We start from the raw sequence: 56,853 nt of genomic DNA, 5'->3' as shown, positions 1-56,853 counted from the left end.
TCTTGGTGAAATATGGTGGGCTTTTCTAAGGCTGTCAGATCCCGGTTATCTGGGGGACGATGAAGGTCTCTGGCGCAGAAGTGTTTCTACTGTACTGACGGTGGGTGGATATGTGCTTTTTCTTGGTGCACTGGTTGCAATTCTGACCCAATGGCTGGGAAGATATATGCGCTCTCTGGAAAAGGGTCTGACGCCGGTTCGCATGCGCCATCACATTGTGATTCTTGGTTGGACGGATCGTACCCTGCCCCTTATTCGGGAGCTGTGGCTGGCAGAAGGCCGGGTAAAGCGCTTTCTTTCACGCATGGGAGGGCCAGATCGCCTTCGCATTGTTGTGCTGGCAGAGGATCTGCAGCCGGAGCTGGCCGCAGAACTGCGCACAGACCCGGTTTGTAAAAAATACATCAATTCCATTATTCTGCGCTCCGGCTCTGCCTTAAACAATGAGCACCTGAACCGTGCCGCCTGTCTGCACGCCGCAGCCGTCCTTGTACCTGCCCGGACCTATGAATATACGGGTGGTGTATCTTCTGACGTTGAAATCATTAAAATTCTGCTGGCGCTGAACAGCCAGGCCAGCGAAGCAGGGCTTGCCCTGCCCTATGTTGTTACGGAAATTCAGGATACAAAAAAGGTTCTGATTGCCCGCCGTGCCTATCATGGCCCCCTGGAAGTTATTGACGGAAACAGCTTTGTCAGCCGTATGATGGTACAGAATCTGCGTAACCTAGGCTTATCTCTGGTATGCCTTGAGCTGTTCAACCATGGCATTGGCCAGAATCTCTATATCCACAGGAACTCCTTCTTTGACGGAAAGAAAGTGGGACAGATCCGCATGGGCTTCAGCCGGGCAACTTTCTGCGGTATTGTACGGAAATGTGAAAGCGCATTTACACCCTTTCTGAATCCACCGGCCAGCATGATCCTGCAAGGGGATGATGCTCTGGTGCTTCTGGCCAGAGATTATGAGAGCGCAAAAATATTTACCACTTCAGAACAACGGGAAGACCCTGAAATGGCAAGTCTTTCTGAAAGGAGTCTTCAGCCGGAACCACAGCAGCAATCTGTTCTTGTGGTGGGCTGGAGCCACAAGATTCCCGAGCTTCTGCGGGAGTTTTCTTCTTACACGGATACACTTTATGATATCCGTATTTTTTCTTCCCGGCCCGTTGAAGAACGGCTCCAGATTCTGAAAGAATCCGGATTTTCGGATCATGAAAATTTCTGCAGTCATCTTCTTGGTGAAGTGACCAGCGAAGAGGCCTGGCGTACTCTGGATCTCAGCAGCTATCACAGCATCCTGATGATAAGCAGTGACAGGCTCAGCTCCGGAGAAGAAGCCGATGCCAGAACCATGGCCGGATACCTGCAACTGGAGGCTTTGCTGAAAAACACGGATCACAGACCGCAGATTCTTCTGGAACTCTCCGACCCCAACAACAGACGCCTTCTGGGCTCCCGCAGGGGGGAAATGATGATCAGCCCGCTGCTTCTCAGCCATCTGCTGGTGCACGTTGCCCTGCGCAGGGAAATCCTTGCCGTTTTTCATGTACTTTTCCGTGCCAGCGGCCCGGAAATTACCTTCCGCAGCCTTGAACACTACGGCCTTCCAGCCGGACCTTATTCCTTTGATGCCCTCCGCAGACATGCCTGGAATCAGGGAGAAATTCTGCTGGGTCTTTTTTCAGGCGCAGAAAAGGAAGATTCTTCCGGAACCCTGATTTTGAATCCTGATCACAAGGTTGTTCTGCACTTAAAGCCCCATGACCGGCTGGTTGTTATAGGAACCCAATTGAAAATGATGAAGGGTGAATTATGCACCTGAAAAGATTTATCCTTTTTTTAATTATTCTGGTTTCATCTGTTCTCCATGCCCATGCCAATGAGGATGCTTCCCTTGAAGAACTTAAGCTTTCCCTGAAGGCTTCTCTGTATAACGAAAAAGAACTTTTTCAGGAACTTCAGGCAGAATACGAGCTTGAACAGAAACAGCATGCTGTTTTTCTTTCAGAAATAAGAGCTTACAGAATTCTTGCCTCATCCCAGCGCAATCTTCTGCTTTCTAAGCAGACCCGGCTGGCGGATCTTGAAAAAGCAAGGGCAGATCAGCAAAGGAGTCTCACATCACTGGATACTCAGCTTCTACGCATGCAGCGCCAGAAAGAACGCCTTGAAAATCTGCATCTTCAGGCAAAAAACCGCTGGAGTATTCTGCTGGAGCAGAAAGATGCCCTTGATGCAGAAGATAATTCAAATGCTCTTGTGCATGAATCTGCAGAGACCGTCAGGGCAATTTTGAATCTGTTGGAAAAAAGATCTGAAATAATAAAAGAAATGGAGGCTTTAAACAGTAAAAGAGAACAGGATACCATTGAGATACGGGAAGACATTATTTCCCTTACTCAGATTTTTCAGCAGGCCCTCAGGGAACGCAGATCCACAGAACTGTTCCAGAGACAGGAAGGTTTCCGCAGCTTTCTGGATCCGTCAACACCTCTGGCTCTTTTTGTTCAGATTCGGGACCATGCCCTGCGTCTGCTGCTGCCATCATTCTGGCTTACGGAAACAGCCCCTCTGTTTCAGGTCTCTCCCCCGGTTTTTTTTCGTTTTCTGTTGCTAAGCCTCTTCCTTTTTCCCCTTACCCTGAAAATCAGATCCTTTTTAAAAAGCAAAGAAAAGACATATCCACCCGGCTGGCGCAGTATTCTCCTTGAAATACTTCACAGTGCACTGCCCTTTTTTGTTGCGGCTGTTCTGATGGAAGCTTTCATACGCAGCCAGCCTGTTCTTTCTGCAGCTATGTTTTTCAGGTCTGTGGGAGTGCTGGTATGGTTTCTGACAGCTTACAGAATGATAACGGCCTTTATCAGCGCATGCCGTAAGGAAGGAAGCCCCGGTCCTACGGAAGAATTTCTCCTTTTTCTTCTGAACCTCACCCGCATCTCCGGTTTTTTTGTCCCGGTTTTTCTGATCTCCATATGGGTTTTTCCCGCAGACAGCCCTGTTCTTTTCATTGAAAGGCTTGTCATGGAAATAACTGTTCTGGTTCTTGTATACCGGTTCTGGTCCCGCAGCGATTACGGAAAGGACAGAACATCCCTGATCAGAACAGGTCTACATGTAACCAGTAAAATTATTGTCACAGGAGCGCCGGTTCTGGAGTTATTCGGGTACGGAAATCTGGTTCTATTATGGTTCAGGGGCTGGTCCCTTACCTTTATCACCTGCGCTGCTTTTCTGATCTTCTGCGCTGCTATACGGGAGTGGACACCTCCGGATGAACAATCTGCCATGGAAAATGAGGATAAGGAAAAAATCCGTTCCCGTTCCCTCAGGCGTCTTGGCATACAAAGCCTGCCCTTTGCCACAGCTCCACCCGGCATCATACTGATTGCCAGAGGCTGGGGGATAGAAGACGGTCTTCTTTTTTACCTTACGGCCATTCTGAAATATCCCCTTGTTTTCGGGAATATGGAGTTCAGCCTGCTGCGGCTGATACAGGCCTTCTCTGTCCTGCTGATAACCTATCTTGCAACCCGTCTCTCCCGCAGTTTCATTGAAAACCGTATTCTGAAGCAGAGCGGTATGGATCAGGGACTCAAGACTTCCATTCTCACCCTGGAAGGTTATGTCATATGGGGTATAGGTATCCTTTCCGCCCTCAATGTATTTGGCCTCAACACTACGGCACTGACCGTAGCCTTCGGTGCACTCGGTGTGGGGCTGGGTTTCGGCCTGCAGACCATTTTCAATAACTTTGTCAGCGGCATTATTCTTCTTTTTGAAAGACCCATACAGGTGGGAGATGTCATAGAAATTGATGGCATATGGGCCAAGGTTACCCGGATAAATGTGCGTTCCACCGTTGTCCAGACCTTTGACAATGCCTCCCTCATCATCCCCAATGCAAACTTCATCAGCGCACGGCTCACTAACTGGAGTTTCAATGATCTGCGTATCCGAAGAAATATAACTGTGGGCGTTTCCTATGGTTCCGATGTAAAAAAGGTGGAAAAAATTCTGCTGGAGATTGCAGGCAACACAAAGCATGTCCTGGTGCATCCCCAGCCGGATGTGCATTTTATGGATTTTGCCGACTCTGCACTGATTTTCAGGCTGCGCTTCTGGAGTACCATTGATAATTTTATGAGGGTGGAAACACAGATCCGATTCAGTATAACCGAGGATTTCAGAAAAGCAGGCATAGAGATACCCTTTCCCCAGCGGGATCTTCATATACGCTCGGACTTCCGTGATTTAAAAAATCCGTCCGAAAAAATCACAGATGTTTAAATGCTCCAGATTCATGCCCCAACAGGGGCTTTCTCCACAAAAAAATGTAGTTGTTCAAAATAGTTTATTTTGAAATTCCAATGCTGCAATTGCAGCAGCTTCGTACTGTTGCAAGGCACTTTGGCTATTTGCAAGTGACATTGCAATCGTTTCGGATCAGAGATTCGAAGGCCTGTGCGAAAGAAGCGGCAAACTGTCTGAGCCGCCACAAAGGCAGCGTACCAAGGCCTGCTATGGTAATCAAAAAGCTTATCCTGCCTGTGGCGGGGAGTTTTTGCCGCTTCCGCACAGGGCAAGAAGCTCCCGAATAAGATTGCGTCACAGGCAAATAGCCTGTGTGCCTGTGCATCTATCTGGAAGGTATGGTAGTTAAAAAATTGTGCTGAACCGTTACAAGAAAATAAAAATGCTGCCCTGTGGTTGTGCTGTTGGCTTTGTATCTATAAGCTTGGTTCCTGCAAATGGCTGTTCTGTTTTTTTATGACAGGAAAGCAAAGGGAACACAGGACCTTCTGTCCTGTAATAAGAAAGATAAGGAGAAAATACATGACCCTTTCCAGTGCCGAAAGACTGCGGCGCTTTTATGCCTGTTTTTCCGGAGAGGATCAGGTGCTTGTTCTCATAAATGCCGATCCCGATGCCATGTCCAGTGCCATGGCAGTGAAACGTCTGCTCTGGCGTAAGGTAGCAGGGGTTACCATCAGCCATATCAATGATATCCAGAGGCCGGACAACCAGTCCATGATCCGCCTTCTTGGTATTAAAATGATACATTTCAGGGATCTTCCCAACTGGCGTTATAACCGCATTGTTCTTGTGGATTCCCAGCCCGACCACCATGACTGCTTTGCCCTTTTCCGTCCCGATGTACTCATCGACCATCATCCCGAGTCCTGTGTTGTGGGGCGCTTCTGTGATGTCCGTCCCAAATACGGTGCTACGGCAAGCATGATGACGGAATATTTAAGGGCAGCCCGGATTATTCCATCATCAAAGCTGGCCACAGCCCTTTATTATGGCATTAAAACAGACACCGCAGATTTTGCCCGTAAAACTGTAATGGAAGATGTAAAGGCCTTTCAGTATCTTTTCCGCTACATCAATGTGCAGCTGGAAAGAAGGATAGAAAGTGCGGAAATTCCCCTTGGAACCCTGGATGTGCTTGAAAAGGCACTTAAATGCAGAATTATTAAGGGTAACAGGCTCTATGCCCATCTGGGAGAGGTTGTAAGTCCCGATGTCTGCGTACAGATGGCGGATTTTTTTATGCGGGTGGATGTGGTCAGCTGGACCATTATTTCCGGTATCTATGAAAAAAAGCTGATTATTATTTTCCGCAATGATGGTATCCGCAAGTCAGCTGGCATTGTGGCCACCGCAAGCTTTGGCAAAATTGGGTCCGCCGGAGGGCACAAAGGGGCCGCAAGGGCTGAAATCCCCCTTGAGGCTTTGGAAAAAAAGGTAGATGTGAAAAAAACACAGCAGGTTTCCAGGTGGATTCTCGACCATGTGGAAATGCGGACCGAGAAAAAATGCCGTTCTTCTGCTGTGACAGAAAAAGATGTTTCCGTCGGGGAAGTAAAATGAAAATCACCATTCTGGGTTCCGGAACCTGTGTGCCCCGCCTGGAAAGGGCCTGCAGCGCACTTCTTGTGGAAGCGGAAGGTGTAAATATTCTCATTGACTGCGGCCTTGGTACCATACACAGACTTCTTGAAGCAGGAAAAGACCCTTCTGATATAGATCTTCTTTTTCTCACCCATTTCCATCCCGATCATACGGGCGAGCTGGTATCTTTGCTTTTTTCAGGAAAATATGCGGGAAAATATGGTCGGAAAAAATCCCTTACCCTTGTCGCAGGAAAGGGGCTTTCGGATTTTTATCAAGGGCTCTGCGGAATTTATGGCGAATGGGTTGATTTAAGCGGTCTTCTCCGTATAAAGGAACTTTCACTGCCCGGAGACAGTCTTTGGGATTTTAACGGGCTAAAGCTTTCCTTTGCTCCGGCATGTCACAGACCGGAAAGCCTTGCCATTGGCGTGGAGAGCTGTGGCAGGAAGATGGTGTTTACCGGAGATACGGATGTCTGCCCGAATCTGGTTTCCTTTGCAAAAGGAGCCGAACTTTTTATCTGTGAGGCAGCCATGCCGGATGATATGAAGGTTCCCGGTCATCTCACGCCTTCTCTGGCAGGTGCCATGGCAGAAGAGGCCGGGGTCAGGCATCTGGTTCTTACCCATTTTTATCCTGAATGTGATGAAGTGGATATGGTGGCCACCGCCGGAAAGACCTTTCATGGTCCCGTTACCATGGCAGAAGATTTGATGGTGATGGATCTGTCTTCCGTTTGACAGGTTCTTTTGGCATATGGCACACAGGCCATTTGTTCATGACGCAATCCGGTACTCAAGCATGAAAAGGCTATATTATTTGTATCATAGGCTTAGGGCTTATGGCTTGAGTGCCGGAATCCGAAACGATTGCAATGTCACTCACAAAAGGCATGTGTACCTTGTGATACTCTGTGCGGTAATCCTGTAAACACTCACCGTTATCGAAAAATACGAATTTTATGGAGAGAGTTTCTTGTCCTATCCTGTTTTTCTTAACATAAAAGATCTGCCCTGCCTTGTGGTGGGAGGAGGCCGCGTGGGCCTTCGCAAGACCCTTGGCCTTGTGGATGCAGGTGCCAGGGTTAGGGTGATAGAACCGCGGCCTTCGGAAAATCTTCTGGAGATGGAAAAAAACGGACAGGTGCAGATAAAGGCAGCGGAGTTTGTTCCGGAAGATCTTGGGGGCATGCGCCTTGTCTTTGCCGCAACCCAGAAGGCCGAAGTCAACGCACTGGTGGCTCAGGAGGCCGGAAAGCTTGGAATCTGGTGCAATATCGCCGATGATCCTTCTGGCTCGGATTTTTTTCTGCCTGCTCTGGTAAAAAGAGGGGATCTAATGCTTGCCATCTCCACAGGGGGAAAAAGCCCGGCACTGGCCCGGAAACTGCGCATGGATCTTGAAAAAATCTTTGATGCTGCCTACCTTCCCTTTCTGGAACTGATGGGCAGGCTGAGGGAAATACTGCTGGCCGAAGGTCATGATCCCGAAGGGCACAGGGATCTTTTCCGCAGCCTTGTGGAAGGGCCCCTGCTGGAGTATATCCGTATGGAAGATATGGAAACCGTAGCCCTGCTTCTGGAACCCATTGCCGGAGCTGATGCCATGGCCCTTGCCGTATCCGTGATTAAAGAACATCCTGCCCGGAAAAGCCCTGAAAAAGGGGAATGTTTTCCGGAGAAAGAGGGTTCATGAGTATTCCTGTTGTCCTTTATACCCTGAGCACCTTCGGATATCTGATTTTCATACTGCAAAGAAATGAAGGCTGGCAGCGATGGGGCTTTGTGCTCTTATGCGCGGGCTTTCTCTCCCATGGAGCGGTGCTGGGATGGAAATGGTATGAGAAAGGCTTTCTGCCCATCTATGATCTTTCCGGCAACCTGTCTTTTTGCGCCTTTATTTTTGCAGGGGTTTTTATTGCTTTAAGACACCGCTATCACGTGAAAATACTGGGTATTTTTGTTGCCAGTGTAACCATGGGGCTGAGTCTGGCGGCATGGCTTGTGCCTTCTGCCTATGTTATGCCGGAAGAGGCCTATGTCAGTCCATGGGTGATTATACATGTGGCGGCCAGTTTTGCAGGCAATGCCGCCTTTACTCTGGCTTTTGCCGTGGGGGTTCTGTATCTGCTTCTGGAGCGGCGGATCAAGGAAAAGCGCAAAGATATTTTTTTCAGGCGTCTGCCATCCCTTGAACTGCTGGATAAAACAGGTCATGCCTGCATTGTTGCGGGTTTTTCCTTCATCACTCTGGGGCTTGCAACGGGTGTACTTTATGCCCGAAGCGTATGGGGTCATTTCTGGAGCTGGGATCCCAAAGAAGTCTGGTCCCTTGTGGTCTGGCTGGTTTATGCGGCTCTCCTCCATGGTCGTCTGTCTTCGGAGTGGCGGGGTCGGAAAGCCGCTAAAATGGCCATATTTGGTTTTCTTCTGGTACTTTTCACCTTTCTGGGGGTGAATTTTCTTTTTACGGGACACCATGAAGGTTTTACCCGCATAGGGTCATAGGCCCCTGCGGATGATGAATGATGCCCTGCAGGCATCGGGATGGGATGGCATGTCAAGACTTCCGGGTATTGTACTTTTGGGAATGAACCATAAAACCGCAGCCCTTGAGGTGCGGGAAAAGCTCTCTCTGAACACAGAAGAAGTGGCGTATCTGCTGCTTGCCCTGAAACAGAGCGAAGGCATTTCAGAAGCCATGATTCTTTCCACCTGCAACCGGGTGGAATTTCTTCTTGTGGCAGAGAATGTAAAAGATGCCCGTAATCGTGTTTTTTCTGAACTGGCGCTGCGCAAGAATCTGCAACCGGAGCTGTTTTCTCCCTGTTTTTATGCCCATGAGGGACTGGATGCAGTAAGACACCTTTTCCGGGTAGCGGCCAGTCTGGATTCCATGGTGCTGGGGGAACCTCAGATTCTGGGGCAGGTAAAACAGGCCTATCAGGGTTCCACAGGAGCCGGAGCTTCCGGACCCATCCTGAACCGTATGCTGCACAGGGCCTTTCAGGTAGCCAAACGTATCCGGACTGAAACGGGCATAGGCGATCATGCCGTGTCCATAAGTTATGCGGCCATTGAACTGGCAAGGAAGATATTCGGTTCTCTGGAAGGCCGGAAGGCAATGCTGCTGGGTGCCGGAGAAATGGCGGAGCTGGCCGTAGAACATCTGCTGAGACATAAAATCAGCGGGATTCTTGTGGCCAACCGGACCTTTGAGCGGGGTCTGGCTCTTGCCCGGCGTTTTGATGGCGAAGCCATCCGCTTTGAGGATGTCTTTGAAAACCTCGGAGACGTGGATATAGTCATCAGTTCCACAGGCGCACCGGATTATGTGATCCGGAAATCCGATGTCCGTCCCCTGATGCGCAAAAGACAGAACCGCTCCCTCTTTTTCATCGACATTGCCGTACCCAGAGATGTGGATCCGGCCATCAACACCCTGGATAACGCCTATGTTTATGACATTGATGACCTGCAGGGGGTTGTGGATGACAATCTGAATGAACGTAAACAGGAAGCAGGCCGGGCCGAAGGCATTATTGAAGAAGCGGTACTGCGTTTTGCAGACTGGGTGGAAGGACTGGCACTTGTACCCACCATCAAAGAACTGAGAACCAAGGTGGAGACCATCCTTGAAGATGAACTGAAGCGCACCCTGGGAGATGACTGGCTCAGACAAGGGGAAAATCCGGAAGCGCTGGAGCGTATGGTGGAGGCCATGGTAACCAAGGTTCTGCATGATCCCATTGCCCTTTTAAAAAGTGGAGGAATGCACGGCCACAGGGACCGGTACCTCGGATGGATACGCCTTCTTTTCAATATGGACCCGGTGGAAAACCCTATCAATTCTGAACAGATACCCAGAATGACACCCTGCATGAGAAAAAGGGAAAAGGGTGAAATGGACTGTACAGGACAGGCGGAATGTCCGGGCCAATCCGGAGAAAACGGAGACATCTGGCGGCTTTGCTGCGGTCGCGAAAAAACAGGCAGGTGTGAGTAAAAAAAAAGAAAGACCTTTACATAAAAAAAGCCATTGTGGTATGCAGTCATACTTTTTTACGGGTAAGTTTTTTTTAGCTGTATTACCCGTTGTATGACCTGCGTTTCGCCAGCGGGATGCGGTTCGGTTCAAAACCGATATGATATGTAAGGGGGGTGCCCATGGATAAAGAACAGATTGAGTTTTTTAGAACATATCTTGTCACACAACTGGATGAACTGATTCATCAGGCTGGTGATACCGTCAGTGGTATGACAGCCTCTACGGAAAGTTTTCCTGATCCCACAGACAGGGCTTCCCATGAATCCAACCGTAATTTTGAGCTGCGCATCCGGGATCGGGAACATAAGCTGATAAAAAAAATAAAGCAGGCCCTGGATCGCATTGATAACGGAACCTTTGGTTTTTGTGAGAGCTGCGGCGAAGATATTTCCTTTGAACGGCTCAAGGCCCGGCCTGTAACTACCCAGTGCATTGATTGTAAAACAAACTCGGAAAAAATGGAAAAGGCCCTTGGGCTGTAAGTCCATGCAGGCGGCTGTGGATTTGCATACCCACAGTACAGCTTCCGATGGCACAAAATCTCCTCTGGAACTTGTGCGGGAGGCAGAGGCAATAGGGCTGGGTGCCCTTGCCATCACAGACCACGATACAATGGCCGGCGTCCTGGAAGTTCTGGATGCCGGTTTTTCTTTTGATATTAATTTTCTGACGGGACTGGAAATTTCAGCCCGACCGCCCGATGATTTCAACAGAGGAGATGAACTGCACATCCTCGGCTATGGGATGGACCCGGGAGACCCTGGAATTGCAGTTCTTCTGGACAGACTGCAGGATGCAAGGAGGACAAGGAATCCCTTAATGATCCGGAGGCTGCAGGCCATGGGGATGGATATTAGCCTTGATGAGGTGGCGGCAAAGGCCCATGGCGGACTTGTGGGCCGTCCCCATATGGCAAAAGTTCTTATGGAAAAAGGGCTGGTTTCCGATATGGATACAGCCTTTATGCGCTACCTTGGCAAGGGCTGTCCTGCATATATTGAAAAATACAGGGAGCCATGGGAAGATGCCATTGCAGCCATCCGAAGGGCCGGAGGCATTGCCGTACTGGCCCATCCCGGCCTTATACCGGGTATAGGATCAAGGGGATTGCGTCTTCTTCTGGGTATGATGAAGGAGGCTGGTCTTGGAGGAGTTGAAACATACTATCCAAAACATGATGCCCAGATGGTATCCACCCTGAAAGGTCTGGCATCGGAGCTGGATCTTCTTCTTACGGGAGGATCGGACTATCACGGAGATTTTAAAGATGATATTTCCATAGGTACCGGAGCCGGAGATCTTTTTGTGCCCTATGGCGTTTATACGGAACTGTTGAACAGACTTGAAAAAGGTTGAAGCGTAAGATGATTTTTTGGCAGGATGGGTTTAGCAAATCGGACAGCTGATGTCGGATATGCTAAGCCAGCCCTTCCGGAATCCTATCCGCTGCCCTCATTTTATCCGGGATGAAACCCGCTTTTCTTACACCTGATATTACAATGGATAATCTTACAATGCCCGATTTCCCTTCCATGGCTGACCTTGAGAAGGCCATGAATTATTGTTTTAAAAATCTTCAGATACTGGAAAATGCCCTGTGTCATTCTTCCTATGTTAATGAACAGGCCCTTGTATTAAAAAACAATGAACGCCTTGAATTCCTGGGAGATGCCGTTCTAAGCCTGGTCATAGGCCACCTTCTGATGGAGCATTTCAGAGAGATGCGGGAAGGGGATCTTTCCCGCATACGCGCAAGCCTTGTGAATGAACGCCAGCTGGCTTCCGTGGCAAGGAAGCTGAATCTTGGCAACCATATGCGCCTTGGCCGGGGTGAAGAACAGACCAATGGCAGAAACAAGGATTCCATTCTGGCTGATGCCTTTGAGGCCCTTGTGGCCGCAGTCTACAGGGACGGCGGTTTTGATGCAGTTTTTGGCTTTGTTTCCCTTTGCTTTATTCCCATTATCCGGGATATGGATGTGGAAGAAAGCATCAACGATGCCAAAAGCCGTCTTCAGGAAGAAATACAGATGCGCTATAAAACCACCCCCTCCTACAGAATTGTAGGAGAGGAAGGCCCGGATCATGATAAGGTTTTCCATGTGGAAGTATCTGCTGAAAAAATCTGTGCAAGAGGATCTGGGAAAAGCAAGAAAATTGCTGAACAGGACGCTGCCAGAAAAGCCCTTGGAATGCTGAAAAAACATTAATTTTTAATAACTGCAAGTTGTTTCAGGATAAAGTACAGCTATGGGTTGCTGCTATTTTGTATATCTGTCATTCCATATTACAAGACCGGAGATCCGGATTTATAAAAAGACTGGCTCCCCAAAGAAAGGTATATGCTATGATTGAAAGTCGGTACCTCAAGGATAACATTGAAAATATTCAGAAACTTATGCAGATTCCAGCCCTGCGCAATTTTGAGGTGCGCAGCCTTTCAAAACTCCTGCGTCTGAGCAAAATCCGGGAGTACGCAGACGGTGAGTTTATTATTCGTGACGGAGATGAGGATACCTGGCTTTATTTTCTGCTTGGGGGAAGTGTCCGCATAGAAAAAAACGGCCATGAAATTTCCACCATACATAAAATGGGGGAAATTTTCGGTGAAATGCGCCTCATAGATAAAAGGGCCCGCAGTGCCGATGTGGTGGCTGCTGGAACAGCAATCTGCCTTGCCGTGGATACCAGCGCTAAAAATCAGATGGCAGGGGAAGATGACAGTGACGCCCAGATGGATTTTCTTCTTCTGCTCTATAAGATTTTTGCAGAATATCTTTCCGCCCGCCTGCGTCTGGCCAATGAGGAACTTGTAAGGGCAAAAGAAGAAACAGAAAACCTGAAAAACCTTGTGGACACAAAAAAATGAAACAGAATACCGTTGCTTTTCAGCCCCATGCCACCAATCTTTTTTTTCATATCCTCACAGCCTGCAACCTGAAGTGCCGTCATTGTTACATCCGTAAGGATCAGCATGGAAACCGGACCCTTTCCATGGAAAGCATTGAAAGCTGGCTTGCTCTTTTTGCCGAGAGACAAAAAACAGCCAACGTTATTTTTCTGGGAGGAGAACCAACCCTGCATCCGGAACTGAGCCGTGCCGTAAAAACTGCAAAAAGAATGGGCTACGCCTCTGTCACCATAGATACCAATGGCTATCTTTTTCACGATATTCTGGAAAAAGTAAGTCCTGAAGAAGTGGATTTTTTCAGTTTCAGCTTAGATGGTGCCACCGCCCCTGTCTGTGATGCCATACGGGGTCAAGGGGTTTTTGAGATCTGTACAAAAAATGCCAGAAAAGCTGCTGAAAAAGGTTTTGCCACCAGCCTCATCTACACGGTGAGCGAAGAAAATATCCATGAACTGGAAAAAATGCCCCTTCTTCTCAAAGACCTTGGAATTTCCCGTTTTTTTATTCAGGTTCTTGGCATGCGAGGCAATTCCCTTCAGGATCCCGGCCAGAAACAGGTAAACCGGCATACCTGGACCTCTCTGGTGCCTGAGGTGGCAAAGGAAGTCGCCTCCCTTGGTATCGGCGTTACCTGGCCAAAGGTGTTTCTCGGGCCTGAAGATCCCTTTGAATGTGCAGGCCTTGTAGCGGATAATTTTTTTGTTTTTCCCAACGGACGGGTCTACCGATGCCCCCTCTGTGAGGATTATCCCATCCATGCCTTTGAAATAAAGGAAAACAGACTCATTGAAAGCCCCCCCCTCCATGAAGGACATTTTTTTGAGCTGAATATCCCGGAAGGCTGTGTCATGAACCGCCTTGTGCAGCCGGGAAACCTTGAATATGAAAAAGAAGGTAAACCTTCCTGCCGCATTGCCTGCTGTCTCTTAAAGGAAGAAATCCTGCCATAATCTTTCCGGGGCTTTATAAGAAAGGCCCCGGAATACATCCATAGTGTTTTTTCATCAAATGCCGCCAGATTTTCGGCCCACGAAAAAACATCTATTAATACCAAAAAACCTTGACAAAGCCCTCCTGGCAAATTAGTTTCTTGAACGTGTTTGTCTTGGGCAAAAATAAAAACTGCCCGAATGAACTTCTTTGGCTTACAAAAAAAGCCCTGTAAAATGTGGGTCCGGCCAAAAAACATGCAGCCTGTCTTCGGCTTCCGAAAATTATAAGGAGAAGACCAAATGTTCTACCGCATGCGCAGAAAAAAGAACAAAAACTGCAGTACATGCAGCATCAGTCATTCTGATAATGTTGTCTGTCCCCCTGACTGCAAGGTTCTTACAGAGGTGGGAAAGGGATGCCGCTGCCGCATAAGGGGACATCAGTCCGTTGGTGCCGTACGTCAGCGCCTTATGGATCTTGGTTTTGTTCCCAACATGGAAGTGGAGATGGTGCGCTGTGCCACCCTGGGAGATCCCCTGGAATTGCGGGTGGGGGATTATTATGTGACCCTGCGAAAGCGGGAAGCAGCCCTTATTGAGGTGGAAAATATTTAGTTTCTGTTTTCTGACGGTTTACAGTCAGAATTTTTTATAAAGCTTAAGGCAACCCTCTCAAAAGGTCAGTATGTCATCCACAGCAAGCAACATCATAATTGGTCTGGCCGGTCAGCAGAATGCCGGTAAGTCCACCACATTCAATATGCTTACCGGGGCCAATCAGCACATAGCCAATTATCCCGGTGTAACTGTGGATAAAAAGGTGGGCAGCTACAAGGACAAAGAGGGCAGGGTGGAGGTTGTGGATTTGCCTGGCACCTACAGCCTGACCTCCTTTTCCCTTGAAGAGCGGGTTGCCAGGGACTTTCTGCTGCAGGAAAAACCCGAAGCCATAGTCAATGTCATTGATGCATCCAGTCTGCGCAGGGGCCTTTACTTTACCTTTCAGGTACTGGAAATGAATTTTCCCGTGGTCATGGCCCTTAATATGGTGGATGTGGCCGAAGCCAATGGCCAGCGGGTAGATGCCATGAAGCTGTCCGCCAGACTGGGGATTCCCGTGGTGCCCACGGTTGGACGCAAGGGCAAAGGCCGCAATGAACTGAGGCAGGCCATACGGGAGACGGCAAAAACCACCAAAAACGCAGAAAAACTTCGTATTCATTACGACTCTCTGGAAAATTCCATAGAGGAAATCCATAGCCTTCTGGGGGCATCCCTTGCCCTGGAGCGTATGGTTCCTTTGCGCTGGCTGACGGTAAAGCTTCTGGAAAAGGATGCGGAAGCCATAAGGCTGCTGGAAAAATTCCATGAAAATTCTGAACTTGTGCTGGAAAAAGTGAACAGCGCCATTGATTCTTTCTTTGAAAAAGAGGGAGTTTCACCAGCGGATCACATTGTGGCCTGCAGGGACAAGCTGGCCGTATCCATTGTGGATGAATGCGTAGAATTCACAGAAAGAGGTAGAGTTCGTAAATCAGAAAAAATAGACCGTATTCTTCTGCACAGGGGCTTTGCACCATTTTTTCTGGTTTTCACCGTCTACATGATCTACGAGCTTTCCATTGTGCAGGGATACAAACTGACGGCCATCACCTGGCCTGCCCTGGCATGGGTCCGGGGAGCTCTGGCAGGATTTCTTCCTGATCCCGGTATGCTCAGCGACACCATTATACGATCTCTGCCCCTCTGGATGATGGACAGTGTGAACACCCTTTTAAACTATGTTCCCATTTTTCTGATTCTTTTTGCCCTGATCGCCATACTGGAAGATTCCGGTTACATGGCCCGTATTGCCTTTATTCTGGACAGGATTTTTCAGAGTTTCGGGCTCCACGGTCAGTCCACACTTCCCTTTATTCTGGGTGGCGTTTTCACAGGAGGCTGTGCCGTACCCGGCATAATGGCCACCAAGGGCATTCCCGATGAGCGCTCCCGCATGGCCACCATTCTCACCGTGCCCTATATGAACTGTCTGGCAAAAATTCCCCTTTATGCCCTTCTGGTGAATATCTATTTTGCGGCATATCAGTCCTGGGTCATGCTTTTTATTTCCACCATCACCATCATCATGGCCATGATTGTGGCAAAGCTCCTTACTATGACCATACTGAGGGGGCAGGAGACAGCTCCCTTTGTCATGGAAATGCCAAACTACCATCTGCCTACAATTACAGGCGTGCTGCGAAGGGCCTTTGACCGCACCTGGGAGTACATTAAAAAAGTCGGAACCATTGTCATTGCAGTTGCGGTGGTGGTTTATGTGCTGCTGCAGTTTCCGGGTCTTCCCGAAGAGCGCATGACTGAATATGAGGGACAAATGACGGCAGCACTGGCGGATTTTCAGGAAGCTGTCCAGGGTACGGAGTTTGCCCCATTGCTGGAAAAAGAAAGTCAGGTACTTAGCCTTCTCAATACAGCCAATACCTACAGGGATGCCAAGATGGCAGCCTCCAGCCAGGAAGCATCCACAGCCGTGGATCTGCGTTACGAAGAAAAACATCCGGAGATTTTTCCTCTGCTCCGTCCCAGAAGCAGGGAAGCACGGACCATCAACCGGGCCATGCGTGACCTTTCCGCAGAACGGGCTGACCTCAGGGCAGCCATACGGGAAGACACAATTGTGTACAGCTACTTTGGCAGGCTTGGCAGGGCACTGGAACCAGTTACCCAGTTTGCAGGCTTTGACTGGAAAATCAATGTGGCTCTGATAAGCTCCTTTGCAGCAAGGGAGTCCAGCGTTGCCACCCTTGGCGTTCTTTTTCAAGATGGTGCCGATGAAAATATCTCCCTTGAGGAACGCATGGACAGGGAAGCAAAGAATTTCGGCAGTACCCCCCTCCATGCCCTTGCCCTGATTATTTTCTTTGCCCTGTATCCACCATGCCTTGCCGCCACCATCATGATCAAGGTGCAGACTGGTTCCTATAAATGGATGGTTTTTGCCATTGTTTTTCCCACGGCTTTTGGTCTTGCCATGGCAAGTGCAGTCTTTACCATCGGCTCGGCTCTCTCTTTAAGCGGTATACAGGCCATGGCAGGATTTTATTTCATAGCCCTTGCCACAGCCATAGGTCTTTCCTTTGTAAAGGACCCTGCATGGAAGGCTGAACAGCTTGAAAGAGCTGCCAAAACAGGAGGTCTCTAGCCATGTTTCTGGAATACTTTATTCTCACAGTTATTGTAGCCTGGGCTGTGTTTTATCTCTGGCATCTTTTTTTCAGAAAAAAGGGCTGCTCCTGTGACTCCTGTCCTTCCGCACAGAATGCTTCATGCACAGCGGAAAAACTGGGAATCATCTGTCCGGAAAAAAATACGGATCAGGAAAAAGCAGACGAATCTGAGGGGAAAAATATGGATAAAAATTAAAAGATTATAGTTTCTGTAAGGAAATGCTAATGCTGCGGCCTGTTTCTTTGGCATGCGGAAAGAAATAAGACATGACAATGCTATTTTGAATTTCAATAAACTCTATGGAGGTTTTTATGAAGTTTGCAAAGTTTCTTGCAGTACCTATGGTAATTGGTTTTATGACCCTGCCCCTGACGGCTATGGCCCATACCCCTCTTTTTTCCTGCTTTGATAACGCAGACGGAACTATTTACTGCGAAGGTGGATTTTCCGATGGTTCCACAGCAGCAGGGGTCCCTGTCATAGTAAAAAACGGAAAGGGTGAAGAAATTCAACGGCTGGTCTTGTCCCGTACCAGTGATGTTGAATTTGAAAAACCCAAGGGAAACTATTCTGTAACCTTTGACGGCGGTGAAGGGCACAGCATTGAAATTCCCGGCTCACAGATTTTTGAGTAATGTGTTCACCATGTCTGCGTCCATAATGCCGCAGCCATTTTTATTACCCCCTAATTTTTTAAACCGATAAATCAGAAGGACGACAGATGAAAAAAGGATTTATACTTGCCGGCCTGATCACCCTTTTCTCTGCAGCATCCGCCCTTGCCCACTTCCAGATGATTTACACTCCCCAGAGTGCTCTGGAAACGGGAGGGGAGTTGAATCTTAAACTGGTGTTTACCCATCCCTTTGATGCGGATCACACCATGGACATGGAGCCTGTGCAGGAATTTTATGTGATTCATCAGAGGGGAGAAGAAGGAGAAGCACGGAAAACAGACCTTAAAGAGTTTCTCCATGAAATATCCTGGAAAAGTCTCGGAAATGAAGGCAAAGCCTATGAAGCAAAAATTCCTTCCCGGGTAATGCGCTCCATGGGAGACTATGTCTTTGTTCTTGTTCCTTCTCCCTACCTTGAAGGCGATGACGAGTATATTCAGCAGTACACCAAAATGATCATGAATGTTGGTGGAGTTCCCGGCAACTGGCACGAGCCCGTAGGCCTTCCCGTTGAAATTGTTCCCCTTGACAAGCCCTATGCCAACTGGACAGGTGGAGTTTTCCGTGGTGTGGTTATGGCCAATGGAGAGCCGGTTCCCCATGCACAACTGGAAATTGAGTATCTGAACCATGAGCCGGATATGCGGAGAAATGCTTTTAAAAAGCGCCCCGGAATCAAGGCTCCCCATCCGGCATTTGAAGCCATGGGTATTCGGGCCAACGCCAACGGTGAATTCACCATAGGCCTTCCCAAGGCAGGCTGGTGGGGCATTGCTGTGCCGGACCTCATTGAGACCGAATACAATGATATTGATATGGTAAAAGAAGCTGTCCTCTGGATTCAGGTGACAGATATCAAATAATCATTTAGAGTAAACGATATTCTTTTACATACAGGGCAGCCAGATCAGGTCTGCCCTGTATGCGTTCTGCCATTTCTTTTCTCAGGGGAAAAGTCATGAAAAAAAAATTTGCCGTCCGCCATGATATTCCAGGTCGTCTTCGTATTCGTGCCCTGTCACTCCGGCAGACAGAGACGGAAAAGAAGCTGAAGGAAAGATCGGAAAACCTGGAAGGGCTTCTCTGGCTTCGCATCAATCCCGGATGCGCCAGCCTTGTTCTGTTTTATGATAAAAACAAGCTGTCCAGAGAGGATCTTCTTGAATTTCTGAACCATTTTTTTGGCATGGATGGAGTAACTCCCCTTAAAAATCCGGCGGATGATAATCCAGAATGTGTATGCGTGGAAGAACATGCCGTTCGTAAGGCATTCAGCCGCTTTGCCGCCATATCCGTGGTAATGGGAGGAGTGCTTCTGCGCAATGCCATTTTTAAAACAGCTACCCTGCAGACCGCCTTCAGCCCTCTGGGGATTGTCACCTTTGCCCTAACAGCACCTCTTATAAGGTCCGCCCTGAAACGCAGCCGTGAGCGAAAGTTTACTCTGGACGGATTCCTTGCCGCAGGAAGCACGGCAGCCATTGCTGCGGGCGAGGCCATGACAGCTCTGGAAATTCTATGGATCAATTCCGGAGCGGAACTTCTTTCCGCATGGATAGCTGAACGATCACGGAAAAGCATTGCTTCCATTCTGGATATCACCTCCCATCATACCTTTGTTCTGATAGACGGCGTGGAGGTGGAGCGCCATGTATCGGAGCTGGAGGTGGGCGATATTGTTGTACTGCATACAGGCGAAAAGATTTCCGTGGATGGCGTCATCGTCCATGGTCAGGCACTGGTCAATGAGGCTCCCATCACAGGCAGAGATGAGCAGGTACACAGGAAAGAAGGTGATACAGTCCATGCAGGCACCTTTGTACGTCAGGGGGTTATTCAGGTAAGGGCTGAATTTGTGGGGGACAGCACCTACCTTGCAAGGGTTATGCATAAGGTGGAATGCGCATTGGAAAGCAGGGCTCCCATAGAAGGTGTTGCGGACAGACTGGCAGGCAATCTGGTGAAGGTGGGTCTGGGGGTGACGGCCGTCACCTTTATCACCACGGGCAGTGCATGGCGGGCCTTTACCGTGCTTTTGGTTATGGCCTGTCCCTGCGCCACCGTGCTGGCCGCATCCACGGCCATCAGTGCGGCCATCAGTGCGGCTGCAAAAAGTCGCATCCTCGTCAAAGGCGGGCGTTATATGGAAGAAGTCGGGAAATGCGATCTGGTCTTTTTTGATAAAACCGGCACCCTCACCACAACAGAACCCGTACTGCAGGAGGTAATCACCCTTCCCGGCATTGAAGAGGATGAACTTCTGACCCTTGCCTGTTCCACGGAAACCCACAACCATCACCCTCTGGCCCAGGCTGTGGTGGCCGAAGCCCGGCGCAGGGGCCTCTCCTCCCTTCCCCATGAAGTCTGCGAGTATTATCTGGGCATGGGCATGAGAGCTGTGATCAATGGGCGCGAAATGCTGGTGGGTAATGCCAAACTCCTAAACATGTTTGATGCCCATAACAGCCAGCTTACAGCAGAATTTGACCGCATGAGCAGCAAGGGACTTACGGTGCTGCATGTATTCCAGGACAAAAAACCATTAGGCCTCATGGGTTTTGCATCCCAGGTGAGGCCTGAGGCACGCCAGGTGCTGAATCGCCTCCGGGCCATGGGGGTGCGTCGCATTGTGCTCATCACCGGAGATGAGGAAAACAGCGCAAGGCAACTGGCAGAAAGTCTCGGCATAGAAGAATACCACGCCTCACTCATGCCCGAAGAAAAAGCTCTGATTGTAGAGAAAGCCATGGCGGAGTCTTGGAAAACCATGGTGGTGGGGGATGGCATCAATGATGCTCTGGCCCTGACCGCCGCGGATGTGGGTGTTGCCATAGGAACCGCCGGATCTGAGGTTGCTGTGGAAGCAGCAGACATTGCGCTGGCTTCAGATGATCTGGATGCCCTGGCCGATGTTTACGGGCTAAGTCAGCAGACCCTTGGCATTGTGCGACAAAACTTCTGGATAGCCACAGGTTCCAACCTTGTGGGGGTCAGCCTCGGAGCTCTGGGACTTCTGTCTCCTGTAGCCGCAGGCCTTGTACATATGGGCCATAGCCTTGGGGTTCTTGCCAACTCATCGAGACTACTGGCTTTCCATAAAAATGATGCTCAAAAATCTTGCAATGCATCAGAAAACTATTAATACTCAAAAATGCCCATAAAAAACAGTATTTCACAACTCCCCATTCCTTTCAATGTCAGATAGTCCGTTTCAGGTGTCAAATTAAAGGCCGGATTCCTTTGTTCCAATGTTCCAACCCTCATTAAAGCAAGGAGAAGAACAGATGAGTCATCACAACAGCAGCAAGGGCGGGGTTTATCCTCCTCCGTCCCAGCCACAGCCACCATCCGGCAGTTCAGGACAGGGGCATGGTCATTTAACAGAACATGCCACTGGCCAGATTTCCGATGTGGGCATGCAGGGTGCAGCCATGGCAGCCGGCTCTGCCCAGCCCGGCCCGGATATGGGCCAGCCCCACTACGCTTCACAGCTTCCCGGAGCAAATCCCTATCAGGGGGCACCCATGGCACCGGATGAAACCCAGGCCGGTTATGCCTGGGGAGAAGGCGGTAATCCGGATATGGCGGCTTCTGTAGATTCCACGGGTGGGGAAAAGCAGGGTGGATATGGTAAGCAGACGGATAAGGCAGCAGATGGAACTGGCTGTGCCGATGCTGCTGCAGCACAACCAGCCCCTTCTGTAGCCCATGCTCCCCAGGACTATCCCATGCCGGGGCAGCAGCCTCCCCAGTTTGCACCTCAGGGCTATCCCATGCCGGGTCAGCAGCCTCCACAGTTTGCACCCCAGGGTTATCCCATGCCGGGTCAACAGCCTCCCCAGTTTGCACCTCAGGGYTATCCCATGCCGGGGCAGCAGCCTCCCCAGTTTGCACCYCAGGGCTATCCCATGCCGGGTCAGCAGCCTCCMCAGTTTGCACCYCAGGGTTATCCCATGCCGGGTCAGCAGCCTCCCCAGTTTGCACCTCAGGGCTATCCCATGCCGGGTCAGGCTCCTCAATTTGCACCCCAGGGTCAGCCCATGCCTAGGCAGGCTCCTCAATTTGCACCACAGGGATATCCCATGCCGGGACAGCCTCCTAAATTTGCACCCCAGGGATATCCCATGCCGGGTCAGCCTCCTAAATTTGCACCCCAGGGCTATCCCATGCCGGGTCAGCCTCCTAAGTTTGCTCCCCAGGGATATCCCATGCCAGGCCAGACTCCCCAAGAAGCCCCTCCTCAGGCCGAAGAGGCATCCTGCGGTCAGGGTACAAAGGAAAGCCCCGGAACCAGCCCTTCTGAAAAATCCGGACATGCGGGAGGATGCTGCAAGGGTTCCTCTGCCACATCTTCTTCCCACGCCATGCCGGGTTATGCACCTCCCTATCCCAACGGGGCACCCTTTTACGGGCCGCCTCCGGGAACAGCCCACGCAGGTCAGATGCCCAACCCTCAGGATATGGCCATGCACTATGGTCATCTTTATGGCCTGATCCGTGACGCAGCCAATGGACAGCCGGATATCTCTGGCTTCATGAATTTCTTCCAGACCGTGAGTTCAGACTTCTGGAAAGGGGCCCTGGTCGGTACGGGTATCACCCTTCTTTTCACAACGGATGCGCCAAAAGCCATGCTGGCAAAGGGCTTGGCCGGACTCTCCGGTGCCGCAGCTTCAGCAGAACAAACTTCATCTGAAAACAATACCCAGCCAAAAGAGGAGGCCGACCTATGAGCCGCATGGATATGCAGAACACAAACCCGACCAGCCTGCACATCGGTGTTGCGCCCAGAGCCTCCCTGGCCATGGGTGCTGCAGGAGCCCTTGTGGGAGGCAGCATCGCCACAGCAAAAAACATCCGAAGGGTAAAGGAGGATGAAATAACAAAGGAAGCAGCTGTCAAGGATGTGCTTAAGGAAAGTGCCACCACGGGTATAGCAACGGCCATTGGAACAGCAGCCGTGAGTGCGGTGGGGCTTCGGGGCACCCTTTCTCTCCTGGGGCTTCTTTCCGTAACCATTGGTGTAAAATACCTTGCTGACAAGGCTGTATCCGACAAAAAGGCCTGATTCCTTACATAAAACGGGACAACATGGGGGCTTCTTAAGAAATACAGCCCTGTCCCTTTCTGATCCATATATGAACAGGAGAACAATATGAGCCATAATAATACGCCCTACTATTACTACCCCCAGACAGGCTATAATTACGCTCCCCAGGAATATAATACCGCTTATTCCTATGGATATCAGGCTGACCCCAATGAGTATCTCGTACATTCCGATGGCCAGGCTTATTATCCACCCCAGGCACCGGGCAGCTATGAAAGCTGGGTGGATTTCCGCAATTCCGGCTATCTTAAAGGCTTTGTGGTGGGGGCTGCTGCCGCCCTTGTACTGACCAACCCAACCATACAGAAGGCCCTTGTGGGCGGTGTGGTGAAAATATGGTCTGCTGTACAGGGCGGAGTAGAGGAAGTTAAGGAACAGATTCATGATATCCGGGCTGAAATGAGCCAGAAGGAATCCTGATTATTTGATCATTATAATGAAATGAGAACAAAGGATTCCCGTAGGGGCGGGCAGGCACAGGTGCCTGCCCCTACAGCTCAATCCATCAACCCTTTTTATTATCAGAGGGTTATCGTTCAAGGGCAGGGAATCATTTTGAGCAGACTATAGGAGGCAGCCATGAATCCCATGGAATGTCAGGGGAGAAGCACAGCAGGGAAGGTATCCCGTGCTGGGGAAATCCGTAAGAAAAGGGACAGGGTGAAGCTGGGGCTGGCCCTCTGTCTGGGAGCAACAGTAGTCACGGGTCTGGTAAATTCAAAAAACTCCCGTCGTCTTCATGTGGCTGCCGGTGCTGCGCTGGTGGGCTTAAGTGCCTGGCATCATCTTCTCTACACCCCGAAAAAGAAAAAATCCCCATGAGTCGAATCCGATATATGCCAGACAATCCCTCTGTTCAGGTGGTACACAGCATTCCGGGAAGATTCCGTGTGAAAAGCAGAGTCTTCACCAATCCTGCCCTGGATCCCGACTATGTGACCGCCTTCATTGCCGCCCTTCCCGCTGTATTTCAGGTGCGCATGAACACAGGTTCCGGCTCCATTGTGGTGGAGCATGATCCCGGAGCCGATGTGCGGGATGAAATTATGATCCGGCTGAAAAACCTTCCCAATGAGGCATTCCTGCCGGAAGCTCCCCGGGGAAGCGGGCCGGATCTTTTTGAGGTGGGAACCCGCACCTTTGCGGCAGCCATAACCCCCTTTCTGCCCAGATCCCTTCAGGGTCCTTTTTCCTGGGCACTGTCCATTCCTACCCTTATGAACGGTGCTGAAACCCTTGTCACTGAAGGCCTTAAGGTGGAAGTGCTGGATGCTTCCGTAAGGCTGATGTCTCTGGCCCGGAAAAATTATTTTGTGGGTAACGCCGTGGGAGCTATGCTCTCCATGGCTGCCTACCTTGAAGAATCCAGCACCCGTCAGGCCAATGATCTTCTGAAAAACCTCCTTCGCCCCCAGGCAGACCGGCTCAGGGTGGAAAGGGATGGTGCCGAGGTTTTGATTGACTCGGATCAGGCCATGGTGGGGGATATTGTGATCTGCGGTCCCGGAGAAATGATTCCCGTGGACGGGCTTGTGATATCCGGCGAAGCTTCCGTAAATGCCTGTTCCATTACTGGAGAATCCTCTCCCGTCCATGCCCGTCCCGGAATAGAAGTGCTTTCCGGTGGTATCATTGAAGAAGGCAGGCTGAGGGTGGAAGCCCTGAATGTGGGCAAGGAAACCAGCATGGCCCGAATCGGAAAGTTTCTGGAAAAATCACTGCGAACCCAGTCCGGCCATCAGCGCTGGAGTAATACTCTGGCAGACCGGCTGGTGCCCCTGACCTTCGGCATTGGTCTTGGTGTTTACGCCCTGACCGGCTCAGCGGCCAGGGCCGCATCCGTACTGGCTGTGGATTATTCCTGTGCCATCAAGCTTGCAACGCCCGTGGCCGTGCGCACGGCCATGTACCATGCAGGCCAGAACGGGGTGCTGCTAAAGGGTGCCCAGGCCCTGGAGGCCCTGGGCAGTGTGGATACCCTTATTTTTGATAAAACCGGCACCCTAACCCACGGGCTTCTGGAACTTACGGATATTCTGCCTTTGGAAGATTTCACCGAAGATGAGGTACTGGCTCTGGCAGCAGGTGCGGAAGAACATTACGGTCACCCGGTTGCCAGGGCTGTTCTGAAGGCTGCCAGGGAAAAAAATCTCAGCCTGCCGCCCATAAGTCAGGTGGATTTCATTGTGGCCCACGGCGTTTCTGCCTATGTGGATGACAAGCGTGTACTGGTTGGAAGCCGCCACTTCATAGAAGAAGATGAGGGGATTTCCTGTACGCAGGTGGATGGTAAGGCGGACCTCCTTCAGGATGAAGGAAAAACCCTTCTGTATATGGCTCTGGAAGGAAGGCTTGTGGCACTCATGGCCCTAAGGGATACCCTGCGCAGCGAAGCTGGAGACACCCTGAAAGCCCTGAAAGCTTCAGGATTTAATCACCTTGTGATGCTCAGCGGAGATCAGCCGAGACCTGTACACGCCGTTGCGGATCAGTTAAAAGAGCTGGATGAGGTTCATGCAGGCCTGAAACCCGAGGACAAAGCCCGTATTGTGGCGAGGCTTAAGGAAGAAGGCAGAAAGGTTGCCTTTGTGGGGGACGGGGTGAATGATTCTCCGGCTCTGCTTTCTGCGGATGTGGGCATCTGCATGTCCGAAGGTGCTGATCTGGCAAGGGATGCGGCCCAGGTTATACTTATGAAAGATGATCTGAAAGGCCTTGTACTGGCAAGAAGCATTGCCCGGGACACGGCAAGGGTGCTGCATAATTCCCTCTGGTCTGCGGTGGGTATCAATTCAACCCTGCTGGTTCTGGCGGGTACGGGACGCATCAGCACCCTAACCTCCGCCGCCCTGCACAATGCATCAACCATCGGTATTCTGGCCTATGCTGCCATGAACAAAGGAGAACAGGATGCTCTTCAGTCTTGATCAGGCCCCCTGTAACAGGCCCCTGATCCTGTCCGAAATTAACGATGCCATACTCAGCGACCGTCTTGCCCGCATGGGAATCTATGCAGGAGATTCCCTGATGCGTCTGGATGAGGAAGTTCACCTTGTTCCGGTACGGATACACGGCCCCAGAGGTCATGTGGTACTGGCAGGAGGCATGGCTGCCAAGGTGATTGTTCACCATGATGACGGTCATAAAACCCCTGTTCTGGAAATGCTTCCCGGAGAAACGGGCCATGTGGAGGGCCTTGTATGCGGCAGCTCTCTGGCAGAAGGGCTTGAAATTCTGGGAATAAGGGAAAATGACAACCTGCGCATGGAACACAGGGTACCACCCATGAATTATCATATCCGCATGGGCAATGATCATTTTAAACTCACAGAAGGTATGGCCACCAAAATATGGGGCGAAATGGAAGGCCGGGAGCTGCAGTTTGCCATGGCAGGAAGGGGCAAACCCTTTCTCGTAAAACAGCTCATTGGTGGCAGCAGGGCTTTATCCATGCTGGACGGATTTTCCATTGCACCGGGAAAAACCCTTTTCCTTGAAGCCGTAACCCCGGCCCAGCCCATAGGCCATGGTGGACGAAATCAGGTGGTGGTGGGGATGAAAACAGGTCTGCGCCTTTATCTCAGGCCGGATCAGGCCCTAAGAATCCGGGTGATCCTGAACCAGGAAGCATCAGATGCTTCATAGCAGCAGGAAAGCAGCTTCTTCCAGACTGCCAAGAACACGCTCCGCACCGGTAAAAGATCCGCCACAGGCCATGGGGCCGGGAATCACCCAGCAGCAGAGACCTGCAGCCAGGGCCGCCCGCAATCCCCTTTCGGCATCTTCAATGACAAGGCAGTATTCCGGTTTACAATCCGCAAAGGTAAGTGCCTTGAGGTAGGGTTCCGGGTGGGGCTTGGAAAATTCCACATCTTCCCTGCAGATAACAAAATCAAAATACGGGGCAAAGCCCGTACGCCTGTGAATCCGCTCAAAGGGTTCCTTTTCCGAGCTGGTTACAACTCCTATGCGGAAATGCTCCGCCAGAAGAGGCAGTATACGGTCCACGCCGGGTATGGCAATGGGTTTTTCCGCAAGCAGTTCCATATGGTACTGCTTTCTTTTTTTTCTGAAGACTTCAAAAGCTGCCTGCGATACATCGCCAAGAATGGCATAAATCCCCTTAGAGGAGCGCAGGAAATATTTCTGAAAATCCTCAAGGCTCATGGTGATACCGTAATCTTTCAGGGCCAGCTGATTGGCCTCAAAATAGCATTTTTCCGTATCCACAAGCACGCCGTCGTTATCAAAGAAAATCGTTTTAAATCCTGTTTTCTTCATTATATTTCCAATGCGTTTTCAAAGAGTCTTATTCCCAATGTCTGTCCGGACGGGGAAAGAGTCTTATACTGTTTAGCAGAACATGTCTGCTTACGGTGTATTTATAAGCCCATGGTTTTTCCCCCGGCAAGTTCTTTCTCCTATGAAACCTGAACAGGCTCTGGAATCAAAAGCTATGGAAACCTTATAAAGAAATTTATCCCGAAGAATACGGATCTTGATTTTTGCTGTACTTATTTCCTACAATGACAAGTGAGGAGCTTTTCAAAATTTGTGAATCCTGTGCTTAAAGATAATTCATCCAGAGCGCTGCTGCTAAATCTCTCTGAATTATCGTAAAAAAAACTTTTGAAACCGATGGTCTTTTTGTACTCTGCCTCTGCTATGGGTAGTGCAGGTTAGCAGGTAACAACACACTTTAATTAAGGAGCTTGCCATGTACCAGTCCATAAAAAAAATTCTTTACGCCACAGACCTTTCTGAAACCGCAAGGGATGCCATGCGCTATGCCGTCAGTCTTACGGGCCGCTATGGGGCAGAGATGACAAGTCTCCATGTGGTGCCGGATATTTATGAGGAAATGACCCTGTCAACGGGCATTGACATGGATCTTTATTTTGGGATAGACCGATGGCGCTCCCTTACGGATGAGCGCCTTGCCAGTGCCAAGGAAGCCGTGCTGGAGCGCATCAGGGAAACCTGTGGGGAACTGAAGGAAGAAGTAGGTGACTGCCTTGCATCCTGTGAGAATGTCCTGGTCAAGGTGGGCCACCCAGTAAAAACCATCATTGATACTGCAATGGAAGGCGGCTATGATCTCGTGGTGATGGGAACCCGGGGACACAGCAAATTTGAGGATCTGCTTCTGGGCAGTACGGCCAATGGGGTTATCCGCCGCTGTCCCGTACCTGTCATGGTGGTACGCCTGGAAGCGCCGAAAGGCAGCTGATGGATGAGCTGCTGGTACAGTCGTTAATTTATTGATGGTCTGTTATTTTAATTTTTTTCTGCAGGAAAAGGAAGAAGCATGAAACGCTTTGGGATCTGTATTTTACTGATGATGATTCTGGCATGGGTACCTGCCCATGCCGGAATGGGGGTTGGCCTCTATGTGAACCAGTCTACTGTGGCAGGATCGCTGATGGTGGATATGGATACTGGAAACGGGTTTATGGTTGTGGGCGGAGAAGGTCTTTATAAGGATGATGATTATAAAATGGCGGCTGCTACCCTTGCCGTAAAAAATGATCAGTTCATGCCTGGCATCAGGTATATTGTTGGTTTCAAAGGATATTATATTGATGCTGACTATAAAAGATCCAGGTGGAACAGTACAGCAACAGGGCTTGCCTTTCTTTTTGGCATGGGATACGAGCTGGATGCAGCCATCAACCCTCTGCCCATTCCCGTAAGTATTGATGGACAGCTCATGGCCTCTCCCAAACCTCTGACCTGGCAGGACGGAGATTATTACTGGGAAGCCAGAGGCGGTCTTGGCTTCCACGTCCTTAAAAATGCCACCATCCGTGTGGATCTCCGGAAAATTTACGCAAGCTTTGAAGACAAGGGATACAAGTGGAGCAAGGATGATTATAACCTTCTTATTGGTTATGAAATCCGTTTCTGATCTGTCATTGCCAAAGGTATAAATAAAAAGCCCCGGCCCTTAAGGTCAGGGCTTTTTTTAAACCTTATTTTTTTGAAGATACTTTGGCAAATTTTGAAACCGGAGGATTGAAATACCCGTGCTTCATTTCAGGAAAAGTTTTTTGAAAATAGCGGATGAGAGAAACCATTCCCATGGCCGGACCCGGTGATGCCGCATCTTTCACCAGCCTGTAATAGCGCAGGGGATCAAAGTTGAGGTTGCGCCACTGGATCAGATGAACTGCGTGCTCTTTTAAAAAATGTTCCATGGCAGCCGCTTCTTCGGCACCGTCACTGACACCGGGGACATTGAGGTAATTGAGGGCCACATGGGCTCCCCGTTTTTCAGCCACATCCACACTTTTCAGCACATCGGAAAAGGTATAGCCCTTTGGCTGGAAATAGGCATTGTAAACAGCTTCCCTTCCGCTGTTCATACTGACCCGCATGGAATCCAGACCTGCCTCAAAAAGCCGATCCAGTACTACGGGAAGACTGGCATTGGTATTCATGTTCAGGGTGCCCCTGTCCGTTTTTTCCCGAATCAGCCGCAGGGCAGGTTCAATGACCTGGGCCGCCAGAAGAGGGTCACCCTCACAGCCCTGCCCGAAACTCACCACCGCATCCGGCACCCTTTCTATGTGAAGAAGGGCTATTTCTGCTATCTCCCTTGGGCTTGGGGTAAAGGCAATGCGGTTCTGGCAGCTCTGAAGCTCGGGGTTGTCCTGAAGGGAGATGCAGCCAAGGCAACGGGCATTACAACTGCGGGAGGTGGGCAGGGGGGCTTCATATCGGCCCAGAAAAAAGTTTTTTGCCGCAGGGCAGCCATAGATCAGGGCACAGTTTTTAATGTGCAGGAGCAACCGGTTTTTTGGCAGAAGGGACCGGATGCTGAGAACCCCTTCCTGCACCTTTTCCACGGGCATGCAGCGCAGATCCTGCCGGTCTTCCCTGTCCACCTGAAACACGGCTGAGGCAAAACCTTTTTTGGACCAGCCCACGGCTCCATAGGCAAAAAGAGGCAGAATCCTTGCGTTTTGCCGCTCCCTGTAGGCCGGAAGATGGGTGATGACATAGCCCGGAGAATTAAAGGCTGCCACAGGAAAGAGGGGCTGACCCGGCTCCCATGGGTTTTCGTCCATAACTTCCACCCGCTTTTTTCTGATATTCCACAGAAGGGGCATACGATCCGGCAGCAGCATGGTTTCACTGCCATGGGGCAGGGGAACCATGTCCTTTTCCCTTAGGGGCAGCAGACTTTCACCACACATGCCAAGGGCAGCATAGCCTTCAAGATCAAAAATTTCACCTGCGGCATTGGCCACAAGCCCCGGCACATAAGGGGATTCGTTTCCTTTTTTTCCTTTATAAGTTTTTTTTCCAGCCATGCCACTCACTACTTTCTTTATGCGGACGCCCTTTCCTTTGACAGCAAAAAGCGGCTCAGGTTATCGCTTCAGGTTGGAATGTATAAATCTTTCAAGCGTAATGCCAGGCACACAGCCATCCAGATGCTTCTGGACAGTCTGCACCTTTTGCATACCGGAAAAAAGGCAAAGCGGAAAGCCTTTCATACGGACATTGATATGTTGCAGGGCTTTTCTGCCCGAATGTTGGAATTGACAGAGAAACTGATTAAATTTATCAAAAATGGATCTTGAAAAGTTAAACCATGACAAACAGAAGTTTATTCTCCTGTAAATGATAAGAAAGATATGTCTCTGCTCCTTCACAAAATCTGTTCTGTTTTTTTTTACAGCAAAGTCTGCCCATGGTAATAACGAGACCTGATGTCGCAAAGCTTACCTGTGCCTGTTGTCCCATGGAAACAGAAATTCTGTCCGAAGCATTTAATTTTCTCACTGCAAAAGAATATGGCCCATGAACCCTGTAAATTTCTGGCAGCCCCGTCCCCTGAGCCTTCGGGCATCTTCTTTTCCCTTTCGCTTAGAGAGTATTCCCGTGGCTCTGCATCTGGTATGCATTCCGGATACAGTAGCAGCACTTTTTTCCGAAGAAGGGGAGTGGACTGCGTGGAGAACCCGGAAAAAACTTTTTGTTCCGGAAGTAGCTTTTCCTGAAGGTTTTTCAGAATCAGAAAAAGCCCGTTTCCATGGCTTTGCCGCTGCCAAAAGGCAGATGGAGTGGCTTTGTGGCCGCATGGCCGTCAAAAAACTCGTACAGGCTTTTTTATGTCCGGACAGACCTATGGCATCCATCGGGGTCGAGAATACGGAAAAAGGCGTTCCTTTTCTTCCGGATTTTCCCGGATATGCCCTTTCCATCAGCCATGGCGGCGATTATGCAGTAGCTGGTATTGTCCTTGAAAAAGGGGGGACGCTGGGTCTGGATCTGGAGCCGGACAGAAAGCGGGACACAGAAGCTTTAAGGCGTATGGCTTTTTCCGAAGAAGAATGGGCCTTTCTTTCCGGAAAGCCCGAAAGGGAGATTCTCCGTCACTGGACTTTAAAGGAGGCGGGACTGAAGCTTGTGGGGCAGGGCTTTCATCTGCCCCTGAAAAAGCTTGAAATTCTGCCAGAAGGGATGCGGGTGCACGGAAAGGATGTTTCTGGTGTGTCCTGCTGGACAGCGGATATCGAAGGGGGCCACCTTCTGAGTCTTCTGTACGGGAAGGATGAATTGACAGGATTTCAGCTTTATTCAGCCTCAGTCAAAATTTAACTGCTTACTCACGTTCGCGCTTTGGCAGTACCCAGTCCGGACGTGGGTAATGGCAGGTGTAGCCGTTGGGATAGTGCTCAAGATAATCCTGATGCTCGGGCTCTGCTTCCCAGAAATCCCCTGCAGGTTCGAGTTCCGTTACCACCTTGCCCGGCCATAATCCCGAGGCATTCACATCCATGATGGTGTCAAGGGCAACTTTCTTCTGCGTCTCGTTAAGATAGTAAATTGCCGAGCGGTAGGACGGTCCCCGGTCATTACCCTGTCGGTGAGTGGTTGTGGGATCGTGTATCTGGAAAAAGAATTCCAGAATGCGGCGATAGGAAATTTTCTCCGGATCGAAAAGAATTTCAAGGGCCTCGGCGTGGGTGCCGTGGTTGCGGTAGGTGGCGTTGGGAACATCACCGCCGGTGTAACCCACCCGGGTGGCCTCAATCCCCGGCAACTTGCGAATCAGATCCTGCATCCCCCAAAAACAGCCACCCGCCAGAACAGCGCGTTCCTGTGTCATGACCTGTCCTCCACCTGATTGAGGTAGTCCCCATAGCCCGCTGCTTCCATGTCATTGCGATGGATGAAGCGCAGCGAAGCAGAATTGATGCAATAACGCAGACCACCTCGATCCCTGGGGCCGTCGGGAAACACGTGCCCCAGGTGGCTGTCGCCATGAACCGAGCGAACTTCGGTTCGCACCATGCCATGGCTGACATCCTTCAGCTCATGAATATAGGCAGGCTCGATGGGTTTGGTAAAGCTTGGCCAACCGCAACCCGACTCAAACTTGTCTGATGACGCAAACAGTGGTTCGCCCGAAACGATATCCACATAGATGCCCGGCTCGGTATTATCAAGGTGCTCGCCCGATCCTGGTTTCTCGGTGCCGTTTTGCTGGGTCACACGGAACTGTTCCGGAGTCAGGGCGGCGATGGCAGTGTCGGATTTATTATAAGGATTCATTTGATCCTCCTTGATGGACTTCTGTGGTATTCACGTCTGTGTCGGGTTGCCCAAGCCATGGTTCAGGGCTTGCCGGAGCAACATCGGATGCTATCGCCTGCAACCCATTATTCTTCCATTTATTCGTAGTGGGTCCACATTCGAATGACTTTGACTGTTTTTTCATCATTGAGGATTTGGTAAACAATTCTGTGTTGTATGTTCAGTCTTCGTGAACAGGCACCGGATAAATCACCTACAAGTTTTTCGTAAGGCGGTGGCGTTTGATAGGGATTTTGTTTCAATACCCCAAGGATATCTTCTGCCTTTGATTTCAGGCCAGATGAGGAGATTTTTTTAGCATCCTTCTGAGCTTGTTTTGTAAAGACAACCTTCCAGCTCACCAGTCAAGTTCCTCATTACAATCGCCTATTGGAGTTTCAAGCCCTTCCAGAATGGATTCACGCATATTTGGAATGTTCAGAAGAAACAGGGTCTCTTGAATTGCTTTCCAGTCTTCTTCTGAGAGAAGCACAGCGTTTCCTCTTTTGCCTGTAATAATGACAGGCTCATGGGATGTCGATGCCTGATCAATAAGCCTGTAAAGATTTGAACGGGCTTCTGTTGCTGATAATATTATCATAGTACCTCCTTGACTTTTTATGAACGGTACGGCATAGCGTACGCCTTGTCAAGGTGATGTTTTGTAAGAACGTCTCAATCTGCCGACGCGTCAGCGATCAGCTGCATTGACTTGTTAGCTTTTGATATTTCAGTCTCTTCAACAGATTTCAGTTCTTTGCCTTTGGAGTTCTTCCATTCAATCAACCCATTTGCACTCCGCCCCATGATTACAGCGGCTGCCGCCGATGGACTGCTAAAAAGATAATCAGATGCCAAGACCAAATCCGCACCTTCTTTGACAATAATTTCATTGTCAATTAGCTCGTCCCTAAGAGCATTGAAACCCTTTGGAAATGACGGAACTGTATCAATAGCTACTTTGGAACCAGAAAATACAACAAATCCATCCGATGTTCTTTTCCCGCGACCATCTGCACCTCTGGCACCCTTCACGAAGAAAAACTCATCAGGCTCCTGAGAGTTCGATTCAGTTTTAATTAGTGGCTCAAAGACTTTGAAACCCATTGTGTTAATTAGAATTTTTATATACTCAATAAACTCTTCCATTTCTGCCTGATCGGACTCAGAAATAGAACTTCGTGTCGGAGTATTTCCGTTTTGAATATCGTACCTTCCTGCAGAAGTGGCAATTTCATAAAGACGGGATTCCAGATACTTGATGTGAGCTTTATTGAGATTTTCATCTTTGCTTATAAATACAACGGACTCATTCCAGAATTCCTTTTCAGACACATGCTGAACGAGACGAGAATAGGCATTTTCAGCTTCGCCTATATAAGCTTTTGGCTTTGAAGTGGAGGATTCAGCGCGACCAAACAAGAGATAAACAGAAGTTCCTTTTAAATCTTGTCTGTCTGAGCAATCTTTAACCTTTCCACGTGGTATTCGATATGCTTTTCCGTTCCAGTTCGATAGCTCACAAATCATCCTTCCATCAGGATCAGCATCCATCAGAAATAGCTTAATTGTCTTTCCATACTTCGTGGAATACATCCATTTTCTCCGAAAAAGCTAACGCTGTTAAGAAGGGGCACCGCTTTCCGGTGTACCTTTCCTTAAATTGTTAGAGGATTGGTCCCGAGCGATTAGCTCATACTCATTCTCACCTAACGACGGTAGTTCTGCACCCTTAACAATCGCCTCTCCAGCGGACGTAACATCCATAAAATTACGCTTGATACTCTCATCATTTTCTCTAGCAGCCAGCAAAGTTGGATGAATTGCCAGCGCACTATATGCGCTGCGGAAAGCAGCTCGTGATGCTTGGTCCAAATAAAGACAATTGACGTTATACCAATCTTGGCAGGCCATGACGACGTCCGCATTTTCCTCGCTATGAACCTTGGATATCATCTGTCTCCACAACAAGTATGCTTCCTGGTGAACCTGTAATCTTTTCTCTACAGCGGCGAATCTTAGCTGTTGGCGACCCTTAGCCTGTTCGAGGAGTAAATTATTCTGGTGTATTAATTCTTGTAGTTTCTCGCTGTACTCGGCCTTCACGGCCTCAACGTTTCGGGTTATTCGTTCAACATCCTCTTTCGTAGCTAGGTTTTTGCCTTTTTCACGAAGATAGGAAGGTAGGAACTGTCCCACTAGAAAGCCTATAAAAACTAAAATTGCTTCCATAATCTTCCTCTAGCAATGCAATAAGTGGAAATTTTCCATGTTAGCCGTCCCTATATCCGGAAAATTTTCCGTTTATTCTGGTATTCAAGGGTAAAACATAAAAAACCCTATCCCGCCTTTGTCCGTCTATCAAGAAAAAAATCAAAGTTTCCATTTATCCTGATATCAGAGGCCAAAACATGGAAAAAGGGACGAATTTCAGACCCGAACCAAATCTCACGCTTATGGATCAGGTTTATGCGGTTCTGCTGCGCTACCACCGCAAAGGTAACGGCAGGGCCTGAAGCCAAAGGTTTCTCTCTGACCTTATTTTTTTCATGAAATCGTTTTTTCAGTTTTCCCTTACAAAAAGCAGGGGCAGCAGCCCGAAAAGCCCCGTAAGCATGAGAAAGCCGAACTCCCCCCCATGGCGGTGGAAAGGCCCTTTTCTTCTTAAAAAAATGAGATAAAGAATCATTGCAAGGACAATCCCCCCAAAAGACCAGAGGCTGCCCTTTTGAAGCTGCAAGCTGGCCTGATTCTGCCAGGGGCTTTCAAGGCTTAAGGTGAAGGGAAAAAGAAAATCTTTAGCATTCCCGGCCATCTCTGAACCCGTCTGGGAAAAGGGCAGGGTGAAGGATTTCAGGGGCTGATACTCCGTATCCATGACAGTGGCATGCACCCTGTCTTCTCCCGTGAGGATCAGGGTGCGGTAAAGGGGATTGACGAGAAGCTTCACATCCATGCGCCGAGGGTCAAAGCCATCGAAGGGCAGGGGAATCAGTGCATAACTGTCCCAGGCAATGAGAAAAAGTTCTCCCTTTTCTGTCATGAGAATACCGTAGAATTCCCGCCTCTGGTTTTCCGATACCGCAATATCAAGAATCCCCATGTCCGCCGGAATGGTCGTTTTCCGGATATCCGGCTGATCCATTACCCTGCGGATATGAAAAACCCCGCCTTGGCTGTCCTTCACAAAATATCCCTCATCAAAGGGCTTGAGGTTGGTGGGATTGCCGCTGATGAGGGTGGCGGGGAAGGCAAAGCCCTTTTCCTTCAGGCTTTCCGTAAAAGACTTTGAAAGGGCCTCATCTTTGCGGTTAGTGTCGGCATTGATAAACTCCATGCCGTTTTCCGTGAATCGGAAGACATCTTCGGGAAAGGGGATCATGGCAATGCCGGGATCGTTATTGAAGAGGGGATAAAGGTCAATCTGCGGCCGTCTGCCCTTCAAATCTCTGGCTTTGATCTCAAAGGACTGACGCTGACTGCGGATGGTTTCCCGGTCAAAAATCTGTCCCCCAAGCGTAAGGGGGCCTTCGTTTCTCAGCTCGTAATTGCGGAAATAGACAAAGGGCAGGAGATCCTCAAAGGCCCCACGGTCAAATACCCTGCCCCCTTCATCCGCATACATGAATTGATGGCCGCCGAGGGACTTCTGATAGACAAAATCCTTCTGCACAGGACTGAAAAAGACAAGGGGGGCTTCACTCTTTTGGGTCCAGATTTTATCAAAAAGGGCGGGCAGGGTAAAAAAAATGGCAATCACTGCGAGTATGCGGGTGGCCCACCTAGAGAAGCGGTTCAGTATCATGATACACCTCCCTGACGGAATCTGCGGCCCGTATCAAGAACGCTCAGAAGGGCCAGAGGCGAAAGGAGAAGGAAAAAGGGCAGGGCCGGTGTCAGCCAGCCATAGCCGCTGCCTGCAAAGTGCAGGGAGCTAAGGGCCGTGAAAACAAGGGCATAAAAGACCCTGCGGGGCCAGGAAGGTTCAAGGAGAAGGTGCACGGCCCCAAGATAGGCGATGAGTCCGGCGTTAATCCATGGCAAAAGGGTGGGGAGAGAAGCCAAAGCCAGCTCACGGGGAAAATACCAGAGAAGAATCCCTGCCGTGAGCAGCAGATCCAGTACCGCAAGAACTCCGAGGTGAAAAAGACCCGCAAGGAGACATAAGAAAAGCATACGGTTCTGATCCATGGGAAGGTGCAGGGAGATTCTCATTCTCCGGCCGGAAATTTCCGGCATGAACTGGGCTGCGGCCAGCACAAGCCCTGTGATCAAGGGCAGATAACGCAGGGGATCATAAAAAAGGGTGTGCAGGTGAATGGCCTGATACCAGACCATCTCGCCGTGCTCCATCTGGATCAGCTGGCGAATATCGAGGAGTATTTTCATACATACACCAAGATTTACCAGAAGGGCCGCTGCAAAGTACCAGCGGAGCTTGAGCCATTCCTTCATAAAGAGAGATTGCCACATATCAGTATTTTCCCATCAGTCCGATGAAGCCGTCTTCAAGGCTCATGGGGCTTTGTTGAAGATCTTTAAGACGGATGCCAAGCCCCGCAAGGTGGCTTGTCAGATCGTCCATCTCCGCATAGGTGTAGAGAGTGATCCGGTTTCCGCGCTGCTCAAGGCCGGTGATGACAGTATCTTTTTGGAGGACCTGCCCATCTTCAGCGGTGAAGGTGAATTTTTTAAAGGAAGTCATGAAGTCTTTTAAGGGGGTTTTGGTGATGCGGCCCTGATCCAGAAAGAGAAGGGTGTCCACCAGCTGCTCCAGATCCTGAACAATATGGCTGGTCACAAAAACGGTTTTGTCTCCGGAAGCCACAAAATCATGGAGAACATCCAGAAAGAGGCGGCGGTAGCCCGCATCCAGACCCATACTGTAATCATCAAGGATTAAAAGGTCGGGATTCTGGGCCATGATTACACCCAGCACCACCTGTGAACGCTGACCACAGGACATCTGACCGACCCTATGGCGGTGCGAAAGCCCCATCCGGTTCACAAGGTCATAGAAGATGTCCCGGTTCCAGTCCGGATACCACCGTGAAAAGAACTTTTCCGTCTGGGCGATGGTCATGAATTCATAGGCCTGATGTCCTTCATGGAGAAGGCCCACCCGTTTTCTTAAGGAAGGAGAAAGGCTGTGGGAGTTTTCTCCAAGAACCAGACAGCGGCCTGATACGGGTTTGAGAAAGCCCATCAGGATGTTCACAAGGGTTGTCTTGCCCTGACCATTTTTACCAAGAAGCCCGCATACGGAGCCTCTGGGAACGGAAAAGCTGAGATCTTCATAAACGCTTTTCCCCTTGTACCGGTGGCAGAGCTTACTTACTTCTATGGCGTTCATTATCGGGTAATCTGCCTTCCGGGAAGGGTGACGCGGTGGTCGGCTCCTGCATCAAAGACCACCACAAAGGAGGTACGGGGTTTTTCAAAGGTGAATTCGGAATCTTCTCCCATGCGCCCCTGCATCAGAACCCTGTTGTCCGTGGATTCTATGCGCATGGTTACGCCTGCGGCGGAAGATCCGTCGGAAAAACCTCCCTGACAGGTGATGGTGTTGTCGCCGTTGTCACTGCACAGCACCATGGCCCTGTGGGCATGAACCAGAGGTACTGCTGCAAAAAGGATAAGGCTTAAAAAAAGGCTTTTGTAAGGCATGGTATAAAATCCTTATGAAATTCAAATTTCTGTTTTACAACCTTATTATGATTACTGAACCGATTTATCAAGGTCAACAAAAATTTGTCACGGCAAAAATACTTTTCATCTTCCCTGTAGCCTGCCATGGTTTTAATTTCCCAAACTTGGCTTTCTCCCTTATCTGTGTTGTTCCACGGTGCAGAAAAGTCCTGCTTTCCGGGATTAAATTGATTTTCCACTGTACACGGAGTGTACCAAGCTACACCTTAAGTGCATAATGCCCCGGAAAAACTGGCCTACTGGTCATCCCGTATTTTTCTTAAGATAAGCTGCACAAAGCCCCATAATCTTTTGCATTCAGGCCTTACACAGATAAAACAGATCTTTTCCAACTCTAAAGACTCTGCTTATGGCACATAATCTGCTACATGCCCTGTTCCGGTTCCTGCTCATGCTTTTGCTGAAATGAAGTAGATGACAGAAGCCGTATCATGATATGTACAGAAGCGCGTTTTCGCTGGAACCTCTTAAGCAAGGTGGCCTGAAGAGCTTATCGCTCCGGTATCTGCGTCAGATTTTTGCTGTAATGGAATAAATTTACAGTATTGTGCTGTAACGGGGGAGAATATATGAGCCGTACCATTGAAAAACTGCGTGAGCTGAAGCTCCGTGAAAATGAAGTCCTGAAAATGGGTGGTGAAGATGCGGTACGAAAGCATCAGGAAAAGGGAAAACTAACGGCCCGTGAAAGGCTCTTTCATCTTTTTGACCCCGGCACCTTTCAGGAGCTGGATGCTTTAGTCACCCATCGCTGCGTCCATTTTGGTATGGAAGACACCTTTATCCCGGCAGATGGCGTGATCACAGGCCATGGCCTGGTGGATGGCCGACCGGTCTTTGCCTATGCTCAGGATTTTACGGCAAGGGGCGGCAGCCTTGGAGAGATGCATGCCAAAAAAATTACCAAGGTGCAGGATCTGGCCCTGAAGGCTGGAGCGCCTGTGGTGGGTATGAATGATTCCGGTGGAGCCCGGATTCAGGAGGGGGTGGATGCTCTGGCGGGCTTCGGGGAGATTTTTACCCGCAATGCCGATGCTTCGGGTGTGATTCCCCAGATCTGCGCCATCATGGGTCCCACAGCGGGCGGGGCCGTATATTCTCCGGGTATGATGGACTGGGTTTTCATGGTGAAGAATTCCAGTTACATGTTCATCACAGGTCCGGACGTTATCCGGTCCGTAACAGGCGAAGTGATTGATTTTGAAAGCCTTGGCGGGGCCATGACCCATGCGGTGAAAAGCGGGGTAGCCCATTTTGCCGTGGATTCGGATATGGCCGCCATTGAGGGCATCCGGGAGCTTCTCACCTATTTTCCCTCCAATAATATGGAAGATCCGCCCGTAAAGGATCTGGGGGATGACCCCTTTCGGGTGGAACCGGCCCTGGACAGTCTGATACCCGATGCGGCCAATGCCGCCTATGACGTGCGTACCCTCATCGGACTTCTGGCCGATGGCGGAGAGATGTTTGAAACCCAGCCGCTTTTTGCTCCCAATATTGTGACGGGCTTTGTACGCATGAACGGAAGAAGCACCGGCGTTATTGCCAATCAGCCTTCCGTCATGGCGGGTTGTCTGGATATTGATGCATCGGACAAGGCGGCCCGCTTTATCCGGTTCTGTGATGCCTTTAACATTCCCCTCATCACCATTGCCGATGTACCGGGTTTTCTGCCGGGCAGCAGCCAGGAGTGGGGTGGTATCATCCGGCATGGGGCCAAACTCCTCTGGAGTTATGTGGAAGCCACGGTACCGAAAATTCTGCTCATTACCCGCAAGGCCTATGGCGGAGCCTACATTGCCATGAGCTCCAAGCATCTGGGGGCAGACATGGTTTTTGCCTGGCCCACGGCGGAGATTGCCGTGATGGGGGCCGAAGGTGCGGCCAATATCATCCATCGCAGGGAGATCAGGGAAGCACCGGACCCTGCCAGAACCCGAAGGGAAAAAATGGAAGCCTATGAATCCCTGTTCTCCAATCCCTGGATTGCCGCTTCGAGAGGCTATGTGGATGCGGTGATCCAGCCTTCGGAAACCCGGCCCCGTATCATTGGAGCCTTAGAGGCTTTGAGTTCCAAGCGGGTGCAGAAGCCTGCCAGAAAGCATGGTAATATCCCATTATAAAGTGGGAAGTGGGGAGTGGAAAACCTGTCACCTGAAGGAATTTTTGCCCATGATGGAAGAACAGAAGAAGATGGCTGCGGCCATGGCTGCGGTCATGGCCTGTATCAGGGATGGAGAGGCGGCTGCCCTGCGGCGTCTGGGTGCCAGCCCCCAGCGTCCTGCCGGAAAGCAGCCTAAAAATATCTGGAGTACGGCCGGACGCATGGATCAGATGCAGACGGCTCAGTATATGCAGCGGAAATCCTGACTGTAATTTTTAAGGAGAATCATGGAACCGGTTATGAATCAGAAACCTCTGGCCATCTGTGATGTGAGCCTGCGGGATGGTTTTCAGTGCCTTTATGCGGGACGGGGCCGCACGGCCGATATGGTGCGCATGGCTGCGCTGATGGATGATGTGGGCTTCTGGGCCGTGGAGGTCTGGGGCGGGACTGGCTTTGACGTGATGCACAGGGAGCTGAATGAAGACCCCTGGGAACGCATTCGCAGCCTGAAACGGTATTTCAGAAAAACCCCCATGGCCTGCATGCTCAGGGGGCAGCACCTTGCAGGGGAACGCTGCTACGCAGACGATGTGGTCCGGGCCTTTGTGGAGCGGAGTCATGAGAACGGAATTCAGGTTTTCAGGCTCTTTGACCCCATGAATGATCTGCGCAATCTTCAGGTTGCCGGAGAAAGTGTTTTGCAGGCAGGTGGCCACTTTCAGGGATGTATCTGTTACAGCCGGACTTCAGAACATCCGGAAGAAGAAAGCCTCTACACCCTGGATTATTATCTGAAAAAAGCCATTGTTCTTCAAAATATGGGAGCCCACTCCCTTTTGATCAAAGATACTGCGGGGCTTCTCATGCCCGGAGAGGCCCGAAAGCTGGTGGCTGGTCTTAAAGCGGCCATCTCCCTGCCCCTTCACATCCATACCCATGCCACTGCAGGCTTTGGCCCCCTTTCCCTTTTTGCCGCTGTGGAGGCTGGTGCTGATGGCGCGGATACCTGCCTTGCTCCCTTTGCCATGCGAAGCAGCCATGGGGCCGTGGAACCTCTCATCGCTGCCCTGAAGGGAGGAGATAGGGATACGGGGCTTGATCTTGAAAGAATAGCCGCCCTGAACCGGCTCAGCGAAGAGGAGATTCTTCCCAAGTACTGGCATTTCTATGGCGGCAGCACAACACCCATGGACACCACTGCATTGATACACGGTTTTCCCGGAGGCATGGAGGCTGATCTGAAACGTCAGCTGGAAGAAACAGGGGGTGAAGACCGGCTGGATGCTGTTTTCAGAGAACTGAAAAGGGTGCGCAGGGATATGGGTAATCCGCCCCTGGTCAAGCCCGTGACCCGAATTCTGGGAACCCAGGCCGTAAACAATGTGCTTTTTGATACGGAGGGGGAATCCTACCGAATGCTTTCTGCTCAGGTAAGGGATTTCTGTGCAGGTCTTTACGGTGAACCGCCCGGCCCTCTGGATGCTGCCTTAAGAAAAAAAGCCCTTGAGGGTCATCCAAGGGGTGTGCGTCCTTTACGGGAACGTCCCGGAGAAGCCCTGAAACCTGAGCTGCCTAGGGTGAGAGAAGAATTGCGGGGGCTGGCTGCAGATATAGAGGATGAGCTTCTCTGCGCCCTTTTCCCTGCGACAGGTAAACGTTTTCTGCGCTGGAAATACGGCAAGGAAACACCTCCTGAATATACCCTGCCCCGGACTCTGGAAGAGGCAATGAAAATACGGGAACGGATGATCCGGATTCTGGCAGGGGAACATAAAATCACAGAACCTGAGAAAGTGCCGGAAAAAAGTCCCTATATCCGTACCTTTAATGTCTTTGTGGATGATACCTATTATGAGGTGGATGTGGACGAAGTGGGAGGAGCACCGGTGATTCGACATGCCTTTCCCCTGACACCACCCGCCACAGAAAAAAATACTATCAGGGAAACAGGCAATACAAACTTTGTGAAAAAAGCCCCTGGTTCCATTCCTGCTCCCTCAAATGACGGAGATGAGGGAACCCCCCTTGTGGCTCCCATGCCGGGCATGGTTGTGTCCTTCAGGAAAAAGGAAGGGGACAGTGTTAAGGCCGGTGAAACGGTGGTGATTCTGGAGGCCATGAAAATGGAAAACGCCCTTGTCGCTCCGGTTTCAGGAGTGATCCTGAATCTCTGTGTACGAAGCGGAGATTCCGTTGCCAAGGATGCGGTTCTCTGCCGTATCGGATAAGGAGAATTTTTGTGCTTGCGCTTTCTGATACCATGGTGCGTATTCTGAAAACCCTGCCCCTTTTAAAACGGGTAAGTCCTGAATCCATTGAAATCCTTGCTGCATATATGCAGATTTTCCGGGTCAGGGAAGGTGAGGAAATTATCCGCTGGGGAAGAAGGGCGGAAACGCTTTATATCACCATATCAGGTGATTACATGATGGCCTTTCCCGATGGAAGTGCCTTTACCCTGCATGGCAGTGGAGAAGTTATCGGCATGAATGCCATGCTGAACCAGGGCCGTTATACGGCAAAGGCCCTGGCCCTGACCGATGGTTCCCTTATGGCCCTGTACCGCTCCGGCAGAGACAGGATGCTGGAAGACCATCCCCGTTTTGCAGACCGGATTCACCGCAGTATTCAGGCCTATCTGAACCAGAGACAGGCCCAAAAAAACAGCGGAGAAATTTTTGTGGACGAGGATTTCAGCAGGGGAGGGAAGAATGCCTGAGTACGGTCTGGATGCCATTGCCAGCCATAATGGCTGGGAAATGGCTTTTCTCGGTATTCTAATTGTTTTCACCTGTCTGAGCCTCCTGGCTTTCAGTATTTCCCGCCTGCATCGCATCCTTGCCTTTTTTGAAGCCCGGAAAGACCGTAAGCCTGCAAAGGAAACGGTGCTTGCCTCAGAAAAGGATTCAGCTCACGACCGGACTGAAACTCCTTCTTTAAAAGGCTTTGCTGGTTTTCAGGAAGCCTGTGGCAGCTTTGCTCTGCTGGCGGAAAGCATGGGATCTCCTTTGTCTCTGCCGGGCCTTCTTGAACAGGCGGAAAAAAGAGGCGTTGCCCGTTGCCATGCCATTCTGGCGGATCTTGTGCGTACCGGAGTGCTGAAGCCCGATGGCAGTGGTTTTTATAACTGGGAGAAGGCAGCCTTTGAACGGCTTGTTCAAGGTGGAGAATATCCGGCAAAAAAAGGGCGAAGGGCACTGCTGGCCTGAACTGCCGGAGTATAAATCAACGACTGACAATGAAAGAAGAGATATGATCCCGCTGCTGCTGGATTTTTTAACTAATACAGGCTTTTACATGATTGATATTCTCCATGTTTTTATGATCTGTGTGGGGCTTGTGTTTATTTATCTGGGGATAGTCAAGCGCTATGAACCCCTTTTGCTGGTTCCCATAGGATTCGGTATTCTCATGGGGAATATACCTGTATTCCATGGACTGGGCCTGAGTATCTATGAAGAAGGCTCCGTTCTGGGCTACCTTTACATGGGCGTTACCCACGGCATTTATCCGCCACTGATTTTCCTTGGCATCGGAGCCATGACGGATTTTTCCACCCTTCTGGCAAGACCTTCCCTGATGCTGCTGGGGGCAGCTGCACAGACGGGTATTTTTCTTACCTTTCTTGGTGCTCTGGCCTTAGGCTTTTCTCCCTTTGAAGCAGCCAGCATAGGCATTATAGGCGGTGCGGACGGTCCCACGGCCATCTTCCTTACGTCCATGCTTGCCCCTGATCTCATCGGTCCCATTGCCATTGCTGCCTATTCCTATATGGCGCTCGTTCCTGTGATACAGCCGCCCGTCATGAAGCTTCTTACCACTAAAAAAGAGCGTTGCATCCGCATGGAAGAGCCAAGGAAAGTTTCCCAGAAGGAAAAAATCCTCTTTCCCATCATAGGGCTTCTCATGTGCTGTTTTATAGCCCCTGCGGCCTTACCTCTGCTGGGTATGCTTTTTCTGGGTAATCTCCTTAAAGAAGCAGTTGTCACGGATCGTCTGGCTGTGGCAGCCCGCACGGTTATCATCGATACGGTTACCATTCTTTTGGGCGTAACCGTCGGGGCCAGTACCCAGGCGGATGTTTTTCTTAATGCAAAAAGCATAGGGATTTTTGTACTGGGAGCAGCCAGTTTTGCCGTGGCAACGGCCTGCGGGCTTCTTTTTGCAAAGTTCATGAATCTTTTTTTAAAAACCAAGATCAATCCTTTAATTGGTGCTGCAGGGGTATCTGCCGTGCCGGATTCAGCCCGTGTGGTGCATCATGTGGCCCAGCAGGAAGATCCGGGGAACTTTCTGTTAATGCATGCCATGGCCCCCAATATTTCAGGGGTAATCGGTTCTGCCATTGCGGCCGGGGTTTTATGGAGTTTTCTTTCCTGAAGAATGTGCTGCGAGTCTTTCAGGGGGCGGCAGGCTTTTCTGCCTGCTCAGCCTTCATCCTCCTCTTCCATCCGGGCTTCAATGGTTTCCAGCAGATCCTTAAGCCTTGCAGCTACGCTTTCATGGGAATATTCATCATCGGGGTGGGGCTGTTCACCGGGCTTCTGGAAATAGGGTTTTTCATTGTTGATCTGTCCCCACTTGATATCTGCCTGACGGGTGAGCTCATATAAACGTTCGGGGTGCTCCAGATATGAACGAATCAGCCCATGGAGAAATGTAAAGGGTTTTTCTGCCTGTTCTGAAAGGGCAAGACTGTTATTTTTTACCCTTTCCTGAAGTACGGATATAAGTATTCTTGAGGCGTCACGGGTGTTATCCTGTATAAACCCATTGAGTTTTGCAACCAGCTGATCAATGGCAGGCACAGGATTGTGCCCTTTCATGAAATGGCCGCCTTCTCTGCCTATGGCTTCGGCCATGGAAAATTTTCTGCTGCTCCTTATTTCCTGCTGGAGCAGGGCATCCTGCTTTTTCTTTTCTTCCTTTTCTGAATTCATGACAGCTCCTGATTGTTTTTTAGATATGGACAGAACGGTGCTGTTTTGTTCACCGTTTTTTTGAGGGAGAGAGGACATAGAGAAAAAGAGACCCCTTTTTACTTTTTAGTGCAGTATTTACCACAAAAACGGGAATCCAGTACTCTTAATTCTGGATGCCCGCCTTTGCTGATATGGCTGATAAACGGCTGCCAGGGTAACCTTATATGATTACCCTGGGGCTCCCCGATTTTTACTTTTGAATACGGGTAAAGGTCTGGAAAACGGCATCCCCTTTTTCGGTATATCCGTGGCTGCCGGAGGCCCTGTACATTTTAAGGCCTTCCAGCAGAGGTTCAAAGATCTCGGACACGAGTACATGGGTGTTGCCGCCTGCAAGATTGGTTGCCTGCCACATGGCCAGGGCGAGAACCGTATCCATAAGAGCTTCGGACCGGACATAGGTAACAGATTTGTTTTTTCCGCTTAAACCCTTGTCCACAGACTGAAACAGATCATCGGAAACAAGATTGATACCGGAGCTTTCTGCCCGAACCATGTCCGCAATGCTTTCCCAGTGCAGGGCAAAAACGAAATATTTTCCCATTGTTGCCCAGCCGGGTTGAATGTCTTCACCCATGGGAATCTGAACCTGTGTGATTTCAACACTTTCTATGATGCGAGACTGAAGATTGAGGGGGATCCCGGATGCAGCTTCTGCCTTATTGACGAGGTTCTGCATGAGGCTTGTAAGAATTTCAGGGGACTGGCTTTCCAGCATGATGGCAAGCCGGGGCAGGGGGAATACGCTGTCCTCATCAGCTCCTGTCATGATGAAAGCCATTTCATGACCAAGGCTGTTGATGAGATCCTCAAAGAGGATACCGGTCTGCATTTCAAAGGCCGTACGGAAGGCTGACTGATCTTCAGGGTCTTCAAGGATTGATTGGATGGTATACTCAAGGTCAAAGCTGCCGTTCCAGAAAAAAAGCTCCGTTTCAGGAGGAGCCATCCACAGAGGCTCTGGTTTGCGCGCGGGTCTTTCCATCAGAGCCAGAAGATCCGGATCCAGTTCCTTTTTGTCCATGCCAGCTCTGCCCAGAGACCTTCTGATTTCTGTTCCATCATTGAATCTTGCATAACCGAAATTTTTAAACCCCTGAAGCATTTTTCTGATATCATTCCAGTCGCTCACATCACCGGATTTGGCAAAAGAGGCCAGTTTTTCATCCACAAGGGGAAGTGCTGTGGCAAAATCCATATAAAAGGAGAGGGTTCTTGGCCCATCGCCCAGGGCTTTTTCCATGGAGGCAAAGTTTTTATTCTTTTCCAGCGGGGCAATGCTGCCCGAAGAAGCATCCAGCATCCGTTTCAGGGTTTCCAGGTGAAAGGCTCCCAGCATAAGGCCTTCTCTGTCGCTGGTAAAAAGCTCCATACCGTTTTCAAGGTTGATCTGCCGGATTTTTATATCCCCATGGGGGGCAATTTCTAAAACATCGAGACCGGGTGCCCAGGGGCTGATAAAAGAAACAAGGGTAGCTCCCTGTACAGGCCGTGCAATTATGGCTATTCCCTTAAGCATATCTTCAGGTTCTGCGTAGGGAGTCATAAAAGCCAGAGCTTCCGGCAGAATGGCCAGAGCAGCTTCCCTGCCAAAAATACTGTTAAATATTTTTTGATTCCATTTTAAAGAAAGCCACTCCCTGTAGTTCGTCATTTCATCGGGAATAAGGTAGGGAAAGCCTGCCCTTTCAAGGCTGGCTTCCAGATCAATGCCATTAATGGCCTTTGCCAGGGGGCTGTTTCTGAATTCTTCCATCTGTTCTGCGGCATTGTTGATACTTAAAAGCAGCAGGGTGTCCGCAGGCAGCACAGAGGCTATATGGGGGCCGTCCGACGGGTCAGGGTGTTTCATTAGATACCAGGCTGCAAAGCCCGAAAGACTGACAACAAGAAGGGCAAAAAAGATCACATTTTTTTTCATTATTGAGGCTCCATGTTATAATTAATCATCTGATGATTTCCAGCCTGACTCAGCCACTGTTTTCTGGCAGGATCTGCCCCTGCGAAAGGTTTACGGCCCTGTATTGCACAAGATACCCTTTACGGGTGCCCTAGGGAAAATCCAGGGCCTGCCCCTTACAGTTTTTTTATGTTTCAAAAAAAGTATGGCCTAAAAAAGGTGATCATCAGGATCAGAAAAAGAAGATGCGTCACTTCCGGGTTGTGAGTATGGCATGTATTCTTACATTTATGGAGGGTAAAAATGAAAATTCCGCCTTACTGGGTAAAAAAAAGTCAGAAAATGAAAGATGCCCATGGCCAATCCCACAGCATAACGGCTTCGGGCTGGTCCTTTGTTTCTCCGGCAGAAGCGGCAAAGGAGGCCACAGCCAGGGCCGGACGCATCTTCAACCGCCTGATGGGCGGTGAAAGGCCGGATCATTACGAATACCATGATATGCCCGTCAAAGAAGAGATCCTTGGGGAAATATTTGATGGAGAAAAGCAGCTTGCTGTGATTACCCGCAACCGCTACGGTGCCGAAATCCTTAATTGTTCTCAGGTGCTTTTTGTGGATGTGGATTTTCCCAAAGCTGAATCTGCAGGTTTTATGGAATGGCTGCGCAGGCTTTTTTTCGGCAGAAGTATTGGTGAAAAAAAGGAAGCTCCTGCCGAGAAAGCCATTGCCTCCGTAAAAGAGTGGTCACGGCAGAATCCGGATTATGGCTTTCGCCTCTACAGAACAAAGGAAGGGCTGCGCCTCCTGTTTACGGGAAAACTCTTTGCCCCCGCCTCAGAGGAAACGGAGAGAATACTTAAAGGCCTGAATGCCGATCCCCTGTATCAGGTGCTGACCCGAAAGCAGGAGTGTTTCCGGGCAAGGCTGACCTCCAAGCCATGGAGATGCGGCTCTCCGAAACCTCCTTCGTCCTTTCCCTGGGAAGATGAAGCAAAGGAAAGGGAATACAGAAGCTGGCAGGAAATCTACCGGCAAAAGGATGAAGGATTCAGAATCTGCGATTTTATAGGAGATTTCGGGAAAAAAGAGGTCCTTTCTCAAGCGATAAAAATCATGGAAATCCATGACAGGGCCGTGCGTCTGACGGGTACGGCACCCCTTGCCTGAGCCTAAAGATAATGGATGCTGACCTCTTTCAGGTAATGTTCCGTAAGAAGGCCCTGAATTTTTTTGACGATGTTCCTTCGTATTTCCAGCCCTACTGGCATATTGGGATCCTGGTGGGCTTCGTTTATTTTCGTGCCCACCAGAAATACGATGCGGTCATGGTTGATGATCATATCAATGATACGGTCAGCCGCATTCTGCTTAGAATTGGAAGCAATGGTGCCCGTAACTATGTTGGTCCGCTGTTCCAGAATCTCCGCCACCCTGCCAAGGGTAATGATTCCTTCGGTCACCAGATCCGCACCTTCCATTTCCGAGACCGGCGGAATTACAGGATCCAGATTTTTCACATCAGTGCGACAGGGCTTGCCAAGCTGACGGGATATGATACCCGCCGTGGTGCCGCCTGCGATAATTCTCGATCCGCTGAAGGCGGTGAACTGCCTTACCATCTCACTGTCATGGTCCGGATTCATGGGGGGGCCTGTGACAATGAGCAGATCCCTTGGGCTGCGGATGTAGATGACACCGCAGGTGATGTCATCCTTTGCCTGATACTGATCATGGAAAAGCGCCTGCTGCACAATGGATCTGGCCAGTTCCCGTGCACTGACAGAAGGTGCAGTACGGACTTTTTCCAGTATGAAATCTTTCACCCTTTCTTCTCCCCAGCCAAAGGGAAAGCCCTTGCTTCCCATACCGGACTGGGTAACTCCGTCCGAAAAAAAGACCAGCCGGTCTCCGGGCAGGGCCTGATAGCTGGAATAAAACATGGTGGTATTGTGCGGAGGAGCGGCTTTTTTATTTTTTCTTTCAATGATGATGGCATTTTTTTCAGGGGTCATGGGCTGATTGTCCCGGATAAGAAGATAGCCCGGATTATCAAATTCCATCATCCTTACCTGCAGCCCCGGCTCTATATCCACTATGGTAAAGGTGGCATAGCTGATTTCCCGGAGCCTGCAGACCGGCAGGGTGTTCATGATGGTTCTGGCTGCCCGTTTGATGGGGATATTGGAAGCCACAAATTTCAGCGCCATGGTGGCCGTAAGGGTGGAAAGCACACCGGCTTTGACGCCGGAGCCAAGGCCATCGGAAAGGACAGTAATAACCCTGCCGTCGCTTTCATTTTTCTGGGATAAAAAGGTGTCTCCTCCGGCACCTTCCCTGTACTTGAAAATCTGATGGTGATCCACTTCAATAAAGCTTTCTGCCGCTGGCATATGGATCATAGGTCGCTGTCCTCGTCCCCTGAAAAGGATTCTATTACGGAGTTAAGTATGGCTTCCGTTTCAGCGGCATTTTCACCCAGAAGAAAGGCGATTTTCTGAACCACTTTAAGGTTTTTATTGATAACCCGCCTTGTTTCATCGATGACCCTGGATTTCTGAATCTGGGGTGCCGTCACATCCTGCAGTACACCGCAGGCACTTTCTCCCTTTTCTATGGAAAAGATGGTCAGATGAAAGATTTTTTTCCCTTCCCGAACCTCCCTGTTCACAAGATCCAGTCCGTTGAGATCAATCACATCCTTGAAATAACGGGCAAGGTCTGTGATTTTTTCAAGGCTGGCACCTTCCATGCCGGGACGGACTTCAAACATGGAAAGCACATCTTCTCCCATCATGTTGGCAAAGTATCTGTTACATTCAATGATTTTGAGCTGACTGTCACATATGACAACCCCTGCAGGTATGGCCCGGATAAGGCCGTTGGCTTTGTTCTGGGCCAGGGTTTTCATATAGGAAAGACACATGGTTTTTTCGGCACGGTTTTCCAGCATGGCTGCTGCAAAGGCTTTGCAGGTATCATAGCCGCAGCTTCCGCAGTTCAGGGCATCCTGAAGGGTGCGTTTGCCTATCTGTCGCAGGGCTGTCTGAATTTCTTCTTCGGAGTGCTCGACCGGGACAATTCTTTCCACAGGAAGGGTATCCTGCATGCAGGGCAATTTTTCGCTGAGGGTATTTCTGGCTTTACTGGCATAATCGAGAAGTCGGATTCTGCGAAAAATCCTCTGGGTATCGTCACAGATTCCGGGACCATTAATGCAGCCTCCGGGGCAGGAAAGAAGCTCCATGAAAATGGGTGCAGAAAACTCCGCCGGATTGAAGCCTTCAAGGGTTTTTCTTATTTCCTTGAGTCCTGTGATGCTCATCATATGAACATTCCGAATGGAGGCATATTTGCGGATGGATGCGATCATACCGCCTTCAATGGGATAAAGACTTCCCTTGGCTGCCTTCACAGGGATAAAGCTTTCTTTGGCTGCCTTATAATCAGCCGGACGAATGCCTTCGTCCTCAAGCCAGCGGCTCAAGTCCGTAAAGGAAATGGCTGCATCCAGCTCATCCCAGGTGTCGGCCTCCCTTTTTTTGGCAATGCAGGGTCCTATGAAAACAATGCCCGTTTCTTCTCCGTACTTTTCCTTCAGATACCTTGCATGGGCCAGCAGGGGAGAGGCACAGTCCGTAATGCTGGGGCTGAGTTCGGGCATGTAGTGCTTGATAAATTCCACAAGCACAGGACAGGCCGATGATAAAAAAAGTTTTTGCCTGTGAAGGGGCGGTTTTTCTCCTGCGGCTTCCTGGGACCGGAACTGCACCCGGTATCCGTAGAGACTCTCCCTATGATCCTTTGGGTCTGCTTCAGGATTGTCTTCTGCCATGGAAAGGTCACAGGCGATTTTGGCGGATACCAGATCAGCACCGATGGCGGTTTCAGAAACGCCGTAAAAACCCAGTGCTTTTATAGCCGAAATGAGCTGCCCCGGTTCAATGTCCGGATATACAGCGGCAAAGGAAGGAGCCAGAGATGCAATGACCTTTGGTTTCAGTTTCAGGATCTGCCGGGCCTGGGGCAGATCATCCCGCACTTTTTTTGCCTGGGCGGGGCAGGCCACAACACAGTGGCCGCAAAGTACGCACTGCTCCGGGATGATAATTGCGTGGCCCTTTTCCACAAGGATGGCTTTGACTGGGCATTCCCGGATACACTTATAGCAGTCCTGACAGCGGGTTTTTTCCGTATAAATGGGGCTTTTTATTCGGGGCATAGGTATTACCGCCTGATTTTATGGGCCAAAAGATCATGGATCATTCCCGGCTGAACTCCCTGGATCAGTTCGCCGTCTATTGTGATATTAGGGCCGTTTTTGCAGTGCTGCTCACAGAGGCAGCCCTGCATGCTGATGGATTCTGTGAGATCATTTTCCCGGATAAAGGCTTCAATGGCCGCTGCATTCAGATTGTTTCCCTTGGAAAAGCAGGAACTTCCCATGCAGAGGGTGAGGGTTTGAACAGGTTTCACAGGATTGTCCATTGGTAAATGCATGTCCTTTCGGTGTGCAGGGGCACAAGACCCCTGCCTGAAAAACTATACCCTTTTTTCCCCTGACGGATAGGCATTTAAGGGCCATGGTTTCGGGCCGTCCCATGGCTCAAGGGGCAGTTCTTTTTCAAGGGTATCGGCCACAAAGCCCAGCTCCAGCTCTTCCAGTTTTCTGCGGGTGGGAATACCCGTTACCAGATCCTGACCGGAAGCCTCATAATAGGCAGTGAGCATAGCTTCGTGCTTTTCCTGCTCCTTTGCAGCCTCCTCCGTTCCCAAAAGATCTTTGTGCAATACCAGCCTGTCATCCTGCCTGCGGGTTCCGCACCGTATGTTAAAGGCTTTTTCCAGAAGATAGACCCGGTCTGCCGTTGCGCTCAGACGTTCTTCCGTATAGGGAACACCTGTGGCGGCGGTCATGAGACGGGCCAGCCCTTCCATGAGGGGGTACTGGTTCACAAGGGGGACAGCACAGCTCCAGGAGTTGACAGCGCCCTTGCAACGGCCAATGCAGTCCGCAAGGGTACAGGCCCTTTCGGAGACGATGAGGGCGGATACGGGGTTGTCAGCCATGTCTGCGGGAAGACGGCCTTCGCTTTTCAGTTTAGAAAAAAGATCGCCGTCATTTTCTCCATAGGCCCAGCTCCGCCCCCTGAGATGATCGGCACCTCGGGTGCTGGTGGCGTGAGCCAGAGCAAACATGCCAGATTTATAAGGGCCTCTGGAAAGGCCTTTGACGTGGTAACAGACATCCATGGCCCTTTTTCCCAGAATCTTTGCCCCAAGGTAAAGACCTTCTGCCACAATGTTGCCGAAACCCTGCCGCAGGGCTGTTCTGTGCAGCAGCTTCACCTGATCGTCGGCGTTTTCCCATGAGAGATCCAGACCACCAGTATCTTCAATGGTGATGTCTCCCATATTGAATAGATCCTTGACCATGGCCATGGTGTTACCTGCCGCAATTATATCCATACCATAGCGGTCGCAGAGGTTTTCCATTTCCATAATCACCACAGGGTCTGTTATGCCGCAGTTGGTGCCGAGGCAGAAAACGCATTCATATTCCATGGCTTCGCCCTGCTCTCCGGCTCGGCGGCCTTTGGGAATTTCAAAGCGGTTTTTGCACTGCACCGTGCAGTTTCTGCAGCCCGTGCGACGGACCTCGTATTCCTTGAAGGCTTCGGGCTGAATGGCCGCAGGAATCTTGCTTCTGTCCCAGAAGTCCTCGTAATTGCGGTAGCCAGGAAACCAGTTGAGGATGCCGTGGTGGGAACCTATGCAGGAGGCAACGCCCTTTTGAAAGGGATCTGTTTTAAAGAAATTTCTGTCTTCCTTCGCAAGGGCTTTAAAGGTTTCAGGATCGGCCAGTTTCACCTTTCTGTTTCCCCGGACCACGATGCCCTTGAGATTTTTGGAACCCATGACAGCCCCGGCACCTCTGGCGGCGGATGCATATTTGTCCACAATTACAGAGGCAAAACGCACAAGGCATTCTCCAGCCTGACCGATGCAGGCAACACTGATATCCCTGTCGTGGGTATTGCGCATGGCTTCGGTGAACTCCCATGTGTCCGTACCCCAGTGTTCCGGGCAGGGAATGAGGGAAACCTCATCTTCATGTATATAAAGATAGGAGGGCCTTTCACACCGGCCTGTGATATTGATCTGATCCCATCCGGCAAGTTTCATGACATGGGCCAGCCTTTCTCCCGCATTACCGTCCCCCAGAATACCGCTATAGGGAGAGAGGGTGCTGACCTCTACACGGCTGGTGAGTCCAAGAACCGTACCGGAAAGGGGGCCGGGAGCAAAGCAGATGACATTTTCCGGGCCAAGGGGGTCTGTGCCGGGAGGGATGCGGTCAAAAAGGACCTTGTCGTTCAAGCCCCGACCACCTATGAAGAGTTGGGCATCTAAAGGATTCAGTGCCGCCGGTTCAAGGGTTCCACGACTTAAGTCTACGTTCAGTATGCGGCCACACCAGCCTTTCATGATTTTTTCCTTTTTTATGGGTCGCTAAGGGGAAGGCTGCCTGAGGGTTCTTTCTGTCATTTTTCCTCAACAGCTTGAAAATTATTGCACAAGGTATATGACCATTCAAGTATGAAGAATAAAATCAGGTTCTGGATGAACCTGATGGCAGTCAGTCCGGGACTTTTTTTGCCATGGACACAGATGCGCTGGACATGATTGTACGGGTATTACAGAAAAAAGGTTGAGGGTAAATGAAATCAGGCAGTGTTTCGAGAATGTTCTGGCGCTACACCATCCCTTCTGTTTCGGCCCTGCTTATCAGTGCCACATATCTGATAGTGGATGGTATTTTCATCGGTCATGCCATGGGGGGCGAAGGGCTGGCAGCCATCAATATGTCCTGGCCCTGGATAGGGATACTGCTGGCCATTGGTATGATGATTGGCATCGGTACAGGCGTGCAGTGCGGTATTGCCCAGGGTGAGGGTGATCTTCTGAAGGCTTCCCGCATTCTGGGGCAGGGGATCTGGGCGCTGGTGCTGCTGGGCCTGGCTTCTGGTCTTATGCTGGTAAATTTTTCAACCTTTTTTCTCGTCCTGCAGGGGGCAGAAGACAGTGTCGCATCTTTTGGCCGGGATTATCTGCGGGTGATGGGTTTTGCTGCTCCTGTTGTTCTGGCCAGTATAGCCATTCCTTTCTGGGTCAGGAATCTGGGGGCTCCGGGGTTTGCAACCCTTTGCATGGGGACTGGAGCTGTGGCCAATATGCTGCTGGATTATCTTTTCATCATGCACCTTGGGTGGGAACTTAAGGGGGCTGCCGTGGCAACAGTGCTGGCTGAAAGCTTAAGTATTGCCATGGGCCTTTTTTTCATATTCAGTACCAGATCCCGGGTACCACTGAAGCAGGGATTTTTAAAGCCAAGGCCAATTATAATGGCAAGGGTTCTGGCAACGGGTCTTTCCAGTATGCTGATGTATGTCTACATAAGTTTTGTGGTACTGCTGCATAACATGCTTTTCATGACATACGGCGGCACCCTGCAGGTGGCAGCCTTTACCATAGTAGGCTATGTGCTCACACTTTACTATATGTTTGCCGAAGGTGTTGCCGGTGGCATGCAGCCTCTGGTCAGTTTTTATAAAGGTTCAGAAAAATCCACAAACATCCGTCAGGTTGTAAGACTTGCCATGACTGTGGCACTGGGGGTCGGTATTATCATGACCTGTACGGTGATGCTGGTGCCGGGCCTTGCAGTATGGTTTTTTGTGTCCGGAGATCCTGAGCTTTCCGCCGCAGCTTCCCTTGGGATGCGCCTGCATCTTTTTGCCCTTTTTCTGGATGGCTTCATTGTTCTGACCGCCAGTTTTTTCCAGTCCATGGGTATGGCAAAAAAAGCCACCATGACAACCCTTGGTAATATGTTCATACAGCTGCCTTTTTTATTTATGCTTCCAAAGATCATAGGTCTTCAGGGGGTGTGGATGGCTCTGCCCCTGTCCAATGTGCTTTTTGCCTCCATTATTTTCTTTTTGTTTTTTCGTGAGATGAAAAAGCTGAAAATACGGGGATGACGGTTGTGTGATTTACCTTTGATTTAAATTTTGCCAGAAGTGCTGGAGGCAGGAGGTCCAGATTATGAAGGGCTGTTTTTATTTAGGTCGTTAAGGTCATTAAGGAAAAAATAATAAAAACCCCGATGTCCTTAACGGATGCCGGGGTTTTTTTGTTTATGCAGGTAAAAACAGAGGATATTTAAATCAAAATAAGCAGAAGTCACTGCTTTGAAAAAACCAGCCTTTCCTTGGAAAAATTTAAAAGGGGCAATCCCTGTCCGGATTTTCATCTTTATAGCCTTCGGGATAAAGGTCATCATCGTCAAGATCATTTCCTTCATAACTATAGCCATAAAATTCCGCATCACTTGCCATTTCAAAAAAGGAAGCCAGAGATTTACTCAGGTTTTTGACGATGCGGCTGTAGGTTTCTTTTTTCTGGAGATCCTTGGTTTTTCCCATGGCCTGCAATGCATCGGTCAGTTCTTTTCCTAAGCCGCTAACGATTTTTTCCGGATTCATGGGTGCTCCTTTCAGTTTTTTTCCGGGTAGATATCTATGTTACCTGTCATTCAAAACAGGATTTTTTTACACCATTCATGGTGCAGCTTTACCTGTTGCCTTACCCCATCCCGCATCCGATCACAAATCCCTGCTGACGGGTTTTTCTGCAGGCTAAGCTTATGCTATGATAAACAAAGAGAAAAGATCTGCTGCGGAATAAACCCGGTTAGATTTTTTTATGCAGTAGTCTACCCTGAAAACAGGGGAAAAGGAGGAGGCTTTGATAGACAGACTTATTATGCTCAGACAGCAGCTCAGGTCAAAACAGCCGAAACAATGCCGCAGATGCGGACTTTCTTATGAAGATTCAAAAATGAATTGTCCCCATTGTTCAGGTCTTTCGGAAAGGGAGCTTGAGGAACTGGTCCGGAGAAAAAAAGCCATGATAAGGGGCAATGTGCTTCATATGCTTTTTGTTTTTGCCGCACTGGCTGTTTTTTTCATCCTTTTTTTCTGGCTTCTGGGGTAGGCGAATGCCATGAAAGGAAAGACCTACGAGATGCAGCGGCTTTTTGTGGCTCTGGATTTTTCCGGGGAAGAAAGGCTCAGGGTGTATGAGGCAGCGGAGAGAATCCGGGTGAAAGGTGCTTTTCTGCCCCCTATGCCGGATCTTGGAAAAATTTTTACCATGAATCTCCTGGGAGTGAACCTTTACAGGTCTGAACTCAGACCAGAGGGGCCTGTATACAGCCTTCTGGTCCGGTCTGATTTTATGGAGACCGGGGGTTTTTAATCTCGGTTTTCTGGCAATTATACCAATCTGTAAAAGCTTGACTTTCTGAAAGATCAAATTTAAAATTTTAAATTGATGCACTCGCAAAAAGTCTCAAGCCATATTTTGTGAGGAAAAGTTGAAAAGATTGTTCCGGGACAAAAATATCCTTACAAATTGATGAATCGAGTCTGGTAGATGTAAAATGCGCTCTTTGACAACCTTATGAAGGGCAAATTTAAGGGTGTTTGCCCCCTCACCTCGCCTTTTTACCCTTTTGAGGCGATTTCTGAACGCAGTTGCCCTCAGGATGTTTAATCCTGTCACTTTGAGTACCGCTGCAACCCTGACCCTTGTCATTCCCCTGATCCGCAGATGTTTTATTCCAGTCATGCGGTCAAGGTCGGACATGGTTGCCTCGACGCCGGAACGGAATCGGTAGCYRTCTCGAAAAC

The 56,853-nt window shown here is 49.9% G+C and carries 57 protein-coding genes (1 of these 57 only partly in view); 37 read left to right on the top strand and 20 right to left on the bottom strand.

Going from position 1 to position 56,853, the window contains the following annotated elements; all coding sequences use genetic code 11:
* The 24 genes from FIM25_RS05625 to FIM25_RS05505 all read left to right on the top strand — a co-directional run.
* Positions 1-1,825, top strand: the 3' portion of a protein-coding gene (locus FIM25_RS05625; protein WP_139447178.1) for a CASTOR/POLLUX-related putative ion channel. The gene continues 161 nt to the left of window position 1, outside the view; the window shows 1,825 of its 1,986 coding nt (coding positions 162-1,986); its start codon lies beyond the left edge, outside the window; it ends in the stop codon at positions 1,823-1,825.
* Positions 1,816-4,293 carry a mechanosensitive ion channel domain-containing protein gene (locus FIM25_RS17525; protein WP_246052029.1) on the top strand — a complete coding sequence of 826 codons (2,478 nt, stop codon included), beginning with the start codon at positions 1,816-1,818 and terminating at the stop codon, positions 4,291-4,293. Before FIM25_RS05625 ends, FIM25_RS17525 begins: the two co-directional genes overlap by 10 nt.
* 546 nt (positions 4,294-4,839) lie before the next feature.
* A complete protein-coding gene (locus tag FIM25_RS05610) occupies positions 4,840-5,880 on the top strand; it encodes a DHH family phosphoesterase (RefSeq protein WP_139447174.1) in 1,041 nt (346 codons plus the stop codon).
* Complete coding sequence (locus FIM25_RS05605) at positions 5,877-6,644, top strand: MBL fold metallo-hydrolase (protein ID WP_179953186.1); 768 nt, start codon at positions 5,877-5,879, stop codon at positions 6,642-6,644. The genes FIM25_RS05610 and FIM25_RS05605 overlap by 4 nt, the downstream gene beginning before the upstream one ends.
* Before the next feature lie 235 nt (positions 6,645-6,879).
* Complete coding sequence (locus FIM25_RS05600; RefSeq protein ID WP_179953185.1) at positions 6,880-7,599, top strand: precorrin-2 dehydrogenase/sirohydrochlorin ferrochelatase family protein; 720 nt, start codon at positions 6,880-6,882, stop codon at positions 7,597-7,599.
* Positions 7,596-8,411 (top strand): cytochrome C assembly family protein, encoded by an 816-nt coding sequence (locus tag FIM25_RS05595; protein WP_139447168.1) that lies wholly within the window; start codon positions 7,596-7,598, stop codon positions 8,409-8,411. Before FIM25_RS05600 ends, FIM25_RS05595 begins: the two co-directional genes overlap by 4 nt.
* 10 nt (positions 8,412-8,421) lie before the next feature.
* Positions 8,422-9,909, top strand: a complete 1,488-nt coding sequence (hemA, locus tag FIM25_RS05590; RefSeq protein WP_246052026.1) for a glutamyl-tRNA reductase — start codon at positions 8,422-8,424, stop codon at positions 9,907-9,909.
* 161 nt (positions 9,910-10,070) lie between these two features.
* Positions 10,071-10,433 carry an RNA polymerase-binding protein DksA gene (gene dksA, locus FIM25_RS05585; RefSeq protein WP_139447166.1) on the top strand — a complete coding sequence of 121 codons (363 nt, stop codon included), beginning with the start codon at positions 10,071-10,073 and terminating at the stop codon, positions 10,431-10,433.
* Positions 10,423-11,307, top strand: a complete 885-nt coding sequence (locus FIM25_RS05580) for a PHP domain-containing protein (protein WP_139447164.1) — start codon at positions 10,423-10,425, stop codon at positions 11,305-11,307. The genes dksA and FIM25_RS05580 overlap by 11 nt, the downstream gene beginning before the upstream one ends.
* Before the next feature lie 158 nt (positions 11,308-11,465).
* Positions 11,466-12,161 (top strand): ribonuclease III, encoded by a 696-nt coding sequence (rnc, locus tag FIM25_RS05575; RefSeq protein WP_218961291.1) that lies wholly within the window; start codon positions 11,466-11,468, stop codon positions 12,159-12,161.
* 137 nt (positions 12,162-12,298) lie between these two features.
* Positions 12,299-12,820: a cyclic nucleotide-binding domain-containing protein gene (locus FIM25_RS05570; RefSeq protein WP_139447162.1), complete on the top strand. Its 522-nt coding sequence runs from the start codon at positions 12,299-12,301 to the stop codon at positions 12,818-12,820.
* On the top strand, positions 12,817-13,812 hold the full coding sequence (locus FIM25_RS05565) for a radical SAM protein (protein WP_139447160.1): 996 nt from the start codon (positions 12,817-12,819) through the stop codon (positions 13,810-13,812). The genes FIM25_RS05570 and FIM25_RS05565 overlap by 4 nt, the downstream gene beginning before the upstream one ends.
* A gap of 282 nt (positions 13,813-14,094) precedes the next feature.
* Positions 14,095-14,409 carry a FeoA family protein gene (locus FIM25_RS05560; RefSeq protein ID WP_139447158.1) on the top strand — a complete coding sequence of 105 codons (315 nt, stop codon included), beginning with the start codon at positions 14,095-14,097 and terminating at the stop codon, positions 14,407-14,409.
* 70 nt (positions 14,410-14,479) lie between these two features.
* The gene (gene feoB / locus FIM25_RS05555) at positions 14,480-16,999 is read left to right on the top strand and encodes a ferrous iron transport protein B (protein WP_139447156.1); all 2,520 of its coding nucleotides are present in this window, start codon (positions 14,480-14,482) and stop codon (positions 16,997-16,999) included.
* Positions 17,000-17,001: 2 nt separating this feature from the next.
* Complete coding sequence (locus FIM25_RS05550) at positions 17,002-17,220, top strand: FeoB-associated Cys-rich membrane protein (protein ID WP_139447153.1); 219 nt, start codon at positions 17,002-17,004, stop codon at positions 17,218-17,220.
* Positions 17,221-17,336: 116 nt separating this feature from the next.
* Complete coding sequence (locus tag FIM25_RS05545) at positions 17,337-17,660, top strand: hypothetical protein (RefSeq protein WP_218961289.1); 324 nt, start codon at positions 17,337-17,339, stop codon at positions 17,658-17,660.
* A gap of 86 nt (positions 17,661-17,746) precedes the next feature.
* Complete coding sequence (locus FIM25_RS05540; protein ID WP_139447151.1) at positions 17,747-18,565, top strand: DUF4198 domain-containing protein; 819 nt, start codon at positions 17,747-17,749, stop codon at positions 18,563-18,565.
* A 95-nt stretch (positions 18,566-18,660) separates the two neighbouring features.
* A complete protein-coding gene (locus FIM25_RS05535; protein ID WP_139447150.1) occupies positions 18,661-20,844 on the top strand; it encodes a heavy metal translocating P-type ATPase in 2,184 nt (727 codons plus the stop codon).
* Between the two features lie 142 nt (positions 20,845-20,986).
* Positions 20,987-22,435 (top strand): YML083C domain-containing protein, encoded by a 1,449-nt coding sequence (locus FIM25_RS05530; RefSeq protein WP_139447148.1) that lies wholly within the window; start codon positions 20,987-20,989, stop codon positions 22,433-22,435.
* Complete coding sequence (locus FIM25_RS05525) at positions 22,432-22,770, top strand: magnetosome protein MamC family protein (RefSeq protein ID WP_139447146.1); 339 nt, start codon at positions 22,432-22,434, stop codon at positions 22,768-22,770. Before FIM25_RS05530 ends, FIM25_RS05525 begins: the two co-directional genes overlap by 4 nt.
* An 87-nt stretch (positions 22,771-22,857) precedes the next feature.
* Positions 22,858-23,232, top strand: coding sequence for a YtxH domain-containing protein (locus tag FIM25_RS05520; RefSeq protein WP_139447144.1), 375 nt, complete (start codon positions 22,858-22,860; stop codon positions 23,230-23,232).
* A gap of 159 nt (positions 23,233-23,391) precedes the next feature.
* Positions 23,392-23,634, top strand: a complete 243-nt coding sequence (locus tag FIM25_RS05515) for a hypothetical protein (RefSeq protein ID WP_218961287.1) — start codon at positions 23,392-23,394, stop codon at positions 23,632-23,634.
* On the top strand, positions 23,631-25,739 hold the full coding sequence (locus FIM25_RS05510) for a heavy metal translocating P-type ATPase (RefSeq protein ID WP_246052025.1): 2,109 nt from the start codon (positions 23,631-23,633) through the stop codon (positions 25,737-25,739). Before FIM25_RS05515 ends, FIM25_RS05510 begins: the two co-directional genes overlap by 4 nt.
* Positions 25,723-26,457, top strand: a complete 735-nt coding sequence (locus tag FIM25_RS05505) for a FeoA domain-containing protein (protein ID WP_139447141.1) — start codon at positions 25,723-25,725, stop codon at positions 26,455-26,457. Before FIM25_RS05510 ends, FIM25_RS05505 begins: the two co-directional genes overlap by 17 nt.
* Here FIM25_RS05505 and FIM25_RS05500 read toward each other — a convergent pair.
* A complete protein-coding gene (locus FIM25_RS05500; RefSeq protein ID WP_139447139.1) occupies positions 26,452-27,093 on the bottom strand; it encodes an HAD family hydrolase in 642 nt (213 codons plus the stop codon). The genes FIM25_RS05505 and FIM25_RS05500 overlap by 6 nt on opposite strands.
* Before the next feature lie 436 nt (positions 27,094-27,529).
* On the opposite strand from FIM25_RS05500, the gene FIM25_RS05495 reads away from it, so the two are divergent.
* Entirely contained in the window at positions 27,530-28,042 is a 513-nt protein-coding gene (locus FIM25_RS05495) for a universal stress protein (RefSeq protein ID WP_139447136.1), read from the top strand.
* A gap of 78 nt (positions 28,043-28,120) precedes the next feature.
* Positions 28,121-28,720, top strand: a complete 600-nt coding sequence (locus FIM25_RS05490) for a YfaZ family outer membrane protein (RefSeq protein WP_139447135.1) — start codon at positions 28,121-28,123, stop codon at positions 28,718-28,720.
* 64 nt (positions 28,721-28,784) lie between these two features.
* Here FIM25_RS05490 and FIM25_RS05485 read toward each other — a convergent pair whose 3' ends face one another.
* Positions 28,785-30,128, bottom strand: coding sequence for a radical SAM family protein (locus FIM25_RS05485; protein WP_139447133.1), 1,344 nt, complete (start codon positions 30,126-30,128; stop codon positions 28,785-28,787).
* 493 nt (positions 30,129-30,621) lie between these two features.
* Between FIM25_RS05485 and FIM25_RS05480 the strand changes: the two genes are divergently transcribed.
* Positions 30,622-31,422 carry a 4'-phosphopantetheinyl transferase family protein gene (locus FIM25_RS05480; RefSeq protein WP_139447131.1) on the top strand — a complete coding sequence of 267 codons (801 nt, stop codon included), beginning with the start codon at positions 30,622-30,624 and terminating at the stop codon, positions 31,420-31,422.
* Positions 31,423-31,426: 4 nt separating this feature from the next.
* Here the strand turns inward: FIM25_RS05480 and msrA are convergent, their stop codons facing one another.
* The 10 genes from msrA to FIM25_RS05430 all read right to left on the bottom strand — a co-directional run bounded on the left by msrA (position 31,427) and on the right by FIM25_RS05430 (position 38,067).
* A complete protein-coding gene (gene msrA, locus FIM25_RS05475; protein WP_139447129.1) occupies positions 31,427-31,933 on the bottom strand; it encodes a peptide-methionine (S)-S-oxide reductase MsrA in 507 nt (168 codons plus the stop codon).
* Positions 31,930-32,379 carry a peptide-methionine (R)-S-oxide reductase MsrB gene (gene msrB, locus FIM25_RS05470; protein ID WP_139447127.1) on the bottom strand — a complete coding sequence of 150 codons (450 nt, stop codon included), beginning with the start codon at positions 32,377-32,379 and terminating at the stop codon, positions 31,930-31,932. Before msrB ends, msrA begins: the two co-directional genes overlap by 4 nt.
* Before the next feature lie 119 nt (positions 32,380-32,498).
* Positions 32,499-32,762 (bottom strand): Txe/YoeB family addiction module toxin, encoded by a 264-nt coding sequence (locus FIM25_RS05465; RefSeq protein WP_139447125.1) that lies wholly within the window; start codon positions 32,760-32,762, stop codon positions 32,499-32,501.
* Positions 32,759-33,001, bottom strand: a complete 243-nt coding sequence (locus FIM25_RS05460; protein WP_139447123.1) for a type II toxin-antitoxin system Phd/YefM family antitoxin — start codon at positions 32,999-33,001, stop codon at positions 32,759-32,761. The genes FIM25_RS05465 and FIM25_RS05460 overlap by 4 nt, the downstream gene beginning before the upstream one ends.
* Before the next feature lie 74 nt (positions 33,002-33,075).
* Positions 33,076-33,954, bottom strand: a complete 879-nt coding sequence (locus FIM25_RS05455; RefSeq protein WP_218961285.1) for a GIY-YIG nuclease family protein — start codon at positions 33,952-33,954, stop codon at positions 33,076-33,078.
* 69 nt (positions 33,955-34,023) lie between these two features.
* Positions 34,024-34,632: a hypothetical protein gene (locus FIM25_RS05450; protein ID WP_139447119.1), complete on the bottom strand. Its 609-nt coding sequence runs from the start codon at positions 34,630-34,632 to the stop codon at positions 34,024-34,026.
* Positions 34,633-34,963: 331 nt separating this feature from the next.
* Positions 34,964-36,205 (bottom strand): DUF4857 domain-containing protein, encoded by a 1,242-nt coding sequence (locus FIM25_RS05445; RefSeq protein WP_139447117.1) that lies wholly within the window; start codon positions 36,203-36,205, stop codon positions 34,964-34,966.
* Positions 36,202-36,873: a hypothetical protein gene (locus FIM25_RS05440; RefSeq protein ID WP_139447115.1), complete on the bottom strand. Its 672-nt coding sequence runs from the start codon at positions 36,871-36,873 to the stop codon at positions 36,202-36,204. Before FIM25_RS05440 ends, FIM25_RS05445 begins: the two co-directional genes overlap by 4 nt.
* 1 nt (position 36,874) lies before the next feature.
* A complete protein-coding gene (locus FIM25_RS05435; protein ID WP_139447113.1) occupies positions 36,875-37,753 on the bottom strand; it encodes an ABC transporter ATP-binding protein in 879 nt (292 codons plus the stop codon).
* Complete coding sequence (locus FIM25_RS05430; protein ID WP_139447111.1) at positions 37,753-38,067, bottom strand: hypothetical protein; 315 nt, start codon at positions 38,065-38,067, stop codon at positions 37,753-37,755. Before FIM25_RS05430 ends, FIM25_RS05435 begins: the two co-directional genes overlap by 1 nt.
* Before the next feature lie 611 nt (positions 38,068-38,678).
* Between FIM25_RS05430 and FIM25_RS05425 the strand changes: the two genes are divergently transcribed.
* From FIM25_RS05425 to FIM25_RS05400, 6 genes are read left to right on the top strand one after another with little or no spacing between them, the layout of a single operon-like run.
* Complete coding sequence (locus FIM25_RS05425; RefSeq protein WP_139447109.1) at positions 38,679-40,232, top strand: acyl-CoA carboxylase subunit beta; 1,554 nt, start codon at positions 38,679-38,681, stop codon at positions 40,230-40,232.
* Positions 40,233-40,281: 49 nt separating this feature from the next.
* Positions 40,282-40,479 (top strand): hypothetical protein, encoded by a 198-nt coding sequence (locus FIM25_RS05420; protein ID WP_139447108.1) that lies wholly within the window; start codon positions 40,282-40,284, stop codon positions 40,477-40,479.
* Between the two features lie 21 nt (positions 40,480-40,500).
* Positions 40,501-42,444, top strand: a complete 1,944-nt coding sequence (locus FIM25_RS05415; RefSeq protein WP_139447106.1) for a pyruvate carboxylase subunit B — start codon at positions 40,501-40,503, stop codon at positions 42,442-42,444.
* Positions 42,445-42,455: 11 nt separating this feature from the next.
* On the top strand, positions 42,456-42,935 hold the full coding sequence (locus tag FIM25_RS05410; protein ID WP_139447105.1) for a Crp/Fnr family transcriptional regulator: 480 nt from the start codon (positions 42,456-42,458) through the stop codon (positions 42,933-42,935).
* The gene (locus FIM25_RS05405; RefSeq protein ID WP_139447103.1) at positions 42,928-43,425 is read left to right on the top strand and encodes an OadG family protein; all 498 of its coding nucleotides are present in this window, start codon (positions 42,928-42,930) and stop codon (positions 43,423-43,425) included. The genes FIM25_RS05410 and FIM25_RS05405 overlap by 8 nt, the downstream gene beginning before the upstream one ends.
* 43 nt (positions 43,426-43,468) lie before the next feature.
* Complete coding sequence (locus tag FIM25_RS05400; protein WP_139447101.1) at positions 43,469-44,596, top strand: sodium ion-translocating decarboxylase subunit beta; 1,128 nt, start codon at positions 43,469-43,471, stop codon at positions 44,594-44,596.
* Positions 44,597-44,643: 47 nt separating this feature from the next.
* Here the strand turns inward: FIM25_RS05400 and FIM25_RS05395 are convergent, their stop codons facing one another.
* Positions 44,644-45,156, bottom strand: a complete 513-nt coding sequence (locus FIM25_RS05395; RefSeq protein WP_139447099.1) for a hypothetical protein — start codon at positions 45,154-45,156, stop codon at positions 44,644-44,646.
* A gap of 232 nt (positions 45,157-45,388) precedes the next feature.
* On the bottom strand, positions 45,389-47,119 hold the full coding sequence (locus FIM25_RS05390) for a hypothetical protein (RefSeq protein WP_139447097.1): 1,731 nt from the start codon (positions 47,117-47,119) through the stop codon (positions 45,389-45,391).
* Positions 47,120-47,401: 282 nt separating this feature from the next.
* Here FIM25_RS05390 and FIM25_RS05385 point away from each other — a divergent pair, with 282 nt between their 5' ends.
* Positions 47,402-48,265 (top strand): hypothetical protein, encoded by an 864-nt coding sequence (locus FIM25_RS05385; RefSeq protein ID WP_139447095.1) that lies wholly within the window; start codon positions 47,402-47,404, stop codon positions 48,263-48,265.
* Positions 48,266-48,267: 2 nt separating this feature from the next.
* Here the strand turns inward: FIM25_RS05385 and FIM25_RS05380 are convergent, their stop codons facing one another.
* The 4 genes from FIM25_RS05380 to FIM25_RS05365 form a co-directional block, all read right to left on the bottom strand.
* On the bottom strand, positions 48,268-49,497 hold the full coding sequence (locus tag FIM25_RS05380; protein WP_179953184.1) for a SpoIIE family protein phosphatase: 1,230 nt from the start codon (positions 49,495-49,497) through the stop codon (positions 48,268-48,270).
* Positions 49,494-51,317 (bottom strand): [Fe-Fe] hydrogenase large subunit C-terminal domain-containing protein, encoded by a 1,824-nt coding sequence (locus tag FIM25_RS05375; protein WP_139447093.1) that lies wholly within the window; start codon positions 51,315-51,317, stop codon positions 49,494-49,496. The genes FIM25_RS05380 and FIM25_RS05375 overlap by 4 nt, the downstream gene beginning before the upstream one ends.
* 5 nt (positions 51,318-51,322) lie before the next feature.
* Positions 51,323-51,571: a (2Fe-2S) ferredoxin domain-containing protein gene (locus FIM25_RS05370; protein WP_218961283.1), complete on the bottom strand. Its 249-nt coding sequence runs from the start codon at positions 51,569-51,571 to the stop codon at positions 51,323-51,325.
* Between the two features lie 66 nt (positions 51,572-51,637).
* Positions 51,638-53,584 (bottom strand): aldehyde ferredoxin oxidoreductase family protein, encoded by a 1,947-nt coding sequence (locus FIM25_RS05365; RefSeq protein WP_139447091.1) that lies wholly within the window; start codon positions 53,582-53,584, stop codon positions 51,638-51,640.
* 233 nt (positions 53,585-53,817) lie between these two features.
* Between FIM25_RS05365 and FIM25_RS05360 the strand changes: the two genes are divergently transcribed.
* A complete protein-coding gene (locus FIM25_RS05360; protein ID WP_139447089.1) occupies positions 53,818-55,140 on the top strand; it encodes an MATE family efflux transporter in 1,323 nt (440 codons plus the stop codon).
* 240 nt (positions 55,141-55,380) lie between these two features.
* Here the strand turns inward: FIM25_RS05360 and FIM25_RS05355 are convergent, their stop codons facing one another.
* A complete protein-coding gene (locus FIM25_RS05355; RefSeq protein WP_139447087.1) occupies positions 55,381-55,644 on the bottom strand; it encodes a hypothetical protein in 264 nt (87 codons plus the stop codon).
* A 262-nt stretch (positions 55,645-55,906) separates the two neighbouring features.
* Between FIM25_RS05355 and FIM25_RS05350 the strand changes: the two genes are divergently transcribed.
* Both FIM25_RS05350 and FIM25_RS05345 read left to right on the top strand, forming a co-directional pair.
* Positions 55,907-56,155 carry a hypothetical protein gene (locus FIM25_RS05350; protein WP_139447085.1) on the top strand — a complete coding sequence of 83 codons (249 nt, stop codon included), beginning with the start codon at positions 55,907-55,909 and terminating at the stop codon, positions 56,153-56,155.
* Positions 56,156-56,164: 9 nt separating this feature from the next.
* A complete protein-coding gene (locus tag FIM25_RS05345; RefSeq protein ID WP_139447083.1) occupies positions 56,165-56,419 on the top strand; it encodes a hypothetical protein in 255 nt (84 codons plus the stop codon).
* A 93-nt stretch (positions 56,420-56,512) separates the two neighbouring features.
* Here FIM25_RS05345 and FIM25_RS17865 read toward each other — a convergent pair.
* Positions 56,513-56,853: transposase (locus tag FIM25_RS17865; RefSeq protein WP_179953183.1), on the bottom strand; the 341-nt coding region annotated here is incomplete at its 5' end.

Source organism: Desulfobotulus mexicanus, assembly GCF_006175995.1.
Lineage (GTDB): Bacteria > Desulfobacterota > Desulfobacteria > Desulfobacterales > ASO4-4 > Desulfobotulus > Desulfobotulus mexicanus.
Note: the sequence above shows the minus strand (reverse complement) of the source record. Positions and strands in the feature narration are given on the sequence as shown.

What these genes read in the sequence shown, in the direction of transcription:
- FIM25_RS05390 (WP_139447097.1), bottom strand. Translation starts at nt 47,119, where the DNA reads ATGAAAAAAAATGTGATCTTTTTTGCCCTTCTTGTTGTCAGTCTTTCG.
- FIM25_RS05430 (WP_139447111.1), bottom strand. Translation starts at nt 38,067, where the DNA reads ATGCCTTACAAAAGCCTTTTTTTAAGCCTTATCCTTTTTGCAGCAGTA.
- FIM25_RS17525 (WP_246052029.1), top strand. Translation starts at nt 1,816, where the DNA reads ATGCACCTGAAAAGATTTATCCTTTTTTTAATTATTCTGGTTTCATCT.
- FIM25_RS05420 (WP_139447108.1), top strand. Translation starts at nt 40,282, where the DNA reads ATGATGGAAGAACAGAAGAAGATGGCTGCGGCCATGGCTGCGGTCATG.
- FIM25_RS05485 (WP_139447133.1), bottom strand. Translation starts at nt 30,128, where the DNA reads ATGGCTGGAAAAAAAACTTATAAAGGAAAAAAAGGAAACGAATCCCCT.
- FIM25_RS05435 (WP_139447113.1), bottom strand. Translation starts at nt 37,753, where the DNA reads ATGAACGCCATAGAAGTAAGTAAGCTCTGCCACCGGTACAAGGGGAAA.
- FIM25_RS05345 (WP_139447083.1), top strand. Translation starts at nt 56,165, where the DNA reads ATGAAAGGAAAGACCTACGAGATGCAGCGGCTTTTTGTGGCTCTGGAT.
- msrA (WP_139447129.1), bottom strand. Translation starts at nt 31,933, where the DNA reads ATGACACAGGAACGCGCTGTTCTGGCGGGTGGCTGTTTTTGGGGGATG.
- FIM25_RS05500 (WP_139447139.1), bottom strand. Translation starts at nt 27,093, where the DNA reads ATGAAGAAAACAGGATTTAAAACGATTTTCTTTGATAACGACGGCGTG.
- FIM25_RS05510 (WP_246052025.1), top strand. Translation starts at nt 23,631, where the DNA reads ATGAGTCGAATCCGATATATGCCAGACAATCCCTCTGTTCAGGTGGTA.
- FIM25_RS05605 (WP_179953186.1), top strand. Translation starts at nt 5,877, where the DNA reads ATGAAAATCACCATTCTGGGTTCCGGAACCTGTGTGCCCCGCCTGGAA.
- FIM25_RS05520 (WP_139447144.1), top strand. Translation starts at nt 22,858, where the DNA reads ATGAGCCATAATAATACGCCCTACTATTACTACCCCCAGACAGGCTAT.
- FIM25_RS05515 (WP_218961287.1), top strand. Translation starts at nt 23,392, where the DNA reads ATGAATCCCATGGAATGTCAGGGGAGAAGCACAGCAGGGAAGGTATCC.
- FIM25_RS05525 (WP_139447146.1), top strand. Translation starts at nt 22,432, where the DNA reads ATGAGCCGCATGGATATGCAGAACACAAACCCGACCAGCCTGCACATC.
- FIM25_RS05385 (WP_139447095.1), top strand. Translation starts at nt 47,402, where the DNA reads ATGAAAATTCCGCCTTACTGGGTAAAAAAAAGTCAGAAAATGAAAGAT.
- FIM25_RS05610 (WP_139447174.1), top strand. Translation starts at nt 4,840, where the DNA reads ATGACCCTTTCCAGTGCCGAAAGACTGCGGCGCTTTTATGCCTGTTTT.
- dksA (WP_139447166.1), top strand. Translation starts at nt 10,071, where the DNA reads ATGGATAAAGAACAGATTGAGTTTTTTAGAACATATCTTGTCACACAA.
- FIM25_RS05395 (WP_139447099.1), bottom strand. Translation starts at nt 45,156, where the DNA reads ATGAATTCAGAAAAGGAAGAAAAGAAAAAGCAGGATGCCCTGCTCCAG.
- FIM25_RS05495 (WP_139447136.1), top strand. Translation starts at nt 27,530, where the DNA reads ATGTACCAGTCCATAAAAAAAATTCTTTACGCCACAGACCTTTCTGAA.
- FIM25_RS05565 (WP_139447160.1), top strand. Translation starts at nt 12,817, where the DNA reads ATGAAACAGAATACCGTTGCTTTTCAGCCCCATGCCACCAATCTTTTT.
- FIM25_RS05540 (WP_139447151.1), top strand. Translation starts at nt 17,747, where the DNA reads ATGAAAAAAGGATTTATACTTGCCGGCCTGATCACCCTTTTCTCTGCA.
- FIM25_RS05490 (WP_139447135.1), top strand. Translation starts at nt 28,121, where the DNA reads ATGAAACGCTTTGGGATCTGTATTTTACTGATGATGATTCTGGCATGG.
- FIM25_RS05405 (WP_139447103.1), top strand. Translation starts at nt 42,928, where the DNA reads ATGCCTGAGTACGGTCTGGATGCCATTGCCAGCCATAATGGCTGGGAA.
- FIM25_RS05450 (WP_139447119.1), bottom strand. Translation starts at nt 34,632, where the DNA reads ATGGAAGCAATTTTAGTTTTTATAGGCTTTCTAGTGGGACAGTTCCTA.
- feoB (WP_139447156.1), top strand. Translation starts at nt 14,480, where the DNA reads ATGTCATCCACAGCAAGCAACATCATAATTGGTCTGGCCGGTCAGCAG.
- FIM25_RS05425 (WP_139447109.1), top strand. Translation starts at nt 38,679, where the DNA reads ATGAGCCGTACCATTGAAAAACTGCGTGAGCTGAAGCTCCGTGAAAAT.
- FIM25_RS05560 (WP_139447158.1), top strand. Translation starts at nt 14,095, where the DNA reads ATGTTCTACCGCATGCGCAGAAAAAAGAACAAAAACTGCAGTACATGC.
- FIM25_RS05535 (WP_139447150.1), top strand. Translation starts at nt 18,661, where the DNA reads ATGAAAAAAAAATTTGCCGTCCGCCATGATATTCCAGGTCGTCTTCGT.
- rnc (WP_218961291.1), top strand. Translation starts at nt 11,466, where the DNA reads ATGCCCGATTTCCCTTCCATGGCTGACCTTGAGAAGGCCATGAATTAT.
- FIM25_RS05545 (WP_218961289.1), top strand. Translation starts at nt 17,337, where the DNA reads ATGAAGTTTGCAAAGTTTCTTGCAGTACCTATGGTAATTGGTTTTATG.
- FIM25_RS05380 (WP_179953184.1), bottom strand. Translation starts at nt 49,497, where the DNA reads ATGATCCATATGCCAGCGGCAGAAAGCTTTATTGAAGTGGATCACCAT.
- FIM25_RS05455 (WP_218961285.1), bottom strand. Translation starts at nt 33,954, where the DNA reads ATGGATGCTGATCCTGATGGAAGGATGATTTGTGAGCTATCGAACTGG.
- FIM25_RS05445 (WP_139447117.1), bottom strand. Translation starts at nt 36,205, where the DNA reads ATGATACTGAACCGCTTCTCTAGGTGGGCCACCCGCATACTCGCAGTG.
- FIM25_RS05505 (WP_139447141.1), top strand. Translation starts at nt 25,723, where the DNA reads ATGCTCTTCAGTCTTGATCAGGCCCCCTGTAACAGGCCCCTGATCCTG.
- FIM25_RS05595 (WP_139447168.1), top strand. Translation starts at nt 7,596, where the DNA reads ATGAGTATTCCTGTTGTCCTTTATACCCTGAGCACCTTCGGATATCTG.
- FIM25_RS05365 (WP_139447091.1), bottom strand. Translation starts at nt 53,584, where the DNA reads ATGAAAGGCTGGTGTGGCCGCATACTGAACGTAGACTTAAGTCGTGGA.
- FIM25_RS05440 (WP_139447115.1), bottom strand. Translation starts at nt 36,873, where the DNA reads ATGTGGCAATCTCTCTTTATGAAGGAATGGCTCAAGCTCCGCTGGTAC.
- msrB (WP_139447127.1), bottom strand. Translation starts at nt 32,379, where the DNA reads ATGAATCCTTATAATAAATCCGACACTGCCATCGCCGCCCTGACTCCG.
- FIM25_RS05355 (WP_139447087.1), bottom strand. Translation starts at nt 55,644, where the DNA reads ATGAATCCGGAAAAAATCGTTAGCGGCTTAGGAAAAGAACTGACCGAT.
- FIM25_RS05375 (WP_139447093.1), bottom strand. Translation starts at nt 51,317, where the DNA reads ATGCCCCGAATAAAAAGCCCCATTTATACGGAAAAAACCCGCTGTCAG.
- FIM25_RS05400 (WP_139447101.1), top strand. Translation starts at nt 43,469, where the DNA reads ATGATCCCGCTGCTGCTGGATTTTTTAACTAATACAGGCTTTTACATG.
- FIM25_RS05550 (WP_139447153.1), top strand. Translation starts at nt 17,002, where the DNA reads ATGTTTCTGGAATACTTTATTCTCACAGTTATTGTAGCCTGGGCTGTG.
- FIM25_RS05360 (WP_139447089.1), top strand. Translation starts at nt 53,818, where the DNA reads ATGAAATCAGGCAGTGTTTCGAGAATGTTCTGGCGCTACACCATCCCT.
- FIM25_RS05460 (WP_139447123.1), bottom strand. Translation starts at nt 33,001, where the DNA reads ATGATAATATTATCAGCAACAGAAGCCCGTTCAAATCTTTACAGGCTT.
- FIM25_RS05570 (WP_139447162.1), top strand. Translation starts at nt 12,299, where the DNA reads ATGATTGAAAGTCGGTACCTCAAGGATAACATTGAAAATATTCAGAAA.
- FIM25_RS05415 (WP_139447106.1), top strand. Translation starts at nt 40,501, where the DNA reads ATGGAACCGGTTATGAATCAGAAACCTCTGGCCATCTGTGATGTGAGC.
- hemA (WP_246052026.1), top strand. Translation starts at nt 8,422, where the DNA reads ATGATGAATGATGCCCTGCAGGCATCGGGATGGGATGGCATGTCAAGA.
- FIM25_RS05480 (WP_139447131.1), top strand. Translation starts at nt 30,622, where the DNA reads ATGAACCCTGTAAATTTCTGGCAGCCCCGTCCCCTGAGCCTTCGGGCA.